Below are 56,714 nucleotides of genomic sequence, written 5' to 3' on the forward strand. Positions count from 1 at the left end.
ACCATGGTGCTGGTTGGCTCGTCGACGACTTGTGTGTTTGCTCGAGCAGATGGCGGAACTTGGGTTTATACGCCTCGCTGGTACGGTAATAAACCGTAAGTTGGATAAAAGGCCGGCGCAATGCCGGCCTTTTAGTTTGTTTGGTTTATTTTGGTTAAAGTGCGGCTTGTTAGTCTTTCAATATCTTGTGGTTTTTTCTGGTTTGACCGACTTTGTTCCCGTTGCTAAGTTTGGTTTGCCTGCAGGAAGCAGGTTTAATTCAATGACAAGGATGTCAATATATGAATGCGAGTGAAGTTATGGACGAGTCGTTCGATTATGCCGCTCAGCGGGAATATTTCCGGTCGGCTGAGATGTTTCAGCCGATGGCGCGGTGGCACGAATGAGTCTGGCCTCGGATCAAAGGGGCAGTGAGTCGGCTGCGGTGCTGGTGACAACTGTCACTGCCTATGATGAGGAACTGTCGTATGAGGATCGTGAAGCCTTCGACGACACCATTCTTTATCGGAAATACGTGCGGACAAACTCTTTCATCGCGAAACCCAGCGCCGCGAATGGTATGGCGAATACAGCAAGGCACTGACCATGTGTGGCTGGCCGACCCTGAGCGACCCTTACAAGGAGTACATCAGCAGGGAGCTGAACTTCACGCTGGATGAGGCTGCATTGCAGATCATCGCCCTGGCTGCCGGTGCCGACAAACTGAAGGTCTTGCCGCTGATCTCCGCAGCCTTCAATTCGCTGGAAAAGAACGACGGCGCTCTAAAATTGATAGAACTGAAAAGTAAAAAAATAAGTCCGGCAACTTCCAGGCCAGTCCATGCCTGTTGTTGGGTGGGCGGGCAACCATGATTGCCTGTGCCATACAAATGGAAGCCAAGGAGCTCATTACAAAGGTTTTGTTCTTCAAATACCGAGGTGAGGAAGTCAGGATTAACAATGCTGCTATCCGACGCGTATTGAATCGACGTGCTTACAATGTTGTAAAGGATGTTGTTCAGGCGGCAGTTGATAAAGCCCGGCTCGACTACTTTAAAACACCGCTGTAAATATTCTTGAGAACTTCCACGCTGGAAGTTCTCTTGTTTGAACGCGAGTTGCAAGGTGAAACATGGACAGTTTTCGTCAGGAATCATTTGTCGATGCCGGACTTCTCGGTGTCTTGTCGCTTTCATTGGACCAGCAGATGAAATGCGACACTTTGTATTCTTTGCTGGCTGCTCAGGTGATGGCTTCAAACAATGTTCCCGACGTCGGAGACTTCCCGCAATGGCACAGCAGGTTTGTCGAGGCCCTTGAGCGATGCGGGTGGACGCTCAGGCGTGAGCAAGACCTGAACCCCGTGTTTGATCAGCCATCCACGGTGACGCTGCAAAATGTGTTTGCGCAAGCGCTGACCGGCGAGGGGTTGCGGGAACCGTGTGAGCTTGCGCTCGAAGCATTGGATGCCTTCGCGCGGCTGTCGACGGATTCGCCGTCAGCGGTGCGCTTTCGCGAGCGGTCGTTCAGTCGGCGCGTAGTGAAGGTGGGAAATGGAAAGGAAGCGCAACGTTTCACGGTGCATTGGCTTCTGGCAGTGAGCGCACGCCAAGCCTGCATCGACCTGTTCCATCTTGAGTTTGAAACGACCCAATACGTGGATGGGCAGTTTCTGCAGCAGGCCTTCGTGCCGTCCAGCTTCACTTCACCCGTACTGGTGAAGCATCACGCGTTCGAGATGGCGGCGAGGGCATTCGCCCGAAGCAGGGCGCAAATCGTTGCTTTTGTGCAGGGTCACCAGATGATGCCGATCAAGCCCGGCATCGGTTTGACACCGGCGAGCCTGGCCTGTGACGCCGTCATGGCACCAGATAACCTTTCACCCCGGTGAAAATAATCTGCGCCGCCAATGCACACACGAACAACCCCATCAATCGGCTGACGATTTGCAACCCCTGATCGCCGAGAATGCGCTCGATGTGATTGGACAGGTACAGCACAACGCCCACGGTGAAACTGGCCAGGGCAATGCTGACGATGGCGGTGAGCTTGTCGTCCCAGTGCGGCTGGCTCACGCCCATCACCAGCAACGCACCGATGGTGCCGGGGCCTACCGTCAGCGGAATGGTCAGCGGAACGATGGTCACGTCCTGCTGCACGTTGTCGGTCTGTACCGCCGACTTGCCTTGGGCCATGCCCAGCGCCGAGATGAACAATACGCTGCCGGCGCCGATGCGAAATGCATCCACGGTGATGCCGAAGACACTGAAAATCACCCGCCCAAACAAGTACAGCAACACGCTGGAGACCAGCGTGGCGACTGCCACTTTCCAGGCCAGGCGCCGTTGTTCCTTGCGTGAGTAGCCACGGGTCAGGCTGATGAAGCAGGACAATACGAAGAACGGGCTGTAGAGCACCAGCATCTTCAGGTAAACGCTGAACAACACGTGGAGCATGGTGCGGGCTCACTGGCGAGGGAATTCGAGGGGGAAGTCTATCAGGCGTCGCAGCGTCTGTCGGCTCTCAGGACGTTGAGGTCGCGCTGCGATTTTGCAGGTCACGTTGGGCCACCCAGTGTTCGATGAGTTCGCGCAACTGCGAAAGCTCCACCGGTTTGGCCATGTGTCCGTCCATGCCAGCCTGGCGCGCGCGCTCCTTGTGTTCGGCGAGGATATGCGCAGTCAACGCCACCACCGGAGTGCGAGTGCGCTGGTTGCCGACTTCCCAGGCACGCAATTGCTGGGTGGCCGAGAAACCATCGAGGATCGGCATTTCGCAGTCCATCAACACCAGGTCATAGCGCTGGGCTTTCATCGCCTTTAGCGCTTCTTCACCATTGCTGGCGGTGTCCGGTTGCAGATTGAGCTTGCCCAGCATGCCGCGGATAACCTTGGTCGAGATGCTGTTGTCCTCGGCGACGAGAATGCGGAAATCGCTTGGCACCTTGACCGGCAGGGTAGCGCCGGATGGTGAGTGCGGCACCACGGCGAGCCCCTTGTTGCGCTGGGTCAGTTCGTCGGCCAGGGTCGTTTTGAGGGTGTAGCCGGCCACCGGTTTGGCGAGGATGCGTTTGATCCCCGAGTTGCGCGCGATGATCTTGCTGGGGGCGTTGCTGATGCCGGTGAGCATGATCAGCAGGATGTCATGATTGAGGCTCGGATCTTCCTTGATCTTGGCGGCCAGCTGCATGCCGGTCATGCCGGGCATGTTCTGGTCCAGCAGGACCACGTCGAAGTAGTCACGCAAGTGCGCTTTGGTGCGCAACAGCGCCAGCGCTTCCTTGCCGGATGGAACCGCGCTGACGTTCAGGCCCCAGGCGCTGCATTGCTGCACCAGGACTTTGCGGCAAGTGTCGTTGTCGTCCACCACCAGCACCCGCGCACCTTGCAACGGGCCGTCGAGATCGGATGTCGGGTGTTCGAGACGGTCCGGGTCCAGTGGCAATGTCAGCCACAGGGTGCTGCCCTGCTGGGCGCCACTCTTGATGCCGAACTCGCCTTGCATCAAGCGAATCAGCTGACGGGCGATCACCAGCCCCAGGTTGCCGCCGAGGCGGTTGGTCGACAGGAAGTGCTTGCTGTGCAGTTCGGCGTGCATCAGCGCATCGCGTTCTTCGGCATCCATCGGCTCGCCGCTGTCCTGCACGGCGATGCGCAGGCGCGGTTTGGCGCTGCGCTCATCGAGGGCAACGACAATCAGGACCTCGCCTTCGTCGGTTTTCTTCAAGGCGTTTTCAAGCAGGCTCAAAAGAGTCTGGCGCAGGCGTGTCGGATCTCCACTGATGACCCGCGGCACTTGCGGCTGGATGAAACTGATCAGCTCGACGTTCTGCTGTTCAGCCTTGGCGCGGAAGATGCTCAGGCAGTCTTCGATCAAGGCGTTGAGGTCGAATTGCACATCATCCAGTTCGATCTGTCCGGACTCGAGCTTGGAAATGTCGAGAATTTCGTTGATCAGTGTCAGTAGTTCGTTGCCGGCGCTATGGATGGTTTGTACGTAGTCGCGTTGCTTGACCGACAAGGGCGTGCCCAGCAACAGCTCGGTCATGCCCAGCACGCCGTTCATGGGGGTGCGGATTTCATGGCTGATCTTCGCCAGGAACTCGGCCTTGGCATTGATCTCGGCGTTACTGGCGGCCAGGTCGCGACTGATGCTGAAACGGTCTTCGGTGATGCTGCGTTGGCGCTCGCTCAGGGCAATGCTCATCAGCAGGCCGCTGAGGCAGATGAACGCCAGCAGGGTGGTGATCAGACCGTGGGGCTCGACCAGTGTCAGCCCCAGCAAGGCCGGCAGGATAATCAGCGTACCGAGGTTGAACGCCACCATGGCCGCAACGAACAGCCGCGCAGGTCGATAGCCTTTTTGCCAGTGAAAGGCACTGACGAACAGCATGGTCAGGCCCGCAAGGGCGACCAGGCCGTAGGTCATGATGTTCAACGGCAATGTGTTGACGAACAGCAGCAACAGGCCGCAGATCGTGATGACCAGGATCTCGCCCAGCAGCAACCTGTTCAGCGGGTGTGGGCCGAGGGGGGCAAAAAAGCGATAGGTGAGCATCAGGCCGCAGGGGGCGGTGAGCAACAACGCGAGGTAAGCGCCGGGCGTTTGCACGGCTTGCCAGCTCGGCAGCCATGGCCCGGCGAGGTTCAACAACAGCACCAGGCTGAGCATCAGCAGGGCTTCACAGGCCGCCAGCCACAGACTGCTGCGCGAACGGGTGTAGGCGTAGCGGATGAGGTTGTGCAGGATCAGCATGGCGATGCAGCCCAGCAGCAGTCCGTAGACCAGCGTCTGGTTCTGATTGGCGGCGGTCATGGCCGCCGATTGCAGGGTGATGTAGGGTCGCAGCTGGCTTTCGGAGACCAGTCGCAAGTACACATCCAGTGATTTGTCGCTCTGTGGCAACGGCAACATGAAGTCGCTGCTGGGCAATGGTCGATCGGTCTGCGGTTGTTTGTTGCCGGTACTCGATTGATCGATCAGGTTGTCGCCATCGAGCACATACAGGTTGAGATGCGACAGGTCGGGGGCGAACACCCGAAGCAACTGTTCATGCTTGCCGGGCGCGAGACGGAAACGGATCCAGAGTGCGCCGTCGGGCTCGGCTGCGGTGAGGCGGTCGAGTTCGATGGGGCTGAATTGATTGGTGTAGCGGGCGGAACGAATGTCGCTCAGTTGCAGGTCGCCCTGTTCGTCGAGCAATACCGCCCAGCCACTGCCTTGCGCGGCCTGGGCCGGGAGCATGCAGAGCAAGGTCAGCAGAGTGACGGTGAAACCTATGGCAATCCTGAGCCAGCGCACGGCGAAATCCCTTCGTAGGTTGATGCCAGAGTATAACTATGCGCGGCGCCGGAATAGTCAGGCAAGGGCTCGAAGCCCTTGCCCGGCTCAAAGGATAGCTTATTCCTGATTTTCGCCACGCTCGCGGGCAATGGCGCGGTAGCCAATGTCCTTGCGATAGAAACAGCCTTCCCAATCAATCCTGGCCGCCAGCTTGTAAGCCTGCTGCTGGGCAGCATCTACGCTGGCGCCCATGGCCGTGGCGCAAAGCACCCGACCACCGGCGGTTACCACCTGACCGTCCTTGAGCGCAGTGCCGGCGTGGAAGACTTTGCCTTCCAGCGCAGCCGCTGCGTCCAGGCCATTGATGGCCACGCCTTTGGCGTAATCACCAGGATAGCCGCCCGCAGCCAGCACGATACCGACGCTTGGACGGGGATCCCATTGTGCTTCGACCTTGTCCAGCGCCTGTGCCAGAGCGGCTTCAACCAGCAGAACCAGGCTCGACTGCAAACGCAGCATGACCGGCTGGGTCTCAGGGTCGCCGAAACGGCAGTTAAATTCGATCACTTTTGGGTTACCAGCCTTGTCGATCATCAGGCCGGCGTACAGGAAGCCAGTGTAGACGTTGCCTTCCGCGGCCATGCCACGAACGGTTGGCCAGATAACCAGGTCCATGACGCGCTTGTGCACGTCGGCGGTGACCACCGGGGCGGGGGAGTAGGCACCCATGCCGCCGGTGTTCGGGCCGGTGTCGCCGTCGCCGACGCGCTTGTGGTCCTGGCTGGTGGCCATCGGCAGGACGTTCTTGCCGTCGACCATGACGATGAAGCTGGCTTCTTCGCCGTCGAGGAACTCTTCGATCACGACGCGCGAACCGGCGTCACCGAAAGCGTTGCCGGCCAGCATGTCGCGTACGGCGTCTTCGGCTTCGGCCAGGGTCATGGCAACGATCACGCCTTTACCGGCGGCCAGGCCATCGGCCTTGATCACGATCGGTGCACCTTTTTCACGCAGGTAAGCCAGGGCCGGCTCGATCTCGGTGAAGTTCTGGTAGTCGGCAGTCGGGATTTTGTGGCGCGCCAGGAAGTCCTTGGTGAAAGCCTTCGAACCTTCCAGCTGCGCAGCGCCAGCGGTCGGACCGAAGCAATCCAGGCCACGGGAGCGGAACAGGTCAACGACGCCGGCAACCAGCGGCACTTCCGGACCGACGATGGTCAGGGAAACGTTTTTCTCGGCGAAGTCCGCCAGTTGTTCAAGGGCCAGCACGTCGATGGCGACGTTCTCGCACTTGGCTTCAATGGCCGTACCGGCATTGCCCGGGGCCACGAAAACCTTCTGCACGCGCGGATCCTGAGCCACTTTCCAGGCCAGGGCGTGTTCACGGCCACCGCTGCCAATGATCAAAACATTCATTTCAAAAAACCTCGGATGACGCAAATTCTGTTTTAGAACCTAAAGCGCTTTACGCTGTAGGAGGTCGCAATGAAGTCGGTAGATGCAAGGTAGCCTCCAACGCAGCAGATGCCGGCTTCAGTGCGGCCGTTGTCTGATTAGTGACGGAAGTGGCGCATGCCGGTGAATACCATCGCGATACCGGCTTCGTCGGCCGCAGCAATCACCTCAGCATCACGCATCGAACCGCCCGGTTGAATCACGGCAGTCACGCCCGCCTTGGCGGCGTTGTCCAGACCGTCGCGGAACGGGAAGAATGCGTCGGAAGCCATTACCGAACCGGCTACCTGCAGGCCAGCATGTTCCGCCTTGATCGCAGCGATACGCGCCGAGTTCACGCGGCTCATCTGGCCGGCGCCGACACCGATGGTCTGACGGTTCTTGGCGTAGACGATGGCGTTGGACTTGACGTACTTGGCGACTTTCCAGGCGAAGATCAGGTCGTTGATTTCCTGTTCGGTCGGTGCGCGCTTGGTCACGACTTTCAGGTCGTCAGCACCGATCATGCCGATGTCGCGGCTCTGTACCAGCAGGCCACCGTTGACGCGCTTGTAGTCCCAGGCCGCAGCGCGGTCAGCCGACCACTCGCCGCAGGCCAGCAGGCGTACGTTGGCTTTGGCGGCGACGATGGCGCGGGCTTCTTCGCTGACGCTTGGGGCAATGATCACTTCGACGAACTGACGCTCGACGATCGCCTTGGCGGTCTCGGCATCCAGTTCACGGTTAAAGGCAATGATGCCGCCGAACGCGGATTCGGTGTCGGTAGCGTAGGCCAGGTCGTAGGCCTTGCGGATGCCGCCTTTGGCATCAGGGCTGACAGCCACGCCGCACGGGTTGGCGTGCTTGACGATCACACAGGCCGGTTTGACGAAGCTCTTCACGCATTCCAGCGCGGCGTCGGTGTCGGCCACGTTGTTGTACGACAGTTCCTTGCCTTGCAGCTGGGTCGCGGTGGCAATGCCGACTTCGGCGGGCTTGGCTTCCACGTAGAACGCCGCGCTCTGGTGCGGGTTCTCGCCGTAGCGCATTTCCTGGGCCTTGATGAACTGGCTGTTGAAGGTGCGCGGGAATTCGCTGCGGCCTTCGGTGCTCAGTGTGTCGGCAGCCTGGTTCACGGTGCCCATGTAGTTGGCGATCATGCCGTCGTAGGCGGCGGTGTGTTCGAAGGCCTTGAGCATCAGGTCGAAACGCTGAGCGTAGGTCAGGCCACCGGCCTTGAGGTTTTCGAGGACGCTGGCGTAGTCGCCGGCATTGACCACGATGGCCACGTCTTTGTGGTTCTTGGCAGCAGAACGGACCATGGTCGGGCCGCCGATGTCGATGTTCTCGATGGCGGTCGGCAGGTCGCAGCCTGGCTTGTTGATGGTGGCTTCGAACGGGTACAGGTTGACCGCCACCAGATCGATCGGCTTGATGCCGTGCTCGTTCATGATGGCGTCGTCGATACCGCGACGACCGAGGATCCCGCCGTGGATTTTCGGGTGCAGGGTTTTCACCCGACCGTCCATCATTTCGGCAAAACCGGTGTAATCAGCGACTTCCACAGCGGCAACGCCGTTGTCCTGCAGCAGCTTGAACGTCCCGCCGGTGGAGAGGATCTCGACGCCCAGGGCTTCAAGCTCTTTGGCGAATTCAAGGATCCCGGTCTTGTCGGAAACGCTGATCAAGGCGCGGCGGATCGGCAGGCGGGTAGTCTGGTCGGTCATTTCAATTTCCATCAAAAGCAAAGGAGTCAGCAAAAAAGGCGACCGGTTTCACGCGGGCGCCTTTCTGGTTTGATTGAATGCTTACAGCAAATCGTACTGCTTGAGTTTCTTGCGCAGCGTGCCCCGGTTGAGTCCGAGCATCTCGCTGGCCTTGGTCTGGTTGCCCTTGACGTAGTTCATCACGCACTCGAGCAGGGGAGCCTCGACTTCGGAGAGCACCAGGTTGTACACATCCGTGACGGCAGCGCCCTCAAGGTGGGCGAAATAATTGTGCAGCGCCTTCTCGACACTCCCGCGAAGGGTCTGACCTTCTTCGCTCGGGGTATTGAGGTGCTGTTTCAAATTCACGTTGTCGCTCACGGGTGTTGTTCCACTCACTAAAGTCTCGGTCATCATCGTCATGCGGCCACCCCCTCTCCGTCCCCTGTCAGGCTCTTGTAACGTTCAGCGAAGAAGCCCTGAACGTTGGCGCATTGTGCTTCCGTATCTTCCAAACGATTGAAGTGGGCGCGAAACTCCCTGGCGCCCGGCAAGGTTGCGAGATACCAGCCCACATGCTTTCGGGCAATGCGAACGCCCATCACGTCTCCATAGAAGGCGTGCAGCGCAGCCAGATGCTCTAGCAGAATGCGTTCCACTTCGATCAGTTCCAGCGCCGGGAGCTTCTCGCCGGTGCGCAGGAAATGGTCGATCTCGCGAAAAATCCATGGCCGCCCCTGGGCAGCCCGGCCAATCAGCAGGCCATCGGCACCGGTCGCGTCGAGCACGTATCGGGCCTTTTGCGGCGAATCGATATCGCCGTTGGCGAAAACCGGCATCGACACGGCCTGCTTGATCGCGGCAATGGTGTCGTATTCGGCTTCACCGGTGTACAGATCGGCACGGGTGCGGCCATGCACCGCCAGCGCCGTAATGCCTGCCTGTTCGGCGATCTTCGCCACGGTCAGGCCGTTCTTGTTGTCCCGGTCCCAGCCGGTACGGATCTTCAGGGTCACCGGCACATCAACCGCAGCGACGACGGCCTGCAGGATCTCGGTGACCAGTGCCTCATCCTTCAACAATGCAGACCCGGCGGCCTTGTTGCAGACCTTCTTTGCCGGACAGCCCATGTTGATATCAATAATCTGTGCGCCCAGTTCGACGTTGGCCCGGGCCGCATCCGCCAGCATCTGTGCATCCCCACCGGCGATCTGTACCGAGCGTGGCTCGGGATCACCCTCGTGGATCATGCGCATCCGCGACTTGCGGGTGTTCCACAGGCTCATGTCGCTGGTGACCATTTCCGAGACTACGAGCCCCGCGCCCAATCGTTTGCACAGCTGACGAAAGGGTTGGTCGGTGACCCCCGCCATCGGGGCGAGAATCAAGCCGTTATGTAATGTGTATGGACCGATGCGTACCGCCGACATAGGACTTCCCTGTTGTGGGGCCGGATCATGAGAGTTCGAAAAAGGGTTGGCATGATACCCGCTCTCGATGACTGGATAAAGGTCGAATTGAACAAAATCTGAACAGTTATTTTGTTATCGCCAGAGGTTTGGTCCGGACAGGGGAAGTCAGAAAGCCGCCGTCAATTGAAGCGCGATGAACCGTTTCACTCGGGTGAGTGGAAGCTCAGGCTGTAGTTCACCGCTTTGGCGCCTGGATCGAGAATGTCCAGTGCGATGTGGATCGGCGTTTGCGGAGGCATTTCTGCCATGCCTTCGAGGTCACCACTGAGGTATTCACCGGGTTTGAAGCGGCGGCTGGCGATCAAGTGACCATTGAGATCGGCGAAACGCAGTTCCAGCAGCGGGAAGGGCTGGGAGAAGGGCGCGCGGTTATAAATGATGGCATCCACCACCAATGCACCGTTGAACTCCGGGTGACTGCGGACCACCAGGTTGCTGCTTTTGATTTTGGCGATGTCGACCTTGGAGGGCACCGTGCAACCGATTTGCGGGCACAGTTGCTGGAACCAGGGGCGATATTGGTCCTGGCGCGCCAGTTCGTCGAAGTGATAGGCGACGTACTGGCCGACCAGTGCGCCGGCACCCAGCAGGATCAGCAGGAACCAGAAGAATCGGCGCCCCCATGGCGAGCGGCGTTTTTGCCAGTCCAGTTGCAGCGGGTCGTCGGTCAGGTCTTGCAGGACTTCGGCGCGAACGCCCGATTCGCTGCGTTCGCGACGCTTGCGCAGCGGTTCGATCGAGGGCAGGTCGTCGGGTTCTTCAGTCACGGAGGCCGACAGGCGTTCGTTTTGCGGTGGTGCAACTATCGGGTCATGCAGACGCAACTGCGGCGGTGGCATTTCATCGTCGAGGTCTACCGGTTCCAGCGACAGCGACGGTTCGGTGCGTGCGAGGATGCCCGTTTCTTTCAGCGGTTGCGCTGGGGGCGGCGTGTCGAGTCGGTCGAGTTCGTCAAGATCGTCGATCGCCTGTGTGCGGTCAGCGGCCGATTCGCTGAACAGGCTGTCGCTGGTCCAGGGCTCTTCCTCGTTTTCGACGCTATCGCGGCGTGCGCTGAGGCTGTCTTCACGGGGGCGGCCGAATTCGGTGGTGGGCTGTATTTCCCGCTGTTCGAGCCGGGCCAGTTCCTCGTCGAGGTCGAGGCTGTCCAGATCCAGTTCGGCAGCGCTCCATTGCTTTTGGCTGATGGCGCGCGGTTCTGCGGGTTCCGGAGCCTCGATGACCGCAGGTGCAATCGGTGCGACAGGTTCTTTGCCGGCTTGCTCAAGCAATTGCTTGGCGGCATTGAAAACCTGCAGGCATGAACCACAGCGAACGACACCGCGCGCCACACTCAACTGGGCATGGCTGACGCGGAAGCTGGTTTGGCAATGCGGGCACTGAGTGACGAAGCTATCGGTCATGCGGCGATCCGGATTATACAGACGCTCATTCTAGCGCCGACGGCCTGTAATGCGCACCCAGCCATCGCGATTGGCGATCGGATCCAGATCGAAGTCTTTGGCGTAGGCCGCAGCGACGTCCTCGCCTTGCTCGGCAAGAATGCCCGAGAGCGCCAGGCGACCGCCGGACTTGACCAGGCCGGACAGCTGCGGCGCCAGGGACACCAGCGGGCCGGCGAGGATATTGGCCACCAGCACATCGGCCTGAACCTGCGGCAGATCTTCCGGCAGATACAGTGGGAACAATTCATCGGCGATGTTATTGCGCCCAGCGTTGTCGCGGGAGGCTTCCAGCGCCTGTACGTCGATGTCGGTGCCGACGGCTTCCCTGGCGCCCAGCAGGAGGGCGGCAATCGCCAGAATCCCCGAACCGCAGCCGAAGTCCAGCACGTTGCAGTCTTTGAGGTCCTGACCGTCGAGCCATTCCAGGCACAGAGCAGTGGTCGGGTGAGTGCCGGTACCGAACGCCAGGCCCGGGTCCAGCAGCAGGTTTACAGCGCCGGGCTCGGGAGCCGCATGCCAGCTCGGCACGATCCACAGGCGCTGACCGAAACGCATCGGCTGGAAACCGTCCATCCAGCTGCGTTCCCAATCCTGGTCTTCGATCACTTCACTGTGGTGTTCGGGCAGCGGGCTGCCGGTCAACAGCTCAAGGTGGGCCAGTACCGGGCCGGGCTCGGTGCCGCCTTCGAACAGGGCCAGCAGGTGGGTGTGGGACCACAGCGGCGTGGTGTTGAGTTCCGGCTCGAAGATCGGCTGATCTTCGGCGTCCATGAAGGTCACCGACACGGCGCCCACTTCAAGGAAAGCGTCTTCGTAGGTTTCGGCTTGTTCTGGGCTGATGGCGAGACGGACTTGCAGCCAAGGCATGGCGGGCACCTTTGAAAAATATTGATTGCAGCCTAGCGGGCTGCGAGAAGCGCGCAAGTTTACGCGAGCGCGAAGGTTTTGTGGGAGTGGCTTGGTCTCGCAGTTCCCTGTGGGAGCGAGCCTGCTCGCGAAAGCGGTGGGGCAGTCACTTCGAGTGCTGGATGTGACAAAGCCTTCGCGAGCAGGCTCGCTTCCAAGGGACTTGGTACTCGGCAGGATGAAATCTCCAGAAACAACAAAGCCGCCCGAAGGCGGCTTTGTCAGGTGCAAGGTCGAAGCTTAGTGCTTCTCGCCAGCCAGCTTGTGCTCGAGGTAGTGAATGTTCACGCCCCCCTTGCAGAAGCCTTCGTCGCGGGTCAGATCGCGGTGCAGCGGGATGTTGGTCTTGATCCCGTCGACCACGATTTCGTCCAGCGCATTGCGCATGCGCGCCATGGCTTCGTCACGGGTTGCCCCGTAAGTGATCAGCTTGCCGATCAACGAATCGTAGTTAGGCGGAACGGCATAGCCACTGTACAGGTGCGAATCGACGCGAACGCCGTTGCCGCCTGGTGCGTGGAAATGCTTGACCGTGCCCGGGCTCGGCATGAAGGTTTTCGGATCTTCGGCGTTGATCCGGCATTCCAGTGCGTGACCGCGGATGACCACGTCATCCTGGGTGAACGACAGCTTGTTGCCGGCGGCGATGCTGAGCATCTCCTTGACGATGTCGATACCGGTGACCATTTCCGAAACCGGGTGCTCTACCTGGACACGAGTGTTCATCTCGATGAAGTAGAAGCGACCGTTCTCGTACAGGAACTCGAAAGTGCCTGCGCCACGGTAACCGATGTCGATGCACGCCTTGACGCAGCGAGCGAAAACTTCCTGGCGAGCCTTCTCGTCGATGCCCGGTGCCGGCGCTTCTTCGAGAACTTTCTGGTGACGGCGTTGCAGCGAGCAGTCGCGGTCGCCCAGATGGATGGCGTGGCCCTGGCCGTCGGAAAGCACCTGGACTTCCACGTGACGCGGGTTGGTCAGGAATTTTTCCAGGTAGACCATCGGGTTGCCGAACGCCGCGCCAGCTTCGGAGCGGGTCAGCTTGGCCGAGGAAATCAGGTCTTCTTCTTTATGCACAACGCGCATGCCGCGACCACCACCGCCGCCAGCGGCTTTGATGATCACCGGGTAACCGACTTCGCGACCGATGCGCAGAGCGGTTTCTTCGTCTTCCGGCAACGGGCCGTCAGAGCCCGGAACGGTCGGTACGCCAGCGGCGATCATGGCGTGCTTGGCCGAAACCTTGTCGCCCATCAGGCGAATGGTTTCGGCTTTCGGGCCAATGAACGCGAAGCCAGAGTTCTCGACCTGCTCGGCGAAGTCGGCGTTTTCCGCAAGGAAACCGTAGCCGGGGTGAATGGCGGTGGCGCCAGTCACTTCGGCCGCGGCAATGATTGCCGGAATGTGCAGGTAGGAGTGGGCGGCCGATGCCGGGCCGATGCAGACGGATTCGTCCGCCAGACCCAGGTGCATCAGTTCCTTGTCAGCCTTGGAGTAAACGGCGACGGTCTTGATGCCCATCTCTTTGCAGGCGCGCAGGATCCGCAGGGCGATCTCACCGCGGTTGGCGATCAGAACTTTTTCCAACTTCGCAGTCATCAAAGGCTCTCCGCGGTTCAAACGATGGTGAACAGCGGTTGGTCGTACTCAACCGGCTGGCCGTCTTCAACGAGGATGGATTCGATCACACCGCTGGTTTCAGCTTCGATGTGGTTCATCATCTTCATGGCTTCAACGATGCACAGGGTGTCGCCTTTCTTCACGGTCTGGCCGACTTCAACGAAGGACGGCGAGGTTGGCGAAGACTTGCGATAGAACGTGCCGACCATTGGCGAACGGGCAACGGTGCCGTTCAACGATGGTGCAGCAGGCGCGGCGGGTGCGGCAGCGGCAACCGGAGCGGCGGCAGCGGCAGGCGCGGCAACCGGAGCTGGCATTGGAGCCGGTGCGTAGTACTGCTGGGCCGGGGTTTTGCTGTGACGGCTGATGCGTACGGACTCTTCGCCTTCCTTGATCTCGAGCTCGTCGATGCCGGACTCTTCCAGCAATTCGATCAGTTTCTTAACTTTACGGATATCCATGAATCATCAACTCCCAAGGGTCGGTCAGGGGCGTTTAACGCTTGTTGTTCAAGCTGTTGCCTGTATTTCAAGCTGCTCTAGTGCGGCCTCCAGGGCCAGTCGATAACCGCTGGCGCCAAGGCCGCAGATCACTCCCACCGCTACGTCGGAGAAGTAGGAGTGATGGCGGAAAGGTTCGCGTTTGTGCACGTTAGACAAATGCACTTCGATGAATGGGATGCTCACCGCCAGCAGCGCGTCACGTAATGCGACACTTGTATGTGTAAAAGCTGCTGGATTGATCAGAATGAAATCCACGCCTTCGCTGCGAGCGGCGTGGATGCGGTCGATCAATTCGTACTCGGCATTGCTTTGCAGATACAGCAAATGGTGGCCGGCTTCGCGGGCACGGCGTTCCAGATCCTGGTTGATCTGCGCCAGCGTCGTGGCGCCATAGGTGCCCGGTTCACGGGTGCCGAGCAGGTTCAGGTTGGGTCCGTGCAGAACGAGTAGCGTCGCCATCGGCGGTTCCTTTGTTATCTGTGTGCAATTGTCAGAACCTGGCGACTATGCCGCAAAGCCTTTGTGACTGTCCAGTTCTCTGCAATAGCCAGCACGATGACCGATGTTTGCGCGAGATATATGACTGCTTGATTAAATCCGGTCATTCGCCCTGACAACCTGTTCGGCGAAGTCCCGGGCATTGATTTCGCCAATCACCCGCACATCGGCACGTTCGACGCCGTCCTTGCCGAAAAACATCAAGGCCGGAGGACCGAACAGTTTGTAGCGGTCGAGCAAGGCGCGTTGTTCAGCGTTGCTGTCGGTGATATCGAAGCGCACCAGCCGATAGCCCTTGAGGCGTTCGATCACGTCAGGGTCGTTGAGCACTTCCCGTTCGATGACTTTGCAACTGATGCACCAGTCGGCGTACCAGTCGAGCAGCAGTGCGGTGTTGGCCGAACGGGCTTCGGTGAGCACGCGGTCGAGCTCAGCCGGCGTGTTGACGGTTTGCCAGGTGCCGGTTTCTGGTGTTGGCGCGTTGCCGGCAATGACGCGCGGCTGACCGATGGGGTTGAAAGGATCGCTCTGACCACTGAACGCCCCGAACCAGCACGCCAGCGCGTAAAACAGCAGGAACATCCCCAGCAGTTGGCCCAGGCGTTTGCGTGGTGGTTTATAGACGAACTCCAGCGCACCCAAAAACAAGCCGACGCCACCGGCTAGCAGGCCGATCAGCAGCAGGGTGAGCTGGCCCGGTAGTACCCGGCTGAGCAAGCCGATCGCCAGTCCCAGCAACAGCACGCCAATCGCATTTTTCACGTAGATCAGCCACGGTCCGCTCTTCGGCAGCCACGCCGCGCCACCGGTTGCCACCAGCAACAGTGGCGCGCCCATGCCGAGGCCGAGCATGAACAGTTTCACGCCGCCGCCCAAGGCGTCGCCACTGGCGCTGATGTACAGCAACGCACCGGCCAGTGGCGCCGATACGCAGGGCGAAACCAGCAGGCTGGACACCACGCCCAGCACCGCCGCCCCCCACAGCGAGCCACCTTCGGTGCGGCCGGCGATGCGGTCGAGCCGGCTGCTGATGGCGTGAGGCAACTTGAGTTCGAAAACCCCGAACATCGCCAGCGCAAACACTGCAAAAAACATGGCGAAGGGCACCAGCACCCAAGCTGATTGCAGGCGCGCCTGAAGATTGAGTTGTGCGCCGAACATGCCCATCAAGGCGCCGAGCAGGGCAAAACACGCCGCCATCGGCAGCACATAGGCCAACGACAGGTTAAAGCCGCGCAAGCCGCCGACCTGGCCGCGCAACACCACGCCGGAAAGGATCGGCAACATTGGCAGCACGCAAGGTGTGAACGTCAGGCCAAGGCCAGCAAGGAAGAACAGCGCCAGTTCGCGCCAGCTCCAGTGACCGGGTGTGGTCGTGTTGTCGCTGCCGCCATTGATGCTCAGGCGCTCGGTTTCCGGCGGATAGCACAGGCCCTTGTCGGCGCAGCCCTGATAGGTCACCGCCAAGGTAAATGGGCGTTGATCGGTGCGCGGCAACTCTACGTCGAGAATGCCGTGGTAGACCTCGACATCGCCGAAGTACTCGTCGTGCTTCTTTTGGCCGTCGGGCAATTGCGCAGTCCCAAGGGCGACATCGGCCGGCTCGGCGCGAAACTGGAAGCGGTGACGATAGAGGTAATAACCCTCGGTGGCGACGAAGCGCAGTTTGATCGATTGCGGTGTGCTTTCTACCAGGCTCAACTGAAAGGCTTCGCGCACCGGCAGGAAGTCGGCGCTGTTGTTGATCGAGCCCAGGGTTGAATGGGGGCGACTTTCCAGCAACCCGGCGGCGGTAGCCGGCAGGGCGAGCACTAAAAGCAGCAGGCAAAGCAAACGGCGCATGACAATCTCGCGTATCGGAATTGGGGGGATGATAGCGGACAGTCGTTCGGTGTGCAGAGCTTGGGATGTGTGGTGATTGAGCTGACGCCTTCACGAGTAGGCTCGCTCCCACAGAAGGTCTGCGTCGTGTGCAAATCAAATGTGGGAGCAAGCCTGCTCGCGATGGTGGTCTGTCAGACGCGGAAGGCCTGGACCGCAGTATGCAGCCGGCCGCCCAGCACCAGCAGGTTTTCCCCTTGCTCACGTCCTTCGCCAATACGCAGCAGGTTATCCCCACCCAACTGATGAATCCGCTCACTGTGATCGCGGATCTCGCTGACAGCGCCGCTCTGCTGCGCGGTGACATCGGCGATGCGCACGGCGGTGTCGGAAATGGTCTGGATCGCCCCGACGATTTTATCCAGCGCGCCGTCGGCTGCCTGTGCCTGGTTGGCGGTGGCTTCGGCATGTTCCACCTGGGCACGCATGCCTTCTACCGATTGGCGCGCGGCGGTTTGCAGGCCGGCGATCAAGGTCTGGATCTCGGACGTGGCGCCGGCGGTGCGTTGTGCCAGTGAGCGGACTTCTTCGGCCACCACGGCAAAGCCTCGGCCCATTTCCCCGGCGCGCGCCGCTTCGATGGCCGCGTTCAGTGCCAGCAGGTTGGTCTGGTCGGCAATCGAGCGGATCACCGTCAGCACGCCGCCGATGGTTGCGGACTCTTCGGCCAGGTGCTCGATCATCTGCGCATTGCCCTGTACTTCGTCCACCAGCGCATGCAGGCCGGTGAGGCTCAGGCCGATGACTTTCTGCCCGTGCTCCACCGCCAGGCCAGCGTGACGGCTGGCCTCGGCCGCCTGGCTGGCGTCACCGGCCACTTGCTGAATGGTCGCTTCCAGCTCGCCGAGGGAATCGCGGATCAGCGCGGTGTCACCCGCCTGGTGCTCGGCGCCGCTATGCAGGTCGTTGCTCAATTCGGCGAGGGTCCGGCTGCTACCCGCGACTTGTTCGGCATTGAGGCGAATAGTCCCGACCAGGGCCACCAGATACGCACGCAAGCGATTGAGCGACGCTTCGATGTCATGCAGTTCGCGGTTGGTTTTGCCCAGCTGGATGTCCTGGCTGAAATCGCCTTCGGCCCAGGTCGACAGCGCCGGGGCGAGGTTGGTCAGGGTCCGGGCGAGTTTGCGTTGCAGGGTGTCGATCAGCAGTGCGATCAGCAAAATCAAACCGATCATCACGCCTTGCATCAGTCGAACTTCGCCCTGGATCTGTCCGTGCTGGGCGCGGACCACCGGTTCGAGCCCGGCGATGGCTTGTTGCACATCAGCGATCTTGAGGTGGGTGGCTGCGCCGAGATCGGCGCGCTTCTGGATCTGGTCACGGGTACGTGCCAGTTCCGCGGGGTAGCGGGTGAGCAGGCTATTGAGTTCACGCTTGAAACCGACGCCGGCATCTTCGGCGACCGCTTTCTCGGTGTTTTCCAGGCCCATCATCGCGGCGAAATCATCGGTGTTCGATTCGCTGCTGGCGGTCACGCCGAGCAAGGGCAGGGCGTCCAGCAGCGCGGCCTGGGCACGAATGTTGGTGACTTCGCGCTCGACGTCGGCGGCCAGTTCACTGCGGCCACTGCTGACGAGTTTGTCCCGGGCCAGCGAGAGTTTGCCCAAGTGCTGCGATGCCGTGAGCAATGGCGTCAGATAGGTCGCGTTAGCGCTGGCGTACTGGCAGAGTTGGTCGAGGCTGGCGCTCAGTTCGCGCTCGGCTTGCAGCAGCAAGGCCTGCGGGTCGCCCGCGAGTTTGCCCGCAGCGAGCAGGTCGGTTTTGCTGAAATCACTGAGGTTCGACAGGCTTGGACGCAGCGCCTCGGCCAGCGCCGGCGGCAACTCGTCGAGTTCTTTTTGCAGGTCGTCAAGGGTCTGGCTGGCGCTGCTCAGGCGCAGGGCATCGCCGCTGGCGAGGTAATCCTCGATAGGGCGCGCCACTTGATTCTGAAACTGTTGGGACAAACCCAGATACCGCTCCATTAATAGATAGGGGCGTTCGAGTGCCTTTTGCGACCACCACAGCGTGGCGCCAAGGGCCACGCACACGGCAACTAAAAGGAGGGTGTTGAGATTGGTCAGCAGCTTGAGGCGCATTACGGACTACCAACGGCAGATATGGTAAGCGCCTGAAGTTATTGCGTTTCTATTACAAGGTTATGACTGTGGAAGGCAATTTCGATGAAAAAGTGGCACTTTGCTTTGACGTCTCTGCGGCCTGGACACGATTGCGACCGGCCCCTTTGGCGCGGTAAAGCGCCTCATCCGCCTGGCTGGCCATCGACAGGCTGTCGGAGTTTTCACACAGCTGCACGACCCCGGCGCTGAAGGTGCACCACAGGTCGTGGGGTTGGGCCGGGTAGTGAATTTCGGCAAAGCGCTGACGGATTTCATCGAGGACGTTGTAGGCCGCCTCAAGGTCGGTGTCCGGCATGACGATGGCGAACTCTTCGCCACCGTATCGCCCGATAAAGTCGGTCTTGCGCAGGCGCTGCTTGAGAAACAGCGCCAGGCTCTTGATGACACGGTCGCCCATGGGGTGGCCGTGGCTGTCGTTGACTCGCTTGAAGTGGTCTATGTCGAGCATGGCAAAGCTCAGCGGCTTGTTCTCTCGTCGTGAACGGAACGAACAGTCTTCGAGCAGTTGCAGGATGTGGGTGTGGTTGTACAAGCCCGTGAGGCTGTCGCGGACCATGCGTGCCTTGAGGTTACGCGCCCGCGCCGCGCGATTGCGCACGGTGGTGATCAGGTGCCGGGGCTTGATCGGCTTGGTCAGGAAGTCGTCGCCACCTTCGCTCATGGCATCGAGTTGCTTGTCCAGGTCGTCTTCGGCAGACAGGTAAATGATCGGCACGCTGACGTAACGGTCGTTGTGGCGGATCACCTTGGCCAGTTCCGTACCGGTGCAGGCCGGCATGTACATGTCGAGGATAATCAGGTCAGGCTGGAAATCCGCCAGTTCGGCCATGGCCTGGATCGGCTCGATTAGCGTGCGGGTGACAATCCCGGCGCTGTTGAGCAGGCGCTCGGTGTGCAGGGCCTGGGCGCGCGAGTCGTCGATGATCAGCACTTTATAAGGTTCGTATTGGGCCACGCAGGTCAGGACTTCGATTTTCTCCAGCAGACTCGATGCTTCGAGGGTGCCGGTGAGAAATTCCTGGCCGCCGGCACGCACGGCGGCAAGCCGTGTCGGGGTATCGGTTTCATGCAGGCTGAAGAACAGCAGCGGCAGCTGATGATCGAGGCCTTCCTGGGCTTCTGCGGCCAGTTTCAGGCCGACGCCGGGACCGCTGAAGTCGACGTCCATGACAATCGCCGCCGGCAGGCGCTCGACCATCGAAGAGCGAAACGCCGCTACGCTGTCCAGGGACTGGGCGCTGAGCCCGAAGAACTCCAGTTGCTTGGCCAGGCGCTCGCCACGGTCGTGATCCTGCAGCATCACGTAGATGGGCTTGCGCAGCGGCGGCAGGAACGTCTGGTCGAGTTGGTCGCCATGGCGCAGGCCCGTGCGGGAAAGGCGCTGCATCAGGCGGTTGAGGTCAGTGATCAGGCTACTGCTCAAGCGTCCGCGGTTGGCGTCGACGGCTTCCAGTGACTGACTGATATGGCGTGCCAGTTGCGTGTGTTCCGGCTGCTCGAAACGCTCGGCGAAGCGCAGCAGGCGCAGGTTGGCCTCGCTCAGTTCCGACAGATCGGTGATGGACCACTCGCTGCGTTGCAGGCGCTGCCATATCTCAAGAATCTGACGTGCCTGATGAATGACCCGCTGGGCAAAGTGGTGCTTGAGACGCTCGCGGTTGGGATCTTCTGGCTCGGTCATATCCTGACTACTATTAGGGGGGACGCTGAGATCGAATGGTGGCTCTATGCTAGCACCACTTTGCGATGTCATGAGTGCTGTACGTCAATAATCTGCAGAGCGACCCCATTCAGTTTGTGACCAGTAGGTCTGGTTTGGCCTTTAAAGTCGGCGTGGTGACGGTATAGAGCCCCATCCACGGTGGTTGCGCAAGCGGTGTGGTGACTCGGCGGTTGCAGGTTGATTTGCAGGTGGGCAGAGCTAGGGGATTCCCTGATGCGGCTCGTGCAGGTTCATGATCCCCGAAACAGCTTTTTGTCCGCTGGCACGGTAATTTTCCGTATCCACGCAACGGCGGGTGCCGGGCAAAGGCACGTTGTTGTATGGTTGTGGTCGAACCGATGAACCCAAGTGATTGAAAGGATATCGCCATGCTGGACTGGAAAAACCGCGCAGGCAGTGCGCCTGAACGTGCCGCCGAACCGAAGTCGGCCACCCGCAGTTATCTGGGCGGCCTGCTGTTCAGCCGCGCGCTGGCCACGCTGATCGGTCTCTACCTGTTGGTGGCGATTGCCCTGGGCTGGTACTGGAGTCAGGAACCCGCACTGTTCCCTGTGCAGCAGACGGCACAAATGGCTGCCGAGAAAGAAGGCAAGCAAATGGTGGTCGGCTACACCACGGTCGAAACCCTCAAGACCGTCGCCGGCACATTGCTGACTAAGCAGGGCGGCTACATTTCAAACGACCGCTTCCCGCCGGGCTTGTGGATGGACAACATGCCGAGCTGGGAATATGGCGTGCTGGTACAGGTCCGCGACCTGAGCCGCGCGTTGCGCAAAGATTTCGCTCGCTCGCAGTCGCAGTCCGCCGAAGACGCCGATCTGGCCAAGGCCGAGCCGCGTTTCAACTTCGACAACAAGAGCTGGGTGCTGCCGTCCAGTGAGTCCGAGTATCAGGAGGGCATCAACTCCCTGAGCCGCTATCAGTCGCGTCTTTCCGATCCGAACCAGAAGAGCGCGCTGTTCTATGCCCGCGCCGACAACTTGAACAATTGGCTGGGCGACGTCGGCACCCGTCTGGGTTCGCTGTCGCAACGCCTGTCGGCCAGTGTTGGCCGGGTCAAGCTCAACACCGCGTTGAAGACCGAGGTTGTGGTACCGGGTGTGGCGCCGCAGGTCGACGAAGAAATCGTCGAGACCCCGTGGCTGCAGATCGACAACGTGTTCTACGAAGCCCGTGGTCAGGCCTGGGCCTTGTCGCACTTGCTGCGCGCCATCGAAGTCGACTTCGCCGATGTGTTGGCCAAAAAGAACGCCACGGTCAGCGTGCGCCAGATCATTCGTGAACTGGAAGCGTCGCAGGAAGCGGTGTGGAGCCCGATGATCCTCAATGGCAGTGGCTTCGGCGTTCTGGCCAACCACTCGCTGGTCATGGCCAACTACATCTCCCGGGCCAACGCGGCGGTGATCGACTTGCGTCAACTGCTGAATCAGGGCTGAGTCATGGTCGATAGCGCCAAAGAGGCTGCCCACCGGGCGGCCTCGGATGCTGAACAAATCGCCTGGGTCGATGAGCAGGACAACCTGCTCGGCGCCCTGGTCCGCAGCGATCTGCGCGAGCGCGGGCTGATCGGCCGCGGCACCTACATTATGTTGTTCAACTCCGCCGGTGAGCTGTGCGTGCATCGGCGCACTTTGAGCAAGGCTATTTATCCGGGCTACTGGGACGTGGCGGCGGGCGGTATGGTGCTGGCGACCGAAACCTATGTCGAGTCGGCCGCCCGGGAGCTGGAGGAGGAGTTGGGCGTGAGTGGCGTGGAACTGACCGCCCATGACCACTTTTTTTTCGAAGACACCGGCAATCGCCTGTGGTGTTCGGCGTTTTCGGCCGTGTGGGATGGCCCGTTGATCCTGCAGCCGGAAGAGGTACTGGAAGCGCGCTTTATCCCCATCGATCAGGTCATGCACGAAATCGAGCAAAAGCCTTACTGCCCGGACTCTTTGGCCGCGCTGAAGCGCTATCTGCGCTCACGTGGGGACGACGTCGCAAAAGAGGCATAAATTGGCGCCGATTGGCTCTTAGCAATCGGCGTTTTTGCCGTTACACTGCGCGACCTTTTCAAGCTGAACCGGTATTGCCTGGCTCAGTAGCGCTGCCCCTGCCTGAGTGGGGCTTCGCGGTCGAGGGCCCTTCCCGAGTGCCGCGACCAGTCTTTGTCCTCCCAAGAGGATTGCCGGTGGCCAAAAAAGCCGCATCCTTCGCCGCCCTTGGTGGCCTGGTATTTTCCACCGACGCAGGTCGTCATTGCCCGGAATGCAGTAAACCGGTGGACGCCTGCATCTGCAAACAGACCGTTATCCCGGCCGGCGACGGCATCGCTCGCGTGCGTCGCGAAAGCAAGGGCCGTGGCGGCAAGACGGTGACCACCATCACCGGCGTGCCATTGGCTGAAGACGCGCTCAAGGAACTGGCCACGACGTTGAAGAAACGCTGTGGTACCGGCGGGGCGTTGAAAGACGGGATCATTGAAATCCAGGGCGATCATGTCGAGCTACTCTTGGCGGAGCTGATCAAGCACGGTTTCAAGGCGAAGAAGTCCGGCGGCTAGCAGCCTCTGTGAAAACCACCTGCGGCTTGATCCAGCCCTGATTGCCTTCAGGTCTGGCGTCGTCACCATGGTTTTCACAGAGCCTGTTCATGACCGGTTTCTAAACTCGTTGCGGTCGACGGGGTCTACCCCCTCGTTGACGAACCGTCATTTTCATTCTTTAGACTGCGCCGGCCTGAATCCAGGCGACGCACTATGACTTCTTTATAGGGGACTTCGATGTCCGTACGACGCACACGCAAAGACGATGGCAGCCAATGGACAGTTGCGGACAGCCGCAGTGTTTACGGGATTCGCCATTGGGGGGCCGGGTATTTCGCGATCAATGACGCCGGTCGCGTCGAAGTTCGTCCGAACGGTCCGAGCAGCTCGCCCATCGACTTGTTCGAACAAGTCGACCAGCTGCGCCAGAGCGGTTTGTCGCTGCCGTTGCTGGTGCGCTTCCCCGACATTTTGCAAGACCGCGTGCGTCAGCTGACGGGCGCGTTCGACGCCAACATCGAGCGCCTGGAATACCAGAGCAAGTACACCGCGCTGTACCCGATCAAGGTGAACCAACAGGAAGCGGTGATCGAGAACATCATTGCCACCCAGAACGTGTCCATCGGTCTGGAAGCCGGCTCCAAGCCTGAACTGCTGGCTGTGTTGGCGCTGGCGCCGAAAGGCGGCACCATCGTCTGCAATGGCTACAAGGACCGCGAATTCATTCGTCTGGCGCTGATGGGCCAGAAGCTCGGTCACAACGTGTTCATCGTGATCGAAAAAGAATCCGAAGTCGGCCTGGTGATCGAAGAAGCCAATTCGCTCAAGGTCAAGCCTCAGGTTGGTCTGCGCGTGCGTCTGTCGTCCCTGGCCTCGTCCAAGTGGGCGGACACCGGTGGCGAGAAGTCCAAGTTTGGTCTGTCGGCGGCGCAGTTGCTGTCGGTGGTCGAGCGCTTCCGTGCGGCCGGTCTGGACCAGGGCATTCGTCTGCTGCACTTCCACATGGGTTCGCAGATCGCCAACCTGGCCGACTACCAGCACGGCTTCAAGGAAGCGATCCGCTATTACGGCGAGCTGCGCAACCTCGGTCTGCCGGTGGATCACATCGACGTCGGTGGTGGCCTGGGCGTGGACTACGACGGTACGCACTCGCGTAACGCCAGTTCGATCAACTACGACATGGACGACTACGCCGGCGTCGTGGTCGGAATGCTCAAGGAATTCTGCGACGCGCAGAGCCTGCCGCACCCGCACATCTTCTCGGAAAGCGGCCGTTCCCTGACCGCGCACCACGCCATGCTGGTGATCCAGGTGACCGACGTCGAGAAACACAACGACGACGTACCGCAGATCGAAAACAAGGAAGCGCTGCCGGAAACCGTGCAATGGCTGGTGGACCTGCTGGGTCCGACCGACATCGAGATGGTCACCGAAACCTACTGGCGCGCCACGCACTACATGAGCGATGTTGCTGCCCAGTACGCCGATGGCAAGCTGACCCTGGCCGAGAAGGCCCTGGCCGAGCAATGCTACTTCGCCGTGTGCCGTCGCCTGCACAACTCGTTGAAGGCGCGTCAGCGTTCCCACCGTCAGGTGCTGGACGAACTCAACGACAAGCTGGCCGACAAGTACATCTGCAACTTCTCGGTGTTCCAGAGCCTGCCGGACACCTGGGCCATCGACCAGGTCCTGCCGATCATCCCGTTGCATCGTCTCGACGAAGAGCCGCTGCGTCGTGCGGTGCTGCAGGACCTGACCTGTGATTCCGACGGCAAGATCAACCAGTACGTCGACGAGCAGAGCATCGAAACCAGCCTGCCGGTGCACGGTTTGAATGAAGGCGAGGACTACCTGCTGGGCGTGTTCCTGGTGGGCGCCTACCAGGAAATTCTCGGCGACATGCACAACCTGTTCGGTGATACCGATTCGGTGAACATCTACCAGAACGCCGACGGCAGCGTGTACCACGCCGGTATCGAAACCCACGACACCATCGAAGACATGCTGCGTTACGTGCACTTGTCGCCTGAGGAACTGATGACCCACTACCGCGACAAGTGCGCCAGTGCCCGCATCAGTGCCTCCGAGCGCACCCAGTTCCTCGATGCCTTGCGCCTGGGGCTGACCCGTTCGTCTTACCTGTCTTCCTGAGGTAAGCACCACGCTCATCAGGTTGTCTGAAAATTTCCCGCTCGCTGCGGAAATTTCAGATGACCTGGTGCGGCGACTCTCTTTTATCAAGAGAAATGTCCTACGTCCTCGGCTATCCAAGTCATTTGGTCTTCTTTTCGCGTAGGCCATTTCCTAAGTTGTACTTCGCCTCTCTACTCGGCCATGTCTCTCGGCGAGAATCCCCGGCCGCCCCTCCTGTAGAGAATCGCCGATGTTCGATCCAGCCAACGAACCTGAATTTCGTCTGGACGTAGCAGGTCTGTCCGACGCCTTCGAGGTCCTGGCCTTTACCGGTAGAGAAGCCATCAGCGAGCCCTTCGTGTTCGACCTGCAATTGCTGGTCGAAGACCCGGCGCTCGACCTCGCCAGCCTGTTGTACCGTTCGGCCTCCCTGCATTTCGGGCCACGGGGAAACAGTGTCCATGGCCAGCTGCAGGCCCTTGTCCAGCGCGACCACGGCTCAACGATCAGGCTTTGTCACGTGCGTCTTGGCCCGAGGCTGGCGTGTCTGGCCCAGCGTTTCAGCCAGCGCATTTTCAGCGCCAGGACGGTGCCGCAGATAGTCGATCAGGTGCTCAAGGAACACGGCATTGTCGGCCAGAACCGGCGCTTCGAACTGGCGTGCGATTACCCGCTGCGCGACTACTGCACGCAGTACCGCGAGTCGGATCTGCAATTCATTCAGCGTTTGTGCGCCCAGCAGCGGCTGCATTACCACTTTGAACACCGCAAGCATGGGCACTGCGTGGTGTTTGCCGATGGCCAAGGGCATTTCTGCAAGGGGGAGGCGGTTGATTTTCGCGCCGAGGGCAATCGACCGGCGCTGCGTCGATTCGAAGTGAAACGTTGCGCGGGCAGCACATTGCAGAGCGCAGAATGGCATTCGGACCTGGCGACGCTGCGCAGTGGTCAACTGATGCCGTTGTGCGGTCATCCCGTGCGTCAGTGGAATCATCTGTGGCTACTCACCCACGTTGAGCATCAGGGCAGCCAGGATTGGCGGGTGCCTTACAGCAACCATGTACGGGCGATCCATTGCGAAGCACCGTTCGAACCGCCGCATTGCGGGGTCAAACCGCGGATGCACAGCCTGCAACGTGCCTGGGTGGTGGATGTCGATGAAGACCGGCCTGATCCCTCCCGCCCGGTGGCGGTGCAGTTTGACTGGCTCTACCAGGGCGAAGGGGCGGCGCCGAGCCACTGCTGGTTGCCGTTGGCGCCGGAACTTGAGTCAGCCGGGGTCGGACCATTGAGCGAGGGGGCGGAGGTGGTGGTGAGCTTTATCGAAGGCGATCCGGACCAGCCGTTGATTACCGGGGTCATTCACCTGCCGGCGCGTGTGGTGACAGAGCAAGAAGCGGGGGTGTCGACCCGCGATGAACAGCCACCCGAAGGCGTGCAGGACTGGCTGCGCTCAGGTGAGCCCCTGTTGCTGCTCTGTCTGCTGCCCGGTGGCGGTAGCTTCAATCATTGTGCGCAAGCGCTCTGTACTTGTCGGGCGTTGACGCAATCCGGCCGAAGCGGTGCCGCATGATCGACGTGCACATCCCCGATGGGGGCGCGCAATGGTTGCTGCTGGACAGGCCCGGCGTACCGCAGGCGGGTGTGACCTTGCAACAGACTTTAGTGCAGGCGAATCAGTTTTCACTGTTCGAGGGAACTGAATGGCATGCCCTGCGTGATCACGGTCCGCTGTTGATCGACCTGCGTACCTGCCCGGTGCTGGCCGCGGCTTGCCGACACGATGTGCCTCAGTGGCGAGGGTTGCTGCTGACCAGTGAGGCTGGCGCGACGACATTGCTCGCGCACTTGCGGCGCATGCTGACAGTCTCGTTCGGGTTGCATCATCGGGCCCTGCTGAGCTTCTACAACCCGCAGACCGCCAGTTACTTCTTCGACGCCTGCGATGCCGGGGAGCTGACTCGCTGGCTGGGGCCGATCAGCCGCTTGCGCTGGTTCGGCGGGACCTGGGCTGACCGGGCGATCGGCAGCCTGGGCTGGCAGCAATTGCTCAATCCCGGGCTAGCCGTGCGCCCTTTGGCGCAGGAGGAGGACCTCAGCGCGCGGCAACGGGAAAACCTGCAAACCTGCCTGCTGGAACATCATGCCTGGCACTGGAGCCAGGCCACCGGCTCTGATTACACCCGCTTGTGGTCGCATCTGCAGGAAGGCCTGGTGCTGGGTTTCAGTGAACGGTCGGTATTGGACGGCTGGTTGTGGTTGCGCTTGCAATACCCTGTTGTCGCGCCCCAGTTGCCGCTGGTGGGCAACACGCAGCAGGAGCGCCTGGATAACCTGCGCAACCGCTGGCAGAGCGACGATCCCCGAACATGATGCTCGAGGTTGGCGTCGCGCCATTGCTTAGCACGTCAGCGGCTCAATGAGCGCTGGCGAACCAGCCATCGTTGCGGCGCAGGCGCCAGGCGATGGCGCCGAGGGTCAGGCTGCGCAGCAACATGAACAACAGAAAGGTCAGCCACAAGCCATGGTTGCCAAGCCCTTGCAACGCCCAGGCGAAGGGCGCCAGCAAGGCCACTGTCAGCAGCATGCCGTTACGCATTTCACGGGCACGGGTGGCACCGATGAAGAGGCCGTCAAGCAGGTAACTCCAGACCGCGATCATTGGCAGCGCGGCGAGGTAAGGCAGGTAAACGAACGCGGTATCGCGCACGCTGGCAATGTCGGTCTGCATCGTGATGAACAGGTGCCCGGCAAACAGGAACAGTACGGCGAACCCCAGGCTCGCCAGCAACGACCAGCCGCAAGCCACCACCAGTGAGCGGCGCAGTGCCTCTCGGTCGCGGGCACCGATGGCATGCCCGCACAGCGCCTCCACGGCGTGGGCCAGGCCATCGAGCGCGTGGGCGGTCAGCAGCAAGCCATTGAGCAGCAGGGCGTTGGCCGCGACAGTGGCGTCTCCCAATCGCGCACCTTGTACGGTGATCAGGAAAAACACCGATTGCAGGGCCAGGCTGCGGATAAAAATGTCGCGGTTGACCGCCAGCAACGGGCGCCAGCTCTGCCACCAGCCCAAGGCCGCCCAGACGAGATGGCCAGGATAGGCGCGCAGTGCCTGACGGGTCATCGACAGGCCGATCAGCGCGCCGGTCCATTCGGCGATCACCGAAGCCCGAGCGGCACCGACCACGCCCCATTCCAGGCCAAGCACGAACCACAGGTTCAGGGCGATGTTGACCAGGTTGGTGCTCAGGAGAATCACCAGTGGCGCGCGGGCGTTTTGCGTGCCGAGGAACCAGCCGACCAGCGCATAACTGGCCAGCGCTGCGGGCAGCCCGAACAACCGCGTATGGAAAAACTCGCGGGTCATCTGATCCAGTTCCGCCGACGGCTGCATGAAATGCAGCGCGACCCCGCTCAACGGTACGCCCGCGGCGCCCAGCACCACCGCCAGCCCCATGGCCAGCAGCAGGCCCTGCAACAAAATCTGCCGCAGTGCCGCACCATCCCCGCGCCCGGCAGCCTGGGCGGCAAACCCGGTGGAACCCATGCGCAGAAAGCCCATGGCCCAGGCCAGGAAGGTATAAAGACTGGCGCCGACCGCCACGGCACCGAGCTGATGGGCATGGGGCAAGTGGCCGATGACGGTGCTGTCGACCAGCGCCACCAGCGGTACGGAAATATTCGAGAGAATCATCGGCGCGGCCAGCGCCCAGACCCGACGATGGGTAGGACGGTCGCGCCAGTCGGCAATCAGGTTGGACATGCGGGCTCCTTGGGGAGCGGGCATTGTAGCGACACATCTGCATGTGCCGCGATCCAATGCAGGAGCTAGCTGCTCGCAATGGTGGCGTGTCAGGCGACATCAAATTCGACTGGACTGCCGTCATCGCGGGCAAGCCCGCCGGGAAATGACGGTGTCAGTGCATGATCCAGCTGAGCAACCACAACCCGAGCATCAGCCAGATGATCCCCATGATGATCGACGCATTCATGAACGCGCGGATCGCCGACCACAGCAACAACAACCCCAGGATCAGGATGGCGATGCTGATAATCGAGGTGTCCATGCCCAGTGCCCGGGACAAGCCTTCGACAAAATTGCTGCTGGCGCGGCTCACCAGTTGGAACAGGCCACTGAGGGCGTCAACGATAAAACGGATGACTGAGCCAAGGGCCTGACCGAGCCATTCAAAAAAACCTTCTACCTGCATGGAATGATCGTCCTGATAAGTTCGAGCGTTGGGCCATGGAACGCGGTGGCGAGTTCCCCACAAGCATAGAGTGTTGTGCATGACCTGTGGGCGCGAGCCTGCCGCCCGATCTTTGTCACTTGCCTTCACCTGTGATCCCCCCGAAGCTATACGCCTTCAGGAGAGCCCGATGAACCTTGTTGAACTGACCGAACGCCTGCACGCCATCCGTGACCGCAATGACTGGCAGCCATTTCACAGCCCGAAAAACCTGGCCATGGCCGCGAGCGTCGAAATGGCCGAGCTGGTGGAGATTTTCCAGTGGCTGACCGAGGACCAGTCGCGGCAGCTGCCGGCGGACAAACTGGCCCATGCCGGCCAGGAAATCGGTGACATCGTGCTCTATCTACTATTGCTTTGCGGGGAGTTGGGGCTGGACATGAATGACGTGGTGCGCAGCAAACTGGCTGACAGCGAGCGGAGATTCAGCTGATGAGCGACCGTCATTTCGATCAACTGGCGACCCGGTTCGCAGAAAAAATCTACGGCGGTGCCAAAGGCGCGATTCGTCTGGCGGTGCTCCAGGCCGATCTGGCCGAAACCCTGCCGGACCGGCCGTTGCGGGTGCTGGATATCGGCGCCGGCCTGGGCCACATGTCGTTGTGGCTGGCCGAACGCGGGCATGAGGTGACGCTGGCCGAGCCCGCCGAACCGATGCTCGATGGCGCCCGCCAGCGCTTCGCCGAAGCCGGGCAGAGCGCAACATTCATTCAGGCGCCGTGGCAGGACCTGTTGGGTCAACTCAGCGAACCTTACGACCTGGTGCTGTGCCACGCCGTGCTGGAATGGCTGGCCGAACCCCATGCGATCCTGCCGGTGTTGCATCAACTGACCAAGGCCGATGGCTGGCTCTCCCTGGCGTTCTACAACCGCGATGCATTGATCTATCGCAATCTGCTCAAGGGCCACTTCCGCAAGATGCGCAAAAACGACATGGCCGGCGAGAAGCAGAGCCTGACCCCGCAACAACCCCTTGATCCACGGGAATTGGCGGCGCAACTTGAAGGTCTGTGGCAGGTCGAAACCCAGAGTGGCGTGCGGGTTTTTCACGATTACATGCCGGTGGAGTTCCAGGCCCGCGCCGAATTGGTGGACTTGCTGGAAATGGAGCTGGCCCACCGTCGCCACCCAAGCTTTGCCGGGCTTGGGCGTTACTTGCACTGGATCTGCCGGCCGGTCTGATCGGAGCGCGAAATGAAAACTCGTTCAGGGTTACTGCTGTTGTGTCTGGGGTTGGCTGCCTGCCAGGGCAGCAACCCGTATGTGGCGTCCTCCAAACCCATCCCGCCAGCGCCACCGCAGGCGGCCAACACCTTTGACCGCAGCGCCTACCCGGCACCGCCGCGCGACTACGGGCGCTATCGCAGCTGGGCCTGGCTCAACGGGCAAATGCCGCCGGGCACCGCCTGGGCAGACTCGGCCCAGGTCGCCGAGGCGGTCAGCAGCGCGCTTGATCAGCGCGGCTTGCGCCCGTTGCATGACAATCGCGCGGCGGACCTGTTCGTCAGCGCCGATTTGCGCATGGAAACCCGTTTGCGTCAGGTTCGCGACGATTACTACAACGGTGGCTATTACGGCGGTTATGGCGGTTACAACCGCTACAACAATGGCTACGGCGGCGCCTATGCCACAGTTCCGATCATTCGCACCTATCAGGAGCAGGTCGTGGTGGTGCATGTCGATCTGTTCGACGCGCAAAGCGGTCAACCGGTGTGGAGTTCCAGCGCGGAGACCAGCAACCGGGGCACCCAGAGCCAGCAGGTGGATGCCATACGGGAGGCTGTAGAAAAGGCCATGTCGGCGTATCCTCCCAGCTAGCTTCTGTCCATAAGCACCACTTCGCAGGATCATGTCTTCAGCCGGAGAATCATCATGTTCCGCCGTTTCGCTTTACTGACAGTGATCGCTCTGCTCAGTGCCTGCGCCGCCAACCAGGTCAATCATGACTTCGACGCCAGCCGCGATTTTGCGGCCTATCGCAGCTGGAGCTGGAAAGACCCCGTCCTGCAATATCGCCCTGATGACCCACGCATCAGGAGCGACCTGACTGAGCAACGCATTCGCCAGTCGGTCACCGAACAGCTGGATCAGCGCGGGTTGCGTCAAGCTGCCGCTGGCGCCAAGGGTGACTTGAGTGTGCAGACCTACCTGATTGTCGAGGAACGTCAGCAGCAGGTGACCACTAATTACGGCGGCGGTTGGGGTAATCCGTGGAACGGCTACTGGGGTGCGCCGATGTACAACGAAACCCGACTGGTCAACTACAAGGTGGCGACCCTTCAGATCGACCTGCTCGACGGCAAGGACGGCAAACTGGTGTGGCGCGGCAGCGACGAACAGATGCTCAGTCGCACGCCGAATCCAACGGATCGCAGCAATGCGATTCGCGAAACCGTTACCCGGATCCTGGCCAACTATCCACCCAGGTAGAAACACCAGGCAAACCCTGCAGGAGCGAGCAGGCTCGCTCCTGCAGTTGTTTTTCGGTCGCAGAAATGGCGAGTTGCCAGCAGCCTCGCCAACCCTTGTCTACACTCTTTTGACCAATGGAGGTTGCGCTCGGCAACACGCCGGCAAAGGAGTGCGCCATGTCTCCCCGCATGCAGTTTCGCGGCCCGGCCCGGCAACGGGGGGCAATCGGTTTGATGGCGGCCGGCACCCTGGCGCTGGCGCTGGGGTTCACGCTGCTGGTGATCGATACCGGCAGGCTGTACATGGAGCAGCGCAAGCTGCAACGGGTGGCGGATACCGCAGCACTCGAAGCCGTGAGCCGCGATGGCAACTGCAAGTCCGGGCAAAGTGCGACCACCTACGCCACCCAAAGCGCGACCCGCAACGGTTTTACCGTGAACACGGACAACACGCTGACCGTCAGTTGCGGCACCTTGCAAACCGGTGCAGATAATCTTCGCGCGTTTGTCGTCGACGCCACTAAAACCGCTGCGGTCCAGGTCATCGTCAGCCGCCCCGTCACCACCAGTATTGCGGCCGGTATTGGGGCGTTGCTCTCCGGTGCACCGGTCAGCCTCACGACCCGACTCGATGCCACCGCTGTCGCCGCCGAACCGAAGGTCACCCTGGCGCAACTGAGTATTCGCAGTACCCTGTTGAGCGTCGACAGTGCACGATCAAACCTGTTGAACCCGCTCTTCTCGACGCTATTGGGAGGCAACGTCAACCTGACCGTTGGCGGCTGGGACGGCTTGGTCAAGACCGATATCAACCTGCTGAAATTCATGGACCAGCTCGCCATCGAACTGGGCGTGTCGGCGGGAAACTACACGGCGCTGCTGAACACGCAAGGTTCCGTCACCAAGTTCATCAAGGCAGCCGCCAACGTGGTGAACCTCAACGGGGCCTCGGCTGAGGTCAAGACCGCCCTGACCAACCTGCAAGTGGCGGCCACCGGCGCTTCGCCGATCAAACTGGGTGATTTACTGACGCTGCAAACCGGTACGCAAGAGGCGGGACTGGATGCCACGGTACAGCTGTTTCAGTTGATTCAGGGTTTCGTTCAACTGGCCAACAAGAACAGTGCTGTGAACTCAACATTGCCCGTGAACGTCTTGGGTTTGGCTGGGGTGACGACCCACATCAAGGTCATTCAGCCGCCGCAGTTTTCCGCTGTCGGTGACCCGGCGCTGGCAAAAGTGGCGCCATTGGGGGTGAACAAGATTTATGTACGTACGGCGCAGGTTCGCATTCTGGTGTCCGTCGACCTGTCGTTGATCAACTCTGTTCTGCAATTGGTCAACACGTTGTTGACGCCGGTGGTGGGGTTGGTCAATACGCTTCTGGCGCCCGGATGCATTCTTGGCAGTTGCACTCAGACCGACCTGAAGATCCTGCCAAACGGGCTGAACCTGGACCTCGGTATTGAAGCGGGCGTTGGCAGCAGTTATGTCACGGACTATTCCTGCGCCAGCCCCACCAACAAAAGCCTCACCGCCACCACCAACATTTCCGCCTTGCAAGTCAAAGTCGGTCAAATCGATGATGCTGTTTGGCTCTCTTCTTCGGGTGCGCCAAGCCTGTCTCCGCTAACCCTGGTCGATATCGGCTCGAAAACCTGCACGCTGCTTAACTGCGGCGCGCGTACACCGTTCGGTGGGGGCGGCAGCGAGATCATGATCGACAGCCCTATTGCCGGTAAAACCGAATCCAACTACACCTTTGCCAACCCCCATGAAATCAATGTGTCACCGGAACCGACGCATCCCGTCTCGGTGTCCGGAGTGGTGGGAAGTCTGAAAGGCACGCTCGGCGGGCTCACGCTGATTCAACACACGCCCACCATCGGTAGTCTGCTGGGCAGCTTGTTGAGTACGCTGTTGTCGACGCTGTCTCAAGTTGTCGGGTTATTGATCACGGCCATCAGCGGTTTGCTCGCGCCGCTGGTCGACCCGATTGTCGACAGCTTGCTGGTGAACCTGGGCATCGACGTCAACAAGGTCGACGTCGGCTTCAACCTGACCTGCGGCGAGAAAGGCAAAGCCTACCTGGTGATCTGATCCGCTGGCACAACCGGCAGTTCGATGCAGAACCGCGCACCCTCGGTCGAATTCCTGACGCTGAGTTTGCCGCCCATGTTCTCGACAATGCCGTAACTCACCGACAACCCCAGGCCGGTGCCGATGCCCACCGGTTTGGTGGTGAAGAACGGTTCGAAAATCCTTTCCAGCAAGCGCTCGTCAATGCCGCCGCCGTTGTCCTCGACCCACAGTCGCACCGACTGCTCGTCCCGTTCGGCGTACACCGCAATCCACGGTTTGAATTCAGGGTTGCTTTCGCGTTTGCCGAGCAACGCATCCCGCGCGTTGACCATCAGGTTGATCAGCACTTGTTCGAGCTGATCGACATGCCCGCGCACCTGCACTTCAAACGCGGTTTCGCTGATGCGCAGGTCGACGCCTTTGCCGCGCATGCCTTCGGCCAGCAGTGACAGCGTGCCTTCGATGGCCTGGGCCGGGTTGAACGGGTGTTGTTCGATCTCCGAGCGACGGCCGAACACGCGCATGTGATCGACCACCCGCGCGGCACGTTGCACTTGCGTGTCGATGCGGTTGAGCTTGTCGGTCAGGTAGTCGACCTGCACATCGCCGATGCTCAGGCGTTTGAGCACATTGACGATGGCCATGCGCATCACGTTCAGCGGCTGGTTGATTTCATGGGCCAGGCCGGTGGCCATTTCGCCCAGGGTGGCCATTTTTGCGCTTTGCGTGAGTTGCTGCTGGGAGCGGCGCACTTCGGTGTTGTCGCGGCCAACGGCCTGTATTTCGAGCAACTGGCCGTGCGCGTCGAACACCCCGCGATCGGACCAGACCCACCAGGCGTGCTCGCGGCCCGGCAGTTGCAGATTGATTTCCGCGGTGCTGACCGGGAACTCCGGGCTCAGTTGGCTGAGGCGCTGGAGGAAGGACTCACGCTGTTGCGCGGACATCCAGCTACCGAGATTAACCCCCGGCAAATGCTCGGGCGCACACTCCAGATAGGTCGCCAGTGGCCGGTTGCCGAAGGTCAGCGTCAGGTCCGGCCGGTAGCGGCAGATCATCGCCGGTGAGTCTTCCACCAGAATCCGGTAGCGCTCTTCGCTCTGCTTGATTTGCTCGGTGGCCAGGGTGACTTCGGTGACGTCCAGCCACAGGCCGACAGCTTCTACCGGCAGGCCCAGGTCATCACGCAACAGTTTGGCTTCGTCGAGGATCCAGTGGTAATCACCACGATGGTCGCGCAACCGATAGCGGACGCGTACCGACCCTTCGCGCAGCAGCAAGCGACTACGTTCGAAGTAGCGGTCACGGTCTTCGGGATGCACCTTGTCCACCAGCGCGGCACCGGCACAATCGGCGAGCGTCCAGCCGAGCAGCGGCAGCAGGCTGTCACTGTAGAAAGTCGGTTGCAGCGCGCCTTCGACATACTGCTGCACATAAATCACGGCCGGGGAACTGGCGATCAGATTGTCCAGCCGCGCGTGGGCGGTCGCGGCTTGTTGTTCCTGGTTCTTGATATCGCTGATGTCGAGCATGAAACCGACGAGACGGCGATTTTTACCGACACCCAGCGCCTGGCCTTGCAGGCGATACCAGATTGGCGTGGCGGCCGCCTCGGGACGATACAGGCGCACGCACAGTAACAGGGGGATGCTTTCGTCCTGCAACGCCTGCAGGCGACTGCGCAATTCTTCGCGGTCGGCGGGATGCACTGTGTCAAGCCAGTCGTGCAACGGCAAGCGGGTATCGACAAGATTCAGGGCGCTGGCCAGTGAAGGTGCCAACTGCACCTGACCGGTGTCGCTGAACATCTCCCACCAACCCGTGCCGAGCAGGGCCTGCAGCGATTCCAGACGCTCCAGTTGCAGATGATGGCGGTGCTCGCGCAGGCGCTCCAGCAAGGGGCTGGCGAGGGCCGCGGCGAACTGCAACCAATCGCGCTCGCCGACGTCCGGCGCCCGTTGTTGCACCGCGTAGCAGCCGCACAACAGCCAGGCGGCCACGCCTTGGGCATCGTGATAAGGCACGGCGAAACCCTCGGCATTGCCAAAGGTGCTTTGCAGGCGAGGATGTTCAATCGGGTTCAGCGCTTGAGGCGCGGAGCCGTTCAGGCTATCGAGGCCGGTGCCCAGGCGCTGAGCGTTTTGCCACAGGCGGGGCGCGTCGAGCCCTGCATAGTGTTGATGGATCTGCCAGCCCTGTTCATCTTCATCGAGCAACGCCAGGGCGATACACGGGACGTGAAAGCGCTGGGCCAGGCTTTGCAGTTGATCAGCCAACACATCGGGCAGGCGCGACAGGCTGCACAGGCGCAATTGCTCGCCGATTTGCACCGCGAGCAACTGGCATTGCTCACGCAAACGCGACTGGCGGCGGTCAACCAGCAGGTCACCGATGTCCAGCAACTGCAGGAGCCAGGTGTCGGCCTGGGGCTGAATCCAGCCGCGCAGGTGCAGCGGTTGGCCGCTGAGGCTGTAGAAATCCAGATCCAGATTCTGCCCCAGCCAATCAGCGGGCACGCCCTCGACCACCAGGCTGCAATGGGGCAACAGAAAATCGAGCAGGTGCGGCGCGCGCGCGGTGGGGGTCTGCTGCGCCAGCGAATGCCGTAACGGGCCGGTCAGATGCAGCACGCGTCCTTCGGCATCCAGATGCATCTGCAGGCCGATGCCGTGCACGCTCGGCGGCTCCGGGAGTGCTTGAGGCACTGGCGGATGGCGATTGAGCAGACGCCCGAAGAGTTTGTCGCCGGCACTCAAAACTGCAGGCTCGAACTGGCGGTGAGCGTCGCAGGCAAATCAGGCACCTTGCCGATTCCGGGCAACGTCAGAAACGGAATGACCGCACTCAATTTGTTGGTGGGGTAATTGATGCTGACCTTCAGCACGCCAGCCGTGTAGGTGGTGGTGGCATCCGTATCGACATTGAAGTTCAGCCCGGCAGGAATCCACGCCAGTTGCCGGGTCAGTTCCTCTTTGACGACGGTTTTGAGTGCCGCCTCATAACCGGGCGTGGTCGGGTCCAGTGCCACGCTGCGGCGTATGGCTTCGGCGGTCGACTGGTTGAACGACTGCATCAGCAACAGCGGCAGGCTGTACGTGACAATCCCGTAGAACACCGCGAAAAAGATGACGAACACCAAGGCAAATTCAATCGCGGCGGCGCCTTTTTGTTTGCGGGGGAGGCTGGTTTTCATGAGTGCGTCTACCCTGACCATCACGAGGTAATGTCAGCATAGAATCATTCAGCCAAAACGGACTTTTTTTACCGGATGCACAGCATTGTCTTACTGATCTGGCTGACGCTATGCGCAGCGCAGGATGCACGGCAACGGCACATCGCCAATGGTTTGACCGTGGGCGCCGGGGCATTCGCATTGGCGTATCTGCTGTGGAGCGGCAGCACCTGGCTGGGCGCACCCGCGGAGCAGGGCGCCTGGGCGGCGTTGCTGGCGCTGGCGTTCACGTTACCCGGTTACGCGCTGCGAAGGCTCGGCGGCGGCGATGTGAAACTCATGATTGCCCTGGGGCTCGCGACCGACGGTCGGCATGTGTTGGGCGTATTTATCGGCGCAGGGTTGGCCAGTGTTTGCTGGCTGGCGCTGGCGCCAAGAGTCTGGCTTTATATGGGTCAAGGTCTTAGAGGACGTCTGCTTTATCTGCAGCCCGGAGTGTCAAAAAAACAGCCCTTCGCGCCCTTCCTGTTGGTGGGGTTATTGCTCACATTTGCCTGGCTCCGCTAGTCGTGCGGTTTTGTACAGAGTCGAAAAGAACGACTACTTTCATACAACAAACAGTTGTACAGCCATCGGCTGTTGGTACAGGAACGGTCAGCATTTGACCATGCAGGGAGTTGCACGTGAACAAGCGTACCTCGGCAGTAAAAATCCTTGTAGTCGACGATGAATCAATGATCGTTGAAGAACTCTGCGAGTTTCTCGAGAACAGCGGTTACCGTTGTGTGCCGTGTGAATCCAGCCATCAAGCCATCGAACGTTTCAATGAAGACACCGATATCGGATTGGTGCTCTGCGATTTGCACATGCCTGGGCTGGACGGGATTCAACTGGTTCAGGAGCTGCAACGCCTGTCTGGCAAGCACCGTGCGTTCGAAGCAATCATGCTCACCGGGCGTGCGGACAAGCAGGATGTGATCAAGGCGCTGCGTGCCGGGATTGCCGATTACTACCAGAAGCCGATTGACCTGGACGAGTTGCTGGAGGGCTTGCGGCGCCAGGAAGTGGCCTTGCAGGAGCGGCACAAGACGTTGCAGCTGGGGCATCTGAATCAGAAATTGCAGTATCTGTCTGAATCGATCGATGACCTGTACCAGGACCTCGACCGGGTTCGCCGTGCTCCGTTCGTGTCCGGCACTGTGGACTCGGAAGATGGCGCGGTCAGTGAGGCCGACCAGGTAGAAATCCCGGCGATTTTCAATCAGCTGTCGCCTCGACAGCTGGATGTGGCGCGGTTGGTGGGCAAGGGGCAGACCAATTATCAGATTGCCTGTGAGCTGGGAATTACCGAGAACACGGTGAAGTTGTATGTGTCGCAGGTTTTGCGGTTGACGCATATGCATAATCGGACGCAGTTGGCGTTGGCGTTGTCGCCCAGTAATTCGGGGATGCGGCAGAGGGTTACGGCGCACTGATTGTCCTGGCTGTACGCGGCTCAAACAGTGGGAGTCAGGCTGCTGGCGATGGCGGCCAGCCTGGCACCGCTTCCCGGACTATTGCCCCGACCCACTGTCCACCGCACCCCCCGCATCCTGATCAAAGAACTCCGGAATCTCATGCTGATAGCTCTTGAGCCAGCGTTGCATGGCCAGTTCTCTTTCCGTCGCCGTGGCCGTCTGTTTTTTTTGTGAGGCGGCCGCGTTGCTGCTTTGCAGTTGCAGCCAGCCTTCGGTTTCCTGTTGTTGCGGTGAGGCGGGGCCGGGGTCGATGGCGTGGGTGGTGAGGGGCAAGGCCAGGAAGCCGAGGCAGCAGAGGGTGGCGGGTTTCATCCGTGGTTCTCCCTATTGAAGGGTCGCAGGGGTGACAGCCGCGACTTGCGTGGCGGCGGTCGAGGCGGATTTGGCTGGGGTCTTGAGTTTTTCCGCGCGGGCCTGGGCTTCGGTGACTTGGGCCGGGCTCAGGCCGAGGCGGCTGACCAGTTCGGCGGCGCGACTCCAGTCATCCTGGTAGATCAGCAACGTCACCAGATTCTGCGCGGCCAGGGTGTCGGCTTGCTTGAGCTCCATGGCGGTGAGGAATTCGAATCGGGCGTCTTCCACCCGCAGTTGGTTGAGGTACACCACGCCCAGGTCATTGCGGATTTTTTCATCGGTGGGGGCCAGTCGCGAGGCCCGTTGCAAATGCGCCTGCGCCAGGCCGTTGTCGCCCCGGGCGGCGGCGAGTTGGCCCAGGCCGTGTTCGGCTTCGGCGGCCAGGCAGCTACCGAGCAGGCTGCGGTACAGCGGCTCGGCTTCGCTGCGGCCGAGCAATCGATAGACCTTGGCCTTGCGCAGACGCACGTCGGCGAGGTTGTCCGGCAGGCTTTGCAGGTTGGCCAGGCTGGCGTGCAGTTTGCCGTCCTTGGCCATGTCATCGGCCAGGTTCAGCGATAGCTGTTGATCGGAGCTCAGCTTGCCGCAACTGGCAGAGTCGGTCAGCGCGCTCCAGGGTGTTTGGCCGGTGCTCGCGCAACCGCTGAGCAACAGCAGACTCAAACCGGCAATCATTGCTTTCATCACGATCCCTCTAAGAAGCAAAAGCCCGGGCCAGGGCGGTGAGCCCCGGGCCGGCCAGGACGATCAATAACGCCGGGAAGAGGAACAGCATCATCACGACGGACATTTTGGCGGACATCTTGGAGATGTATTCCTGCAGGCGCGTCAGGCGCCGGTCATCGAGCAGCAGCTTGAGCGCCAGCAACGATTTCATCGCGCCGCCACCCTGATGGATCAGCTGTTGCAGGATCACGCAGGTGTCGGTGAACTCATCCACCGCGAGCAGGCGCGAGGCCACGTTCAGTTCCTCAGCCAGTTCCAGACCCGAGTCGACGCGGGTCAAGACCAGGCGCAGTTCATGGGTCAGGATCGGCAGCAATTGCTTGCCTTCGTTGCTCAGCACGCGCAGCGATTGCTCCACGGCCATGCCCGACTCAAATAGAATGCGCAGCAGCGGAATGAAGGTGGAAATCTCGATCGCCAGTTTTTTCTGCCGCTGGTGGGCGGCGGCGGCGAGCAGGCGTTTGGGCAACAGATAACCGATGCCGAGGGCGAACGCCGGGACGATCCACGGGTTGGCCACTTGCGGGAAGAACAGCCCCTGGACCAATGCACTCAGGGCCAGTGCCAGCACCGGCACACCCACTTGGCACGCGGCGAAGATCGCGCGTTTACGTGCGGTTCGCCAGCCGAGGGCGTTGAGCAGTGTTTGGGTTTCGTTATCGAGGCTGACCGATTGCTGGCCGACGCGGCTGCTGCCCAGCGCCTGCAGCCATTGGCTGAGGCGGTTGTCGGCCGGGGTTTTGCCGTCCAGCCGTTGCACTACCTGGCGGGCACGCCGACGCAGTTCCAGCACGACACTGAACAGCATCAGCGATGCCAGCAGGAACAGCAGCGAGCTCAGCAGCATTGACGGGTTCATAGGCTTCGCAACATCCGCCACAGCGCGACACAGCCGATCACCTGAAAGCCCAGCGCGGCGATCAGCATCGTTTGCCCCGAGCCGTCGTTCCACATGGCCAGCAGGTACGTGGGGTTGGAGATCAGGAAATATCCAGCGAGGGCCACCGGCATCGCCGCCAGAACCACCGCCGTGACGCGGGTTTCACCGGTCATGGCGCTCAGTTGGCGCGCTGCCTGTTCACGTTCGCGGATCATCTTGATCAGGTTTTCCAGCAGCTCGCTGGCGTTGCCGCCGTAGCGATGGTTGACCTTCAGCCCGAGGGCAAACAGACGCAGTTCATCTTTGTCGTAGAGCTCGGCGAAGTCCGAGGTGGCGTCGGGCAGGCTGATGCCCAGCTGCACGTTGCGCTGTACCCGGCCCAGGGCATTCTTCAGCGGATCCTCGGCGGCATTGATCGCACCCAGCACGGCATCGGCCAGGGTGCGGCCGGATTTCAGGCTGCGCACTGTGTGATCGAGCAGTGGCGGCAGCTGTTCGATCATGCGCTTGAGCCGGCGTTGATAACGCCATTGTACAAACACCCTCAGCAGCAGTGGCGGCAGCAACGACGCCAGCAGCAAACCGATCCAGCCGCCCGCCAATACACCGATTACAGCCAGCAGCCCCCACAGTGCCAGCCACTGGCCAATCCGTTCAGTCGGTCGCCCCAGGCCTGCACGCAAAAAGGCCCGCTCCAGCGCCGTCCATGAGGTTTTCTGCACAACCCGTTCCGGTTGCCCCTGGCTCAAGCGCTCCAGCACGCGCTGGGTGCCGGGCTGACGCAAACCTCGATAAAGGAGGCGCGCCGACAGGCCGAGCAAGAGCAGGCAAACGAGGATGAGCAGCAGCGGTTTGAGCATGCCGTGGCCTTCAGTACGCCGTAGGGGAAAGCGCCGACTCGCGACGCAGTTTGTCACCGGCAGGGTTAATCGCCTCGCGCAGAAAACCGAAGCCATTGCGTCGGTCGAGGCGGAACAGCGTGTTGGTCACGTACACGTCTTCGCGGATGCCGATCACCTCCACCACTTCGCTGACACAGCGCCGGCCATCGGGCATGCGTGTCAACTGAATCACCACGTCGAGCGCTGCGCAGATCATCTGGCGCAAGGTCCGTTCGGCGATGCTGCGCCCGGTCAGGCCGACCAGGGTTTCCAGGCGCAGCAAGGCGTCCTGGGCATTGTTGGCGTGTACGGTACTCATCGAGCCGTCGTGACCGGTGTTCATCGCGGTCAGCACATCGACCACTTCGACACCGCGGATCTCGCCGAGGATGATCCGGTCCGGGCGCATCCGCAGGGCGTTGCGGATCAGGTCGCTGGCCTTCACCTCGCCATGGCCTTCGGCATTCGGCGGACGGGTTTCCAGGCGCACCACGTGCGGGTGGCCCAGTTGCAATTCGGCGACGTCTTCGATGGTGACCAGGCGTTCGTGAGGGTTGATCAACTGGCTGAGAATGTTCAGCAGCGTGGTCTTGCCAGTGCCGGTGCCGCCGCTGATCAAAATATTGCAGCGCTTGCCCACGGCTTCTTGCAGGAACTCGTAAATCGACTGGTCGATGGTTTGCATGGCCATCAGGTCGGTGCTCTTGAGCATGTCCTGGCGGAATTTGCGAATCGACAGACAAGGACCGTCCAGCGCAATCGGGGGAATGATCGCGTTGACCCGGCTGCCGTCCGGCAGGCGCGCATCGACCATCGGCGATGACTCATCAAGCCGGCGCCCCAGCGGCGCAAGAATGCGCTGGATGACACGCTCGACGTGGTGTGCATCGATGAAACGCAAGTCGCTCTGGTGCAGCACACCGTCACGCTCGATGAACACCCGGTGGGGGCCGTTGACCAGAATTTCGGTCACCGCCGAATCGCGCAGCAGCACTTCCAACGGACCGAAACCGGTGAGTTCGTCGACGATTTCTTCGGCCAGACGCTCCATCTCGTAGCGGGAAATCGCCAGGTGCAGGCGCGCGATGTACTCGGCCACTTTGTCGATGACGAACTGCGACAGCACTTGCCGCGAACCTTCCAGCAGGTTTTTGCCCGACTCTTCGATGGCATCGATGATGTAGCGGTGCAGCACCAGTTTCAGGCCTTCGTGATCGGTATTGCCGGTCACCGCGCGCGGGCTGGCGCCGAACAGTTTTTCTGCGTTCATTGCGCACCTCTCAAGCGACTGAACCAGGACTTGGGTTTGGCCAGGCTTTCGGAGCGTTTGGCCAAGCGCTCACCGAGGGCACGCAGGCTTTGGGTGAGGACTTCTCGCGGCGCCAGTTCGAACAGGGTCACACCCTGATTCTTGGCGTTCAGGCGCACCTCGGGGCTGTAGGCGAGGGTGGCGATGATTTCCATGCCGAAGCTTTTGCCCAGGGCTTCCGAGTCCGGCGCCACGGTGCGCAAGTAACGATCGACCAGCAGCCGGGCGTGATCGAGCTTCATGCCTTTTTCACGCCACAGGTTGAGCACCGCCAGGTTGCGGCGGCAGTCGAGCACGTTCTGATCGGTGTACCACAACAGCTTGTCGCAGTGGCTGACGAAGGTGCGCAGGGCTTCACTGTCGGGCTGGCCGGTGAGGTTCACCACAATGTGCTGGAAGTGTTGGCGCAGGGCGCTGAGCAGCATGTACAACTCGGCGGCGCTGGTGTGTTCCAGCGGTTCATCGTTGCTGGCATAGGCGAGCATACTCAGCCCGACTTCGCAGCGGGTGAAGGCGCTGTCGATCAGCGTCGCATCGAGGCGGCGGACATGGCGCAAGGCATCACCGAAATGAAACGAACTTTCCAGACCGAGCAAGGCCAGACTGTCGCCGCGGGGCAGTCCAAGGTCGAGCAGCAGCGTTTGCTGGCCGCTCTTCTGCACCACTTGCGCCATATGGTTGGCGAGCAGCGCACCGTCGGCATTGCTCTGCACGCCGTACAACACGGTCAGGCCGCCCAGGTGATTGTTCGGCGCGACGGCGGGCAGGCGCTTGCTCAGTCGCCTGACCAGCCCGGCGACTTCACTGGAGCGCGAACCATAGGCGACAAAATCCCGGGCGCCGGCGCGCATGGCGTTGAGCACCAGTTGATTGTCCATGCCATCGCCCAGCGCGACGATGGCCAGCATCGGTTTGGCTTCCAGTGCGCCTTCGATCAATGCGCACTGCGCGACCACGTGTTCACGGTCGAGGCCGACGAACACCAGGTTGGCGAAGGTCACGTCCACCAGCGCCAGCAGTTCGTCGAGACTGCCGGCACCGGCACTGACGACCTGGCCCAACGGCGCGAGGGCGCCCTGCAGCCACTCCAGATCGGTGCTGTTGCGCGTGATCGCAAGGAAGGTCTGACTGAGGTTCTGGCTCATTGCGATAACCCGCTGCGTTTATCGAAGTTGCCGTTTTCAAGGAAGTACAGGCGATACCAGTTCGGGTCGTAATTACGCAGTTTTTCACCGGGCAATGACGGCAAAGGCGCGTTGGCGGCCAGGGGGTGAACCAGGTGCGGCGTGACGATCATCAGCAGCTCGCGCTCTTCGCGGTTGATCGAGGAGTTGCGGAAAAACGCGCCAAGAATCGGGATGTCGCCCAGTCCCGGAAACTTGCTGACTTGCGAAGCGTTTTGCGTGCTGATCAAACCGCTGATCACGAAGCTCTCGCCGTCGGCCAGCGAGATGCTGGTGTCGGTGCGGCGAATGGTGAAGGCCGGGACGGTGGTACCGCCGATGGTCACGCCATTGTTGTAATCGAGCTCACTGACTTCGGGGGCGACCTTCAGGGAGATCCGGTCATTGCTGACCACCGTAGGGGTCAGTGTCAGGCGAATCCCGAACTCCTTGTATTCGATTGAGTAACTGTTGCTGTTGGCGCTGGGCACCGGGATCGGTATTTCCCCACCGGCCAGGAAACTTGCACTCTGCCCGCTGAGCGCCACCAGGCTTGGCCGCGCCAGGGTGTAGGCGAAGCCGCTGCCTTCCAGGGCGTTGACGATGCCGAGGAACTTACTGCTGCCGCCACCCCAGACGATGTTGAACATGTCGTTGGCCAAGGGAATGCTCGGCGCGGCGATACGCGGGTCGATGTTGAACAGCGGCACCACTCCCGGGGTGACGCCGGTGTTGGGCACCGTGCCGGGTGCACCGAACAGGAAGTTGTTCGAGCCCTTGCCGTAGATCGACGTCCCGGCTTCCTTGAGCTTGGTGCGGCTGACTTCGACGAAGCGGATATCGGTCTGCACTTGCGAAGGCAATAGCGGGTCGTCCGATGGCATCCGCGCGGCGCTGGTCATGGCGGCGGTCGCACGGCCTTGAACGAACACCATGCTCTGACGCGGAGCCGTGGAACAGGCCGTCCAGACCATCAGGCTGGTGGCGCCTGATGCTACGCCTGTCAGCAGAAAAGCCTGATTGCCGTTGACCCGCACATCGGCGATTTTCGGGTCGCCGACGGCGATCCGGGTAATGGCGACCGGTGATTGCAGTTCCTTTTGCTGGCCTTCGCCAACTTCCAGCACTGCGGGCATCGAGCCCAGTGCCGTGCAATGACTGCTGGCGGCCAATGCGGCCGAGGCCGGCAGGCTGCCCAGCAAGGTGGCCCAGATCAAGCCGTTGAGCAACGGCGTAAAACGTCTGCGCATTAAAGTGCGTCCTTGCTCGATTCAGGGGGTCTGTTGAGTGATTTCGTTACCGCGGATCACTTCCACACCGGACTTGCGTGGTGCGGCTGCGCCACTGCTGGTGATCGGTTTGGGCGGTGCTGTCATGGCCAGTTGGTTGAACTGCACCAGTTCGCGATTGGCGTTGGCGATATTGGCCGGTGATTCGCGTTCTCCGGCCCAGTAGCGCGACAAGCGTTTTTCATCTGCGCTGCGCACGGCCAGGCGCAATACCCCGGCCTGTGCGGCGAGCATCAGACGACTCATGAGTTGTTCGGGCACCGCGAGCAGCACGGTGCGGGCGCTGGCGCGCTGTTCCTGGCGAGTTTTTTCATCGCTGTTATGCGTCGGGCTGGCGGGTTGGCCGTCATTGGTCAAGCCCATCTGTTCGCCCACCCCCAGCACACGCAAGGCAGGCACCACGAGTTGCGCCGAGGGCTGCGGGTTGTTGGTGTCCAGGCGCAAAAACAGCAGCACATCGACATAGTCGCCCGGTGTCAGTTGCCCGCCGGCATTGATCACTTCATCCACGGCGACGGCCAGGGCGCGTTCATCGGGGCGAATCATCCGCGCCAGTTTGCTGCCGGCGTCGAAGCTTTCGTCGCTGAGCCAGCTACCGGCGCTGAGGGCGCGCCACGGCGCGCGGCCGATGGCTTGATCAAGGCGGGTCAGGCTGCCCGCCGGAACGGTCAGAAGTTTTTCCAGGGCCACATCGGCGGCGGTGATTTGCACATACGGCGCGATGTCCCGCTGCAGCACCACGACCGGTTTGCGGGTGGTGTCTTCTTCGAGGGGCACGGGTGGTTGAACGCTGGAAGCGGGCGTAACGGTCCCGGTCTGCGCGACGGGCGCGACGGGCGCGACGGCGGGTTGGCGGGTCAATGTGAAGCCCCAATACCCGGCAATGACTGCACCCACCAGAGACAGTCCGGCAAGACCCAGAATGATACGACTGTTCATGACGGCTCTCCCTTTCCTGCTGCTCGAAGACTCGCTCTATCCAACGAGAAACTTCGCAATCAGGCAGCTATGAACATAAAACGATTTCGCTATTTGACCGTAGCGCAGCTAGAGCAAAACGCCATTACCCGGAGCGAAAAATCCAGCAAAAGTAAAACTTTACGATGAAATGAAGGGTTTTTTGGCGCCAACGAAACGACTAATACTTTCGTATTAATGCGTTTTTACAGTTGTTGGTCCCCGGAATGCCGACAATGCTGATGCTGGCATAGGGGAATCATGTTGCGACCGTGCAACACCCGTGGTCTCAGGGAGAACTGTCATGTCTTTTTCCAAGCTGGTTCAGAAGGTCAAATCCGAAATCGCTTTTTACAAAGGTCTGGCCAAGGATACCGAGGGTGCTTCGGGTATTGAGTACGCGATTGTGGCTGCGATGGTCGCGGTGGTCATCGCGGGGCTCAGTGGAGATATTGGAACCAGCATCAAAACGGTGTTCGAAAATATCAAAAACGCCTTCTGAATGATTACGCGAGTTCGTTTCGGTAATTTATGCATTGCCGAAGGCGGGTTCCGATGTCAGTGCTTAATCCATTTCAGGTGTTGCCCATGAGTGCTCCAGGACAGTCGCGCCAACAACTTCTTCTGGTCGATGACGAAGAGGATGCAGTGCTTGAATTGGCGGAGCTGCTGGAGGGTGAGGGGTTCAATTGCTTCACGGCGACATCGGTCAAGCTGGCGTTGCAGCACCTGACGCGGCATCCGGATATTGCGCTGGTCATCACTGATCTGCGCATGCCGGAGGAGAGTGGCATGTCGCTGATCAAGCGGCTGCGAGAGCATACGTCGCGTCAGCATTTGCCGGTGATTGTGGTGTCGGGGCATGCGGATATGGATGATGTCAGTGACATGCTGCGGTTGCAGGTGCTGGATCTGTTTCGCAAGCCGATTTATCACGTGAGGTTGTTGGAGACGTTGAATAATCTTTTTCCCTTGCCGCAGGTTTATTTGGTCAAGGGATGATTGCGGTTTTGGCCTTGGCGGCCTCTGAGCCGGCCAGGCTCTTGATTGATTGAGTACATATCCGTTGCTGCGGTAACGGCTGCTTATGGTTTCGCCCTTACGGCGAGTCCCTTTTGGCAAACGCCCCAAAAGGAACCAAAAGGTCTCGCCCCTTTCGTACGGCCCCTCGCTTAGGCTCGGTGTTCCTTCGCTCCGGCATTCATCCGGGGGCATCGCCTCCGGTCTGCTCCGCGACGACCTCCTCTCGATGTGTGCGGCTTCGCCGCACGGCGCTGCGCGCCCACCCCCCGGATAAACGCCTCCACTCAGCCTGCCGAGGGGGCGGGTGGATCAAGATCGGCAGGCGAGCTAACGCTCGGCCTGTGGAGTGGTGAAGAGCGTGGGTGTGCTCGGAACCGGCTTGGTGGATGGCGGCCTGATTGCCGACCCATTTCTCGCAGATACGTCCAGGAATCTGTAGGAGCCGGCTTGCTGGCGATAGCATCCAACCAATCTCTCCACATGCACCCATTCCAACTGTGGGAGCCAGACTGCTGGCGATGGCGTCCTGACAACCAACCAATCCCTCCCGGATACACCCCATCCACCCTACAACTGATAACTGAAACTAATGCTGTACCGCGGCTTGCGATTGAAGGTGTCCAGCGCTTCATCGGACATGGGTTTGGCCGCTTCCAGTGCAATGTTGTAGTACCTGGCATCGCCAAACCTTAATCCCACCGCCGCCGATGACATGTCATTACCTTTGACCGGCAGTTCGTTGAACCAGGTTTTGGCCCGGTCCAGGACCACATAGGGTTGTAGGACCCTGACCCATTTCCAGTCGCGGTTGAAGCTGTAGTTCACCTCGTAGGCCACCCCCCAGCCCTTGTCACCTGAAGCCTGGTCGTCGGGGTAGCCGCGGCCGAAGTTTTGTCCGCCGAACACGGCGCGTTCGCTGTCGGGCAGGGTGTCGTCGCTCCAGTACAACGCGGCCGATACCACGCCTTGCCAGTTGTCGAAGAATTTATCGCTTTGCACCCCCGACAGACGCAGCCGGAAGAAGTCCAGGTCCAGCGCGCTGTTGTTGGTTTCGGCGCCCATGCTGTCGAGGCCCTGATACAGCCCGCCACTGAGGATGCGCAGTTGTTGCGCATCGGCTTTGCGCCAGTCGCTTTCGAACGCCAGAGCGCGGATGTCGGTGCGTTCTTCGACGCTCAGCGGGAAGCCCACCACTTTGTAGCGGGTCTTGTCGTTGACGGCGTAAACCCGCGCACCGGCGCTGAGCAGTTCATTCGGCGAGGCGATGACCGGATGGCTGAAGCCGATCGAGTAGCGGTCGTTTTCCCGATGGGGTTTGAGCTCAAGGCCGTTGTCGAGCTGCACATTCGTGCCCAGGTCGGCGCGGTAGCGTGAGGCGGATAGCGCCAGTTGCGTGCCTTCGGCATTGAGGAACTGGTTGTAGTCCAGACGGTAGTAATGCTCATCGTCATCCCCCGGGGGAAACAGGCCGCTGAGGCTCAGTTGTTCACCCATGGCGGTCTGTGAATTGCTGCTCACGCCGAGCAAGGCCTGGGTGCCGTTGCGGTTGTCGTCGGTGGTGCCCAGGCTGCTGGTGAAGGGTTTGCGGCTGGCCTGGGCGATGAGGTCGGTTGCGCCATCGGTGGTGCCCGGTGGTGGTACTTGTGCTTGCAAGGTCACGCCGGGGATGCGGCTCATCAGCGTGGTGTAGCGTTCGAAGGTCTTGCGGGTCAGTGGCCGCTCGGCCTGGAGTTTGGCCACCAGTTTGTCGAGCAGGCCTTTGACCCGCCCGACGTCACCCTGCAGTTGGTAATTGCGGATATAGCCCTCCACCAAGACCACCCGCGCCACGCCATTATCGAACGTTTGCTGGGGCAGAAATGCGTAGGACAGCAGGTAACCATCCTGTTGATAGCGACGGGTGATAGTGCGCGTCGCTTCGATCAGGTCGGCCAGGCTCGATTCGCGGCCCAGCAGCGGTTGGTAGATCGCGGCCAGTTCGCCCAGCGGGTAGATAGTTCCGCCCTCGATCTGCACGGTCTTGAGATTGACTTTGGTGCCCATCATCAACGGTTGCGCTTGCGCGGCGCCGGGCTCCGGCACTTGCAGAGGCGCGGCCGTCGGGCGGTAGGCGTCGGCGGGCAGGTTCGGCACGGGCAGGTTGCGGATGGTGTCATTGCTGTTGAGAAAGCTGGGGAGGGTATCGGCGAAGGCGGTGCAGCTGAGGGGCAGTAACAGCAGGCAAGCAACAATGCGCATAGGACTCTCCCTGTTCAATCCGCGGTATCGCGAGGATCTCCGTGACCCAAAGAAAAAGGCGGAAGACTGATTAGAATCTTCCGCCTCCAACCAAGCGTAGGCGCTGTAGTTAAGGCCGTCGAATCGGCCAGGTGCAATTCAACGATTCTTTCCTCCCAGTGCGCCGGTCAGCCCACCCAACGCCCCGCCAAGGCCTCCTGTGGTGCCGGTGCCGCCGTTGACCAGCCCGCCGACTGCCGCGACGGTGCCGCCCACGGTGGTGACCGTGTTGCCGACTGCCGTGACCACCGGGTTGGCGGTGCCGCCGGCAATCGCTCCGCCAAGGTTGGCGACCGCGCCGCCGGCCTGGCCAGTGAGGCCGGCGATCGGGGCGCCGATGCCGGTGGTGCTGCCGAGGGTTTGAGTCAGCCCGGACACGCCAGAAGTGACGGGATTAAGCGCAGTACCGGCGATGTTGCCGACGTTGGCAAGCGCTGCGGTCGGGCCAGTGTTGGCGATACCGCTGCCGCCCAGTGCGCCTCCCACCGACGCGATCAGATTACCGCCGGCAACGCCGTTCACACCGGCTGCGCTGACCACGCCGTTGGTGTTGCCGATGTTGAGTCCGCTACCGACGTTGACCACGGCGCCACCGACGGTTTCCAGCAGGCCGGTGCCACCCAGGCCGCCGCTGCCGCCAGATCCGCTGCCGTTGGCCACCAGGCCTCCGGCTTTGCCCACCGTCGTGCCGGTGTTGCTCAGGGCGCCGCCAACGGTGTTGGTCAGTGGGTTGCCATTGCCGGCATCGGTCACTTTGTCACCGACGCCATTCACGGTGTCGCCGACTTTCTGAACGATGCCCTTGAGTGGATCGCCCAGACCGGTGGCGTCGCCGACCTTGTCGGTGGTGCTCTCGACCATGGCGATCACCGGCACCAGTTTGTTGCCGACTTCCCGGGTCACCAAGCCCAGCGGGCCGCTGGTAGTCGCGGTGCTCAAGGTGTCGCCGAGCATGGTGACTTTTTCGCCGACGCCATCGAGCACCGGGGCCACCCGGGTCACCACGCCACCCACCACCGGCACGCTGCTGGTGGTGGTCGCGAGTTTGCCGCTGACATCAGAAACACCGTTACCGAGATCTTGCACCACGCCACCTACCGATGAGGCGGTAACGCCCAGGCCGTTCGGGTCGGTGCCCAGTTTGCCCACACCATTGGCCACGCCGTCACCCAGTGTGCTGACCACGTTGCCGGTGGTGTTCACTACGCTTTGCACGACACCACCGACCACCGGAACCGAGCCCAGCGAATCGCCGATTTGCCCGACACCGTCACCGACGCCAGCGACGGTGTTGCCGACATCCTGAACCAGGGTGGTGGTCACCAGCGGCGTGCCTGTTGGATTGGTGGGATTGGTCGGGTCTGTCGGATTGGTTGGGTTGGTCGGGTCAGTGGTACCGCCACCGCCACCGCCACCGCCCGTGCCTCCGGTACCTCCGGTGCCTGTGCCGGCGGTGCTGTCTGATCCACCCGATGCCCCTCCAGCGGTCTGGCCATCGGGTGAGGAGCTGTCGGAGCTGCTGTGATGACCGCCACCGCCGCTGCTGCAGCCGGCGAGGCCAAGGGAGAGAATGAGCGCCAATGCGGTGGCTGATTTGCACCAAACTTGAGTTTTCATAAGTAAAATTCCTTGCACCTGTAACAACGTCGTTGTCTTCGATGGCTGACCGGTTCTGTCGCCGGCCATGCCTTCGTCCGTTGTCCACATAACAATCGCAACGGCTCTGCAACGCCATTCTCCACTTGGTATTAAGCCCTTTGATAAACACGCGCGCGTGCTGCCTAAGGGCTAATACCTAGGGTATAGCCGCGGATAAAAATGCTTTTGAAATCAATGAGGGAGTCGTTGGAGAGGGCAGAGGCGAGGGCGCTGAAAACTTAAGTGATATATACACAATTAACGATGTTCCGGCAGCGCCTGCAGAGGATGCGTTCCACTGCAGGCGCTGCCGAAAGCTGCCATTTTTTATCTATCAGGCGACCGGCCGCCAGTGGCCAACCATGTGTTCAAGATCTCCGGCGCCGATCAACTGCAATTCACCACTGGACCCCGCCGCACTGGCCAGTAGCGCCACCTCGCTGGGCAGGCGTACCGGTTTTTTGAATTGCACCGCGATCTCGATATTCGCCGACGGCAGATGATCGGCCAACGCGGCCAGTGTGCGCGCCTTGTTCCATAGCCCGTGGGCGATGGCCGATGGAAAGCCGAACAATTTGGCGCTGGCCGCGCTCAGGTGAATCGGGTTGTAGTCGCCGGAAACCTTGGCGTATTGCCGGCCGATATCCACAGGTGCTTTCCATTGCGCCACTTGCGTGAGCGTCAACGTCGACGCGAGTACGTCCTCCACGGACTCGCCTTCGAGCTTGACCCCTCGGCACAGCATCTGGCTTTCAGCCTCCCACAGCGCGCCGAGTTGATCATCCAGGGTGGTCACCAGATCGAACGTCGCACCCTTGGCATGAGGTTGCAGGTTTTGCACGTGCACACTGACCCGTACCCGACCCACCCCACCCATGGGGCGCAACACGCGAATGCGATTGCTCAGGTGAATCAGCCCCAGCAGCGGGAACGGGAAGTCCCTGGCGGTGAGCAGTTGCATCTGCAAAGCGAAGGCGAGGATGTGTGGGTAAGTGGGAGGCAGCAGGCTGTTGTCGGTAAAACCGCAGACCTTGCGATAGGCCGCCAGACGTTTTGCATCGACATCCACCCAGCAGCGCAAGCCCGAGGCCGGCAGGGTGGTGCCGGTGATTTTCCGTCGCGTTGCCGCGTGTGCATACAGCCCGGGCAGGCCGGGTTCGCGATTGAGTGTGTGCCAGTCGATCGTCATGCCTAAGCCCCCAACACACTTTGCCCGCAAACCCGCAAGGCTTGCCCGGTGAATGCGCCGGTGCCCGGTTGAGCCAGCCAGGCCACCGCTTCGGCGACGTCTTGCGGCAAGCCGCCCTGGCCCAGTGAGCTCATGCGCCGCCCGGCCTCGCGCAGGCCGAACGGGATGTGGGCGGTCATCTGGGTTTCGATAAAACCGGGTGCCACCGCGTTGATGCTGATGCCCCGTGCCTGCAACAGCGGCGCCCAGGCTTGCGCCAGCCCGATCAGGCCCGCCTTGCTCGCTGCGTAGTTGGTTTGCCCGCGATTGCCGGCGATGCCGCTGATCGAAGCCAGCAGAATCACCCGACCGTTGTCGCGCAGGGTGCCATTGTCGAGCAAGGCTTTGGTCAACACTTGTGGCGCGTTGAGGTTGACCGCAAGCACCGCGTCCCAGAATTCCGGGGTCATGTTGGCCAGGGTTTTGTCGCGGGTGATGCCGGCGTTGTGCACCACGATATCGATGCCGTCGGGCAACTGTTCAACCAGTTGCGTGGCGGCGTCTTCAGCGCAGATGTCCAGCGTGACGCTGCGTCCACCCAAGCGTGCGGCAAGTGCTTCCAGATCATTTTTGGCCGGTGGCACGTCGAGCAGGATGACATCGGCACCGTCCCGGGCCAGGGTCTCGGCAATGGACGCGCCGATGCCCCGCGCTGCGCCGGTGACCAGTGCCTTGCGTCCGGCCAGCGGTCGCGTCCAGTCCGTCACCGGCGTATCGCAGGGGTTCAGGCGAATCACTTGCCCGGAGACGAACGCGCTTTTCGGTGAGAGGAAAAACCGCAGCGGACCTTCCAGTTGATCCTCGGCACCTTCGCCGACGTGGATCAGTTGCAAGGTGCCGCCGCTGCGCAATTCCTTGGCCAGCGAGCGACTGAAACCTTCGAGGGCGCGTTGCGCACCGGCGGCGAACGGATCGCTCAAGGTCTGCGGGTCGCGACCGAGAATCACCAGATGCGCGCAGTGATCGAGGTTTTTCATCAGCGGCTGAAAGAACTCGCGCAGCTGTTTGAGCTGATCGGTGTGCAGCAGATCGCTGGCGTCGAACACCACCGCTTTGAGTTTCGGGCCGTGGCCGGGAATCCATTGCGTCGCCATTGAAGGCTCGGTGCCGTAGCTGTAGATCGCGTCGGTCAGGCGATTGGCAATGGCGCTGACTTTCTCCGCCAACGGCCCGCCACCGATCAGCAACGCACCGTCGACCGGGCGCAGCCGGCCTGCTTGCCAACGTTCCAGCCGGGTCGGCGCAGGCAAGCCCAAGGCCCCGACCAGACGATGGCCGATGGAGGAGTTGGCGAAGTCGATATAGCGGTCAGACATGGAACGCGCTCCGAAAGCTGGGGTTCAAAGTGTGGACCACGAATGGCAATCAGTCGTTCGATCCACGAGATAAGGCCTACGCTTGATCACAGCAGCGTAGTTTGAATACCGGATTTTGTGGCAATGCATCCCCTGTAGGAGCGGGCTTGCCCGCGATAGCGATTTAACGGTCACATCAATGCGGAATGTGCTGCCGCCATCGCGGGCAAGCCCGCTCCTACAGGGATCGCTCTAACTTTTGGATGTTTATTGGGAGCTTTTCATGACTCAACTGCGCCGCGTCGCGATCATTGGCGGTAACCGGATTCCCTTCGCCCGGTCCAACGGGCCTTACGCCACCGCGAGTAACCAGGTGATGCTCACCGCCGCGCTCGAAGGCCTGATCGAGCGCTACAACCTGCACGGTCAGCGCATCGGCGAAGTGGTTGCCGGCGCGGTGCTCAAGTTGTCGCGGGACATGAACCTGACCCGCGAATGCGTACTCGGTTCGCGCCTGTCTCCCGCCACCCCGGCCTATGACATCCAGCAGGCGTGCGGCACCGGGCTGGAAGCGGCGTTGCTGGTGGCCAACAAGATTGCTCTGGGCCAGATCGAGTGCGGCATTGCCGGGGGTGTCGACACCACCTCCGATGCACCGATCAGCGTCAGTGAAGGGTTGCGCAAGATCCTGCTGCAGGCCAATCGCGCCAAGAGCATGGGCGACAAACTGAAAACCTTTCTGCAATTGCGCCCGCACCATCTGATCCCTGAGTTCCCGCGCAACGGCGAGCCACGTACCGGTTTGTCGATGGGGCAACATTGCGAGTTGATGGCGCAGACCTGGAACATTCCTCGCGAAGAGCAGGATCAGTTGGCCCTGGAAAGTCATCAAAAACTGGCCGCGTCTTACGCCGAAGGTTGGCACAACGACCTGATGACGCCGTTCCTCGGCCTCACCCGCGACAACAATCTGCGTGCGGATTCGACCCTGGAAAAGCTTGCCTCGCTTAAACCGGCCTATGAAAAAAGTGCCAAGGGCACGCTGACCGCGGGCAACTCCACACCGCTGACCGATGGCGCGTCGCTGGTACTGCTGGGCAGTGAGCAATGGGCCAATGAACGCGGCTTGCCGATTCTCGCGTACCTGCGTGACGGCGAGGCGGCGGCGGTGGATTTCGTCAACGGTGCCGAAGGCTTGTTGATGGCGCCGGTCTACGCGGTACCGCGTTTGCTGGCGCGCAATGGCCTGAGCTTGCAGGACTTCGATTACTACGAAATCCACGAAGCGTTCGCCGCGCAAGTGCTGTGCACACTCAAGGCTTGGGAAGACGCGGATTACTGCAAAACCCGTCTCGGCCTCGAGGCACCGTTGGGCGCCATCGACCGCAGCCGACTGAACGTCAAAGGCAGTTCACTGGCCGCGGGGCATCCGTTTGCCGCCACGGGCGGGCGCATTGTTGCCAACCTGGCGAAGCTGCTGGATGCGGCGGGGAAGGGGCGGGGACTGATCTCGATCTGTGCGGCGGGTGGGCAGGGCGTGACCGCCATTATCGAGCGCTGATGTCTGATGTGGATCCCTGTGGGGGCTGGCAGCCAGCAGCCACAGGTATCACCGTTGTTGAATAGACGTTCGACATGGCCTAACGTCGGCCCCACCCGCCGTCTCGCAACACAAGGCCAGTCAATGCCGACTAACGGACAAATATCCCTCGAACGAACCATTCCGCCCCTTACGGTGTTGCCGCGTCCACTGTTTGCCCGGGTCGAGAGCCTGAACGCCGGTTCGTGGACCCCGCCCCATCGTCACGATTGGGTGCAGTTTTCCTACGCCATCAGTGGCGTTCTCGGCGTGCACACGGCGGAGGGCAGTTTTTTTGCGCCGCCACAATGGGGGATCTGGATTCCGGCGGATCTTGAGCACCAGGTGGTGACGTCGATGCGCGCCGAGATGCGCAGCCTGTATGTGCGGCGTGAGGATTGCCAGTGGGCGGTCGGGCGTTGCCGAGTGCTGGAAGTGACACCGCTGGCGCGGGAGTTGATCAAGAGTTTCTGTTTGCTGCCGGTGGAATATCCACAGGGCGATAGCCAGGAGGCACGGCTGGTGGGCGTGTTGCTGGATCAACTGGCTGGTTTACCGGAAGTCGGATTTTCCCTGCCGCTGCCCCGCCATGAGCGGTTGTTGGGGCTATGCAACGAGCTGATCGAAAATCCCGAGCGTAACGTGACATTGCAGGCGTGGGCGGAACGTTTGGGTACGTCGGAGAAAACCCTGACGCGGTTGTTTCAGCGGGAAACCGGGTTGAGTTTCCGCGGCTGGCGCCAGCGTGCGCGTCTGTTGTCGTCGTTGAGTTTGCTGGAGGAGGGCGACAGTGTGACCAATGTCGCGCTGGCGTGTGGGTATGACTCGACGTCGGCGTTTATTGCCGCGTTCAAAAGTCTGTTCGGGTTTACCCCGGGAGAATTGTTCCGGCAGTGAGAGCTCCATCGCTGGCAAGCCAACTCCCACAGAGAATGATGTGTGCCGCCTGATTTCGGCTCGACGCATCACCTGTGGGGGCTGGCTTGCCAGCGATTGACCGCGCAGCGGTCTGCCGGTCAGGTGCGGAAGCGGCGCACCAGGCCATCCAGCTCATTGGACAATCCGGCCAGGCTTTGCGAATCCAGCCTCGCCGAGTTCGCCAGTTCCGCCACCAACTGCGCATCGCCATGGATCTGGCTGATGTGCCGGTTGATGTCCTCGGCAACCTGATGTTGCTGTTCCGCCGCCGTTGCAATCTGCGTGTTCATGTCGCGAATCACATCCACCGACTCGCGGATCTGCCCGAAGCTGCTGCGGGCTTCGCCGATGCGTGACACCGACTGTTGCGACACTTCCAGGCTCGCGTGCATTTGCTGCGTCACCTGGCTGGTGCGCTTGGCCAGGTTGCCCAGCAGCCCGTCGATCTCCGCGGTGGAATCAGCTGTGCGTTTGGCCAGTGCCCGCACTTCGTCCGCCACCACCGCAAAGCCACGGCCTTGCTCACCGGCCCGCG

At 61.0% G+C, this 56,714-nt stretch carries 52 protein-coding genes (2 of these 52 only partly in view); 20 read left to right on the top strand and 32 right to left on the bottom strand.

The features are described 5' to 3' along the window. Positions 1–99, top strand: partial view of a precorrin-3B C(17)-methyltransferase gene (cobJ, locus tag BVK86_RS18735; protein ID WP_075947815.1) — the 3' portion only. The gene continues 1,599 nt to the left of window position 1, outside the view; 99 of the gene's 1,698 nt are visible here — the last part of the coding sequence; its start codon lies off the left edge, out of view; its stop codon occupies positions 97–99. A gap of 283 nt (positions 100–382) precedes the next feature. Next, positions 383–583: a hypothetical protein gene (locus BVK86_RS18740; protein ID WP_075947816.1), complete on the top strand. Its 201-nt coding sequence runs from the start codon at positions 383–385 to the stop codon at positions 581–583. Between the two features lie 31 nt (positions 584–614). On the opposite strand, the gene BVK86_RS29440 is transcribed toward BVK86_RS18740, so the two are convergent. Beyond that, entirely contained in the window at positions 615–1,136 is a 522-nt protein-coding gene (locus tag BVK86_RS29440; RefSeq protein ID WP_139315776.1) for a hypothetical protein, read from the bottom strand. On the opposite strand from BVK86_RS29440, the gene BVK86_RS18755 reads away from it, so the two are divergent. Then, on the top strand, positions 1,112–1,870 hold the full coding sequence (locus tag BVK86_RS18755) for a hypothetical protein (protein WP_075947819.1): 759 nt from the start codon (positions 1,112–1,114) through the stop codon (positions 1,868–1,870). The genes BVK86_RS29440 and BVK86_RS18755 overlap by 25 nt on opposite strands. Here BVK86_RS18755 and BVK86_RS18760 read toward each other — a convergent pair. The 14 genes from BVK86_RS18760 to BVK86_RS18825 all read right to left on the bottom strand — a co-directional run bounded on the left by BVK86_RS18760 (position 1,839) and on the right by BVK86_RS18825 (position 20,528). After that, complete coding sequence (locus BVK86_RS18760) at positions 1,839–2,435, bottom strand: MarC family protein (RefSeq protein WP_075947820.1); 597 nt, start codon at positions 2,433–2,435, stop codon at positions 1,839–1,841. The two genes, BVK86_RS18755 and BVK86_RS18760, sit on opposite strands and share 32 nt — an antisense overlap. Before the next feature lie 67 nt (positions 2,436–2,502). Next, positions 2,503–5,280: a hybrid sensor histidine kinase/response regulator gene (locus tag BVK86_RS18765; RefSeq protein ID WP_075947821.1), complete on the bottom strand. Its 2,778-nt coding sequence runs from the start codon at positions 5,278–5,280 to the stop codon at positions 2,503–2,505. Between the two features lie 99 nt (positions 5,281–5,379). After that, positions 5,380–6,675: a phosphoribosylamine--glycine ligase gene (gene purD, locus BVK86_RS18770; protein WP_075947822.1), complete on the bottom strand. Its 1,296-nt coding sequence runs from the start codon at positions 6,673–6,675 to the stop codon at positions 5,380–5,382. Positions 6,676–6,812: 137 nt separating this feature from the next. Continuing rightward, entirely contained in the window at positions 6,813–8,420 is a 1,608-nt protein-coding gene (gene purH / locus BVK86_RS18775; RefSeq protein ID WP_075947823.1) for a bifunctional phosphoribosylaminoimidazolecarboxamide formyltransferase/IMP cyclohydrolase, read from the bottom strand. 81 nt (positions 8,421–8,501) lie between these two features. Further along, complete coding sequence (gene fis, locus BVK86_RS18780) at positions 8,502–8,822, bottom strand: DNA-binding transcriptional regulator Fis (protein WP_015093301.1); 321 nt, start codon at positions 8,820–8,822, stop codon at positions 8,502–8,504. Continuing rightward, on the bottom strand, positions 8,819–9,829 hold the full coding sequence (dusB, locus tag BVK86_RS18785; protein WP_075947824.1) for a tRNA dihydrouridine synthase DusB: 1,011 nt from the start codon (positions 9,827–9,829) through the stop codon (positions 8,819–8,821). The genes fis and dusB overlap by 4 nt, the downstream gene beginning before the upstream one ends. A gap of 185 nt (positions 9,830–10,014) precedes the next feature. Beyond that, entirely contained in the window at positions 10,015–11,274 is a 1,260-nt protein-coding gene (locus tag BVK86_RS18790; RefSeq protein ID WP_075947825.1) for a DUF3426 domain-containing protein, read from the bottom strand. Between the two features lie 30 nt (positions 11,275–11,304). Then, the gene (gene prmA / locus BVK86_RS18795) at positions 11,305–12,183 is read right to left on the bottom strand and encodes a 50S ribosomal protein L11 methyltransferase (RefSeq protein WP_075947826.1); all 879 of its coding nucleotides are present in this window, start codon (positions 12,181–12,183) and stop codon (positions 11,305–11,307) included. A gap of 279 nt (positions 12,184–12,462) precedes the next feature. Continuing rightward, the gene (gene accC / locus BVK86_RS18800; RefSeq protein WP_034149716.1) at positions 12,463–13,821 is read right to left on the bottom strand and encodes an acetyl-CoA carboxylase biotin carboxylase subunit; all 1,359 of its coding nucleotides are present in this window, start codon (positions 13,819–13,821) and stop codon (positions 12,463–12,465) included. Between the two features lie 17 nt (positions 13,822–13,838). After that, positions 13,839–14,303, bottom strand: coding sequence for an acetyl-CoA carboxylase biotin carboxyl carrier protein (accB, locus tag BVK86_RS18805; protein WP_075947827.1), 465 nt, complete (start codon positions 14,301–14,303; stop codon positions 13,839–13,841). A gap of 48 nt (positions 14,304–14,351) precedes the next feature. After that, positions 14,352–14,804, bottom strand: coding sequence for a type II 3-dehydroquinate dehydratase (gene aroQ / locus BVK86_RS18810; protein WP_075947828.1), 453 nt, complete (start codon positions 14,802–14,804; stop codon positions 14,352–14,354). A 132-nt stretch (positions 14,805–14,936) separates the two neighbouring features. After that, positions 14,937–16,685: a protein-disulfide reductase DsbD gene (locus tag BVK86_RS18815; protein ID WP_075947829.1), complete on the bottom strand. Its 1,749-nt coding sequence runs from the start codon at positions 16,683–16,685 to the stop codon at positions 14,937–14,939. Positions 16,686–16,858: 173 nt separating this feature from the next. Further along, on the bottom strand, positions 16,859–18,805 hold the full coding sequence (locus BVK86_RS18820) for a methyl-accepting chemotaxis protein (RefSeq protein ID WP_075947830.1): 1,947 nt from the start codon (positions 18,803–18,805) through the stop codon (positions 16,859–16,861). A 52-nt stretch (positions 18,806–18,857) separates the two neighbouring features. Next, complete coding sequence (locus BVK86_RS18825; RefSeq protein ID WP_075947831.1) at positions 18,858–20,528, bottom strand: response regulator; 1,671 nt, start codon at positions 20,526–20,528, stop codon at positions 18,858–18,860. Between the two features lie 410 nt (positions 20,529–20,938). Between BVK86_RS18825 and BVK86_RS18830 the strand changes: the two genes are divergently transcribed. From BVK86_RS18830 to BVK86_RS18855, 6 genes are all read left to right on the top strand, one after another. Next, positions 20,939–22,006: a DUF2333 family protein gene (locus BVK86_RS18830; RefSeq protein ID WP_075947832.1), complete on the top strand. Its 1,068-nt coding sequence runs from the start codon at positions 20,939–20,941 to the stop codon at positions 22,004–22,006. 3 nt (positions 22,007–22,009) lie between these two features. Then, positions 22,010–22,567 (top strand): NUDIX hydrolase, encoded by a 558-nt coding sequence (locus BVK86_RS18835; protein WP_075947833.1) that lies wholly within the window; start codon positions 22,010–22,012, stop codon positions 22,565–22,567. A gap of 176 nt (positions 22,568–22,743) precedes the next feature. Continuing rightward, the gene (locus BVK86_RS18840; RefSeq protein ID WP_007914613.1) at positions 22,744–23,115 is read left to right on the top strand and encodes a translation initiation factor Sui1; all 372 of its coding nucleotides are present in this window, start codon (positions 22,744–22,746) and stop codon (positions 23,113–23,115) included. Positions 23,116–23,334: 219 nt separating this feature from the next. After that, positions 23,335–25,248, top strand: coding sequence for an arginine decarboxylase (speA, locus tag BVK86_RS18845; RefSeq protein WP_075947834.1), 1,914 nt, complete (start codon positions 23,335–23,337; stop codon positions 25,246–25,248). A gap of 232 nt (positions 25,249–25,480) precedes the next feature. Continuing rightward, on the top strand, positions 25,481–26,803 hold the full coding sequence (locus BVK86_RS18850; RefSeq protein ID WP_075947835.1) for a type VI secretion system Vgr family protein: 1,323 nt from the start codon (positions 25,481–25,483) through the stop codon (positions 26,801–26,803). Then, a complete protein-coding gene (locus tag BVK86_RS18855; protein WP_075947836.1) occupies positions 26,800–27,603 on the top strand; it encodes a DUF4123 domain-containing protein in 804 nt (267 codons plus the stop codon). The genes BVK86_RS18850 and BVK86_RS18855 overlap by 4 nt, the downstream gene beginning before the upstream one ends. A 43-nt stretch (positions 27,604–27,646) precedes the next feature. Here BVK86_RS18855 and BVK86_RS18860 read toward each other — a convergent pair whose 3' ends face one another. After that, on the bottom strand, positions 27,647–28,993 hold the full coding sequence (locus BVK86_RS18860; protein ID WP_075947837.1) for an MATE family efflux transporter: 1,347 nt from the start codon (positions 28,991–28,993) through the stop codon (positions 27,647–27,649). A 154-nt stretch (positions 28,994–29,147) separates the two neighbouring features. Beyond that, entirely contained in the window at positions 29,148–29,441 is a 294-nt protein-coding gene (locus BVK86_RS18865; RefSeq protein ID WP_075947838.1) for a hypothetical protein, read from the bottom strand. 169 nt (positions 29,442–29,610) lie between these two features. Here BVK86_RS18865 and BVK86_RS18870 point away from each other — a divergent pair, with 169 nt between their 5' ends. The 5 genes from BVK86_RS18870 to BVK86_RS18890 all read left to right on the top strand — a co-directional run bounded on the left by BVK86_RS18870 (position 29,611) and on the right by BVK86_RS18890 (position 33,991). Next, positions 29,611–29,913 (top strand): MazG-like family protein, encoded by a 303-nt coding sequence (locus BVK86_RS18870; RefSeq protein WP_056852476.1) that lies wholly within the window; start codon positions 29,611–29,613, stop codon positions 29,911–29,913. Beyond that, a complete protein-coding gene (locus tag BVK86_RS18875) occupies positions 29,913–30,662 on the top strand; it encodes a methyltransferase (protein ID WP_075947839.1) in 750 nt (249 codons plus the stop codon). Before BVK86_RS18870 ends, BVK86_RS18875 begins: the two co-directional genes overlap by 1 nt. Before the next feature lie 12 nt (positions 30,663–30,674). Continuing rightward, entirely contained in the window at positions 30,675–31,298 is a 624-nt protein-coding gene (locus tag BVK86_RS18880) for a DUF4136 domain-containing protein (RefSeq protein ID WP_075947840.1), read from the top strand. 54 nt (positions 31,299–31,352) lie between these two features. Next, a complete protein-coding gene (locus BVK86_RS18885; RefSeq protein ID WP_075947841.1) occupies positions 31,353–31,910 on the top strand; it encodes a DUF4136 domain-containing protein in 558 nt (185 codons plus the stop codon). A gap of 158 nt (positions 31,911–32,068) precedes the next feature. Continuing rightward, the gene (locus BVK86_RS18890) at positions 32,069–33,991 is read left to right on the top strand and encodes a pilus assembly protein TadG-related protein (protein ID WP_075947842.1); all 1,923 of its coding nucleotides are present in this window, start codon (positions 32,069–32,071) and stop codon (positions 33,989–33,991) included. Here BVK86_RS18890 and BVK86_RS18895 read toward each other — a convergent pair. After that, positions 33,976–36,729 (bottom strand): ATP-binding protein, encoded by a 2,754-nt coding sequence (locus BVK86_RS18895; protein ID WP_075947843.1) that lies wholly within the window; start codon positions 36,727–36,729, stop codon positions 33,976–33,978. The two genes, BVK86_RS18890 and BVK86_RS18895, sit on opposite strands and share 16 nt — an antisense overlap. Continuing rightward, positions 36,726–37,166, bottom strand: coding sequence for a TadE/TadG family type IV pilus assembly protein (locus BVK86_RS18900; RefSeq protein ID WP_075947844.1), 441 nt, complete (start codon positions 37,164–37,166; stop codon positions 36,726–36,728). The genes BVK86_RS18895 and BVK86_RS18900 overlap by 4 nt, the downstream gene beginning before the upstream one ends. A gap of 75 nt (positions 37,167–37,241) precedes the next feature. Between BVK86_RS18900 and BVK86_RS18905 the strand changes: the two genes are divergently transcribed. Then, positions 37,242–37,712, top strand: coding sequence for a prepilin peptidase (locus BVK86_RS18905; protein WP_075947845.1), 471 nt, complete (start codon positions 37,242–37,244; stop codon positions 37,710–37,712). Between the two features lie 116 nt (positions 37,713–37,828). Beyond that, on the top strand, positions 37,829–38,620 hold the full coding sequence (locus BVK86_RS18910) for a response regulator transcription factor (protein WP_075947846.1): 792 nt from the start codon (positions 37,829–37,831) through the stop codon (positions 38,618–38,620). 78 nt (positions 38,621–38,698) lie between these two features. Here BVK86_RS18910 and BVK86_RS18915 read toward each other — a convergent pair whose 3' ends face one another. From BVK86_RS18915 to cpaB, 8 genes are read right to left on the bottom strand one after another with little or no spacing between them, the layout of a single operon-like run. Further along, positions 38,699–38,974, bottom strand: a complete 276-nt coding sequence (locus BVK86_RS18915) for a DUF3613 domain-containing protein (protein ID WP_075947847.1) — start codon at positions 38,972–38,974, stop codon at positions 38,699–38,701. 12 nt (positions 38,975–38,986) lie between these two features. Then, positions 38,987–39,700, bottom strand: a complete 714-nt coding sequence (locus tag BVK86_RS18920; protein ID WP_075947848.1) for a tetratricopeptide repeat protein — start codon at positions 39,698–39,700, stop codon at positions 38,987–38,989. 10 nt (positions 39,701–39,710) lie between these two features. Continuing rightward, positions 39,711–40,589, bottom strand: coding sequence for a type II secretion system F family protein (locus tag BVK86_RS18925; RefSeq protein WP_408002969.1), 879 nt, complete (start codon positions 40,587–40,589; stop codon positions 39,711–39,713). 8 nt (positions 40,590–40,597) lie between these two features. Further along, entirely contained in the window at positions 40,598–41,482 is an 885-nt protein-coding gene (locus BVK86_RS18930) for a type II secretion system F family protein (RefSeq protein ID WP_075947850.1), read from the bottom strand. 10 nt (positions 41,483–41,492) lie between these two features. Further along, the gene (locus BVK86_RS18935) at positions 41,493–42,773 is read right to left on the bottom strand and encodes a TadA family conjugal transfer-associated ATPase (RefSeq protein WP_075947851.1); all 1,281 of its coding nucleotides are present in this window, start codon (positions 42,771–42,773) and stop codon (positions 41,493–41,495) included. Continuing rightward, entirely contained in the window at positions 42,770–43,957 is a 1,188-nt protein-coding gene (locus BVK86_RS18940; RefSeq protein ID WP_075947852.1) for a CpaE/TadZ family protein, read from the bottom strand. The genes BVK86_RS18935 and BVK86_RS18940 overlap by 4 nt, the downstream gene beginning before the upstream one ends. Next, positions 43,954–45,225 carry a type II and III secretion system protein family protein gene (locus BVK86_RS18945; protein WP_075947853.1) on the bottom strand — a complete coding sequence of 424 codons (1,272 nt, stop codon included), beginning with the start codon at positions 45,223–45,225 and terminating at the stop codon, positions 43,954–43,956. The genes BVK86_RS18940 and BVK86_RS18945 overlap by 4 nt, the downstream gene beginning before the upstream one ends. A gap of 21 nt (positions 45,226–45,246) precedes the next feature. Further along, entirely contained in the window at positions 45,247–46,203 is a 957-nt protein-coding gene (gene cpaB, locus BVK86_RS18950; RefSeq protein WP_075947854.1) for a Flp pilus assembly protein CpaB, read from the bottom strand. Positions 46,204–46,525: 322 nt separating this feature from the next. Here cpaB and BVK86_RS18955 point away from each other — a divergent pair, with 322 nt between their 5' ends. Both BVK86_RS18955 and BVK86_RS18960 read left to right on the top strand, forming a co-directional pair. Further along, positions 46,526–46,723, top strand: a complete 198-nt coding sequence (locus BVK86_RS18955) for a Flp family type IVb pilin (RefSeq protein WP_075947855.1) — start codon at positions 46,526–46,528, stop codon at positions 46,721–46,723. A gap of 86 nt (positions 46,724–46,809) precedes the next feature. Then, positions 46,810–47,223, top strand: coding sequence for a response regulator (locus BVK86_RS18960; protein WP_075947856.1), 414 nt, complete (start codon positions 46,810–46,812; stop codon positions 47,221–47,223). 588 nt (positions 47,224–47,811) lie between these two features. Here the strand turns inward: BVK86_RS18960 and BVK86_RS18965 are convergent. The 4 genes from BVK86_RS18965 to BVK86_RS18980 form a co-directional block, all read right to left on the bottom strand. Then, positions 47,812–49,482, bottom strand: a complete 1,671-nt coding sequence (locus tag BVK86_RS18965) for a ShlB/FhaC/HecB family hemolysin secretion/activation protein (RefSeq protein ID WP_075947857.1) — start codon at positions 49,480–49,482, stop codon at positions 47,812–47,814. Between the two features lie 138 nt (positions 49,483–49,620). Then, positions 49,621–51,138 carry a collagen-like triple helix repeat-containing protein gene (locus tag BVK86_RS18970; RefSeq protein WP_075947858.1) on the bottom strand — a complete coding sequence of 506 codons (1,518 nt, stop codon included), beginning with the start codon at positions 51,136–51,138 and terminating at the stop codon, positions 49,621–49,623. Between the two features lie 355 nt (positions 51,139–51,493). Further along, entirely contained in the window at positions 51,494–52,348 is an 855-nt protein-coding gene (locus BVK86_RS18975; protein WP_075947859.1) for a MaoC family dehydratase, read from the bottom strand. Positions 52,349–52,350: 2 nt separating this feature from the next. Next, positions 52,351–53,703, bottom strand: a complete 1,353-nt coding sequence (locus tag BVK86_RS18980) for a 3-oxoacyl-ACP reductase (RefSeq protein WP_075947860.1) — start codon at positions 53,701–53,703, stop codon at positions 52,351–52,353. Positions 53,704–53,965: 262 nt separating this feature from the next. On the opposite strand from BVK86_RS18980, the gene BVK86_RS18985 reads away from it, so the two are divergent. After that, a complete protein-coding gene (locus BVK86_RS18985) occupies positions 53,966–55,243 on the top strand; it encodes an acetyl-CoA C-acetyltransferase (RefSeq protein WP_075947861.1) in 1,278 nt (425 codons plus the stop codon). A gap of 123 nt (positions 55,244–55,366) precedes the next feature. Then, positions 55,367–56,158 carry an AraC family transcriptional regulator gene (locus tag BVK86_RS18990; RefSeq protein WP_075947862.1) on the top strand — a complete coding sequence of 264 codons (792 nt, stop codon included), beginning with the start codon at positions 55,367–55,369 and terminating at the stop codon, positions 56,156–56,158. 119 nt (positions 56,159–56,277) lie between these two features. Here the strand turns inward: BVK86_RS18990 and BVK86_RS30570 are convergent, their stop codons facing one another. Further along, a protein-coding gene (locus BVK86_RS30570; RefSeq protein ID WP_412071308.1) for a methyl-accepting chemotaxis protein crosses the window boundary here: on the bottom strand, positions 56,278–56,714 show its 3' portion. 331 nt of this gene lie beyond the right edge of the window; 437 of the gene's 768 nt are visible here — the last part of the coding sequence; the start codon falls outside the window, past its right edge — the gene reads right to left on this strand; it ends in the stop codon at positions 56,278–56,280.

This window comes from Pseudomonas reinekei (assembly GCF_001945365.1).
GTDB lineage: Bacteria > Pseudomonadota > Gammaproteobacteria > Pseudomonadales > Pseudomonadaceae > Aquipseudomonas > Aquipseudomonas reinekei.

Excerpts from the sequence above, each read along its gene's own strand:
- BVK86_RS18815 (WP_075947829.1), bottom strand. The coding sequence starts at position 16,685 with ATGCGCCGTTTGCTTTGCCTGCTGCTTTTAGTGCTCGCCCTGCCGGCT.
- BVK86_RS18940 (WP_075947852.1), bottom strand. The coding sequence starts at position 43,957 with ATGAGCCAGAACCTCAGTCAGACCTTCCTTGCGATCACGCGCAACAGC.
- BVK86_RS18875 (WP_075947839.1), top strand. The coding sequence starts at position 29,913 with ATGAGCGACCGTCATTTCGATCAACTGGCGACCCGGTTCGCAGAAAAA.
- BVK86_RS18885 (WP_075947841.1), top strand. The coding sequence starts at position 31,353 with ATGTTCCGCCGTTTCGCTTTACTGACAGTGATCGCTCTGCTCAGTGCC.
- BVK86_RS18925 (WP_408002969.1), bottom strand. The coding sequence starts at position 40,589 with ATGCTGCTGAGCTCGCTGCTGTTCCTGCTGGCATCGCTGATGCTGTTC.
- BVK86_RS18860 (WP_075947837.1), bottom strand. The coding sequence starts at position 28,993 with ATGTCCAACCTGATTGCCGACTGGCGCGACCGTCCTACCCATCGTCGG.
- BVK86_RS18870 (WP_056852476.1), top strand. The coding sequence starts at position 29,611 with ATGAACCTTGTTGAACTGACCGAACGCCTGCACGCCATCCGTGACCGC.
- BVK86_RS18905 (WP_075947845.1), top strand. The coding sequence starts at position 37,242 with ATGCACAGCATTGTCTTACTGATCTGGCTGACGCTATGCGCAGCGCAG.
- BVK86_RS18865 (WP_075947838.1), bottom strand. The coding sequence starts at position 29,441 with ATGCAGGTAGAAGGTTTTTTTGAATGGCTCGGTCAGGCCCTTGGCTCA.
- BVK86_RS18825 (WP_075947831.1), bottom strand. The coding sequence starts at position 20,528 with ATGACCGAGCCAGAAGATCCCAACCGCGAGCGTCTCAAGCACCACTTT.
- BVK86_RS18830 (WP_075947832.1), top strand. The coding sequence starts at position 20,939 with ATGCTGGACTGGAAAAACCGCGCAGGCAGTGCGCCTGAACGTGCCGCC.
- BVK86_RS18985 (WP_075947861.1), top strand. The coding sequence starts at position 53,966 with ATGACTCAACTGCGCCGCGTCGCGATCATTGGCGGTAACCGGATTCCC.
- BVK86_RS18890 (WP_075947842.1), top strand. The coding sequence starts at position 32,069 with ATGTCTCCCCGCATGCAGTTTCGCGGCCCGGCCCGGCAACGGGGGGCA.
- dusB (WP_075947824.1), bottom strand. The coding sequence starts at position 9,829 with ATGTCGGCGGTACGCATCGGTCCATACACATTACATAACGGCTTGATT.
- BVK86_RS18900 (WP_075947844.1), bottom strand. The coding sequence starts at position 37,166 with ATGAAAACCAGCCTCCCCCGCAAACAAAAAGGCGCCGCCGCGATTGAA.
- BVK86_RS18965 (WP_075947857.1), bottom strand. The coding sequence starts at position 49,482 with ATGCGCATTGTTGCTTGCCTGCTGTTACTGCCCCTCAGCTGCACCGCC.
- BVK86_RS18960 (WP_075947856.1), top strand. The coding sequence starts at position 46,810 with ATGAGTGCTCCAGGACAGTCGCGCCAACAACTTCTTCTGGTCGATGAC.
- BVK86_RS18755 (WP_075947819.1), top strand. The coding sequence starts at position 1,112 with ATGGACAGTTTTCGTCAGGAATCATTTGTCGATGCCGGACTTCTCGGT.
- BVK86_RS18915 (WP_075947847.1), bottom strand. The coding sequence starts at position 38,974 with ATGAAACCCGCCACCCTCTGCTGCCTCGGCTTCCTGGCCTTGCCCCTC.
- BVK86_RS18930 (WP_075947850.1), bottom strand. The coding sequence starts at position 41,482 with ATGCTCAAACCGCTGCTGCTCATCCTCGTTTGCCTGCTCTTGCTCGGC.
- accC (WP_034149716.1), bottom strand. The coding sequence starts at position 13,821 with ATGACTGCGAAGTTGGAAAAAGTTCTGATCGCCAACCGCGGTGAGATC.
- speA (WP_075947834.1), top strand. The coding sequence starts at position 23,335 with ATGTCCGTACGACGCACACGCAAAGACGATGGCAGCCAATGGACAGTT.
- BVK86_RS18790 (WP_075947825.1), bottom strand. The coding sequence starts at position 11,274 with ATGACCGATAGCTTCGTCACTCAGTGCCCGCATTGCCAAACCAGCTTC.
- BVK86_RS18955 (WP_075947855.1), top strand. The coding sequence starts at position 46,526 with ATGTCTTTTTCCAAGCTGGTTCAGAAGGTCAAATCCGAAATCGCTTTT.
- BVK86_RS18990 (WP_075947862.1), top strand. The coding sequence starts at position 55,367 with ATGCCGACTAACGGACAAATATCCCTCGAACGAACCATTCCGCCCCTT.
- prmA (WP_075947826.1), bottom strand. The coding sequence starts at position 12,183 with ATGCCTTGGCTGCAAGTCCGTCTCGCCATCAGCCCAGAACAAGCCGAA.
- BVK86_RS18945 (WP_075947853.1), bottom strand. The coding sequence starts at position 45,225 with ATGCGCAGACGTTTTACGCCGTTGCTCAACGGCTTGATCTGGGCCACC.
- BVK86_RS18980 (WP_075947860.1), bottom strand. The coding sequence starts at position 53,703 with ATGTCTGACCGCTATATCGACTTCGCCAACTCCTCCATCGGCCATCGT.
- BVK86_RS18970 (WP_075947858.1), bottom strand. The coding sequence starts at position 51,138 with ATGAAAACTCAAGTTTGGTGCAAATCAGCCACCGCATTGGCGCTCATT.
- BVK86_RS18935 (WP_075947851.1), bottom strand. The coding sequence starts at position 42,773 with ATGAACGCAGAAAAACTGTTCGGCGCCAGCCCGCGCGCGGTGACCGGC.
- aroQ (WP_075947828.1), bottom strand. The coding sequence starts at position 14,804 with ATGGCGACGCTACTCGTTCTGCACGGACCCAACCTGAACCTGCTCGGC.
- BVK86_RS18760 (WP_075947820.1), bottom strand. The coding sequence starts at position 2,435 with ATGCTCCACGTGTTGTTCAGCGTTTACCTGAAGATGCTGGTGCTCTAC.
- cpaB (WP_075947854.1), bottom strand. The coding sequence starts at position 46,203 with ATGAACAGTCGTATCATTCTGGGTCTTGCCGGACTGTCTCTGGTGGGT.
- BVK86_RS18820 (WP_075947830.1), bottom strand. The coding sequence starts at position 18,805 with ATGCGCCTCAAGCTGCTGACCAATCTCAACACCCTCCTTTTAGTTGCC.
- purH (WP_075947823.1), bottom strand. The coding sequence starts at position 8,420 with ATGACCGACCAGACTACCCGCCTGCCGATCCGCCGCGCCTTGATCAGC.
- BVK86_RS18835 (WP_075947833.1), top strand. The coding sequence starts at position 22,010 with ATGGTCGATAGCGCCAAAGAGGCTGCCCACCGGGCGGCCTCGGATGCT.
- BVK86_RS18880 (WP_075947840.1), top strand. The coding sequence starts at position 30,675 with ATGAAAACTCGTTCAGGGTTACTGCTGTTGTGTCTGGGGTTGGCTGCC.
- fis (WP_015093301.1), bottom strand. The coding sequence starts at position 8,822 with ATGACGATGATGACCGAGACTTTAGTGAGTGGAACAACACCCGTGAGC.
- BVK86_RS29440 (WP_139315776.1), bottom strand. The coding sequence starts at position 1,136 with ATGATTCCTGACGAAAACTGTCCATGTTTCACCTTGCAACTCGCGTTC.
- accB (WP_075947827.1), bottom strand. The coding sequence starts at position 14,303 with ATGGATATCCGTAAAGTTAAGAAACTGATCGAATTGCTGGAAGAGTCC.
- BVK86_RS18740 (WP_075947816.1), top strand. The coding sequence starts at position 383 with ATGAGTCTGGCCTCGGATCAAAGGGGCAGTGAGTCGGCTGCGGTGCTG.
- BVK86_RS18975 (WP_075947859.1), bottom strand. The coding sequence starts at position 52,348 with ATGACGATCGACTGGCACACACTCAATCGCGAACCCGGCCTGCCCGGG.
- BVK86_RS18850 (WP_075947835.1), top strand. The coding sequence starts at position 25,481 with ATGTTCGATCCAGCCAACGAACCTGAATTTCGTCTGGACGTAGCAGGT.
- BVK86_RS18855 (WP_075947836.1), top strand. The coding sequence starts at position 26,800 with ATGATCGACGTGCACATCCCCGATGGGGGCGCGCAATGGTTGCTGCTG.
- BVK86_RS18920 (WP_075947848.1), bottom strand. The coding sequence starts at position 39,700 with ATGAAAGCAATGATTGCCGGTTTGAGTCTGCTGTTGCTCAGCGGTTGC.
- purD (WP_075947822.1), bottom strand. The coding sequence starts at position 6,675 with ATGAATGTTTTGATCATTGGCAGCGGTGGCCGTGAACACGCCCTGGCC.